44 protein-coding genes, 1 other RNA gene and 2 pseudogenes (1 of these 47 running past the window's edge) are annotated in these 57,671 nt (G+C 72.3%); 27 read left to right on the forward strand and 20 right to left on the reverse strand.

Features of this window, described 5'->3' with window-relative positions:
- Positions 1–160: 160 nt before the first annotated feature.
- Both IE257_RS32025 and IE257_RS32030 read left to right on the forward strand, forming a co-directional pair.
- The gene (locus IE257_RS32025; protein WP_372453107.1) at positions 161–466 is read left to right on the forward strand and encodes a DUF6247 family protein; all 306 of its coding nucleotides are present in this window, start codon (positions 161–163) and stop codon (positions 464–466) included.
- Positions 463–753 carry a hypothetical protein gene (locus IE257_RS32030; RefSeq protein WP_189973353.1) on the forward strand — a complete coding sequence of 97 codons (291 nt, stop codon included), beginning with the start codon at positions 463–465 and terminating at the stop codon, positions 751–753. The genes IE257_RS32025 and IE257_RS32030 overlap by 4 nt, the downstream gene beginning before the upstream one ends.
- Positions 754–757: 4 nt before the next feature.
- Here IE257_RS32030 and IE257_RS32035 read toward each other — a convergent pair whose 3' ends face one another.
- Genes IE257_RS32035 through IE257_RS32055 form a run of 5 tightly spaced genes read right to left on the reverse strand, consistent with a single transcriptional unit; the run spans position 758 to position 6,269 of the window.
- The gene (locus tag IE257_RS32035) at positions 758–2,068 is read right to left on the reverse strand and encodes a DUF58 domain-containing protein (RefSeq protein WP_189973354.1); all 1,311 of its coding nucleotides are present in this window, start codon (positions 2,066–2,068) and stop codon (positions 758–760) included.
- Positions 2,068–3,054: an AAA family ATPase gene (locus IE257_RS32040; RefSeq protein WP_189973355.1), complete on the reverse strand. Its 987-nt coding sequence runs from the start codon at positions 3,052–3,054 to the stop codon at positions 2,068–2,070. The genes IE257_RS32035 and IE257_RS32040 overlap by 1 nt, the downstream gene beginning before the upstream one ends.
- Positions 3,051–4,322 (reverse strand): DUF4350 domain-containing protein, encoded by a 1,272-nt coding sequence (locus IE257_RS32045; protein ID WP_189973356.1) that lies wholly within the window; start codon positions 4,320–4,322, stop codon positions 3,051–3,053. The genes IE257_RS32040 and IE257_RS32045 overlap by 4 nt, the downstream gene beginning before the upstream one ends.
- Entirely contained in the window at positions 4,319–4,996 is a 678-nt protein-coding gene (locus IE257_RS32050; protein WP_229920792.1) for a DUF4129 domain-containing protein, read from the reverse strand. The genes IE257_RS32045 and IE257_RS32050 overlap by 4 nt, the downstream gene beginning before the upstream one ends.
- Before the next feature lie 10 nt (positions 4,997–5,006).
- A complete protein-coding gene (locus IE257_RS32055) occupies positions 5,007–6,269 on the reverse strand; it encodes a DUF7847 domain-containing protein (protein ID WP_189973358.1) in 1,263 nt (420 codons plus the stop codon).
- A 304-nt stretch (positions 6,270–6,573) separates the two neighbouring features.
- On the opposite strand from IE257_RS32055, the gene mtrA reads away from it, so the two are divergent.
- The 6 genes and pseudogenes from mtrA (at position 6,574) to IE257_RS32085 (ending at position 13,969) form a co-directional block, all read left to right on the forward strand.
- Complete coding sequence (mtrA, locus tag IE257_RS32060; protein WP_189973359.1) at positions 6,574–7,263, forward strand: two-component system response regulator MtrA; 690 nt, start codon at positions 6,574–6,576, stop codon at positions 7,261–7,263.
- Positions 7,264–7,300: 37 nt separating this feature from the next.
- Positions 7,301–9,046: pseudogene (gene mtrB / locus IE257_RS32065) on the forward strand (MtrAB system histidine kinase MtrB); the annotation flags it as partial.
- Positions 9,047–9,248: 202 nt separating this feature from the next.
- Complete coding sequence (locus IE257_RS32070) at positions 9,249–11,120, forward strand: LpqB family beta-propeller domain-containing protein (protein ID WP_229920774.1); 1,872 nt, start codon at positions 9,249–9,251, stop codon at positions 11,118–11,120.
- 132 nt (positions 11,121–11,252) lie between these two features.
- Positions 11,253–11,987 carry a ComF family protein gene (locus tag IE257_RS32075; RefSeq protein ID WP_189973360.1) on the forward strand — a complete coding sequence of 245 codons (735 nt, stop codon included), beginning with the start codon at positions 11,253–11,255 and terminating at the stop codon, positions 11,985–11,987.
- A gap of 327 nt (positions 11,988–12,314) precedes the next feature.
- A complete protein-coding gene (hpf, locus tag IE257_RS32080) occupies positions 12,315–13,010 on the forward strand; it encodes a ribosome hibernation-promoting factor, HPF/YfiA family (RefSeq protein WP_229920793.1) in 696 nt (231 codons plus the stop codon).
- A gap of 215 nt (positions 13,011–13,225) precedes the next feature.
- On the forward strand, positions 13,226–13,969 hold the full coding sequence (locus tag IE257_RS32085; RefSeq protein WP_189973362.1) for a response regulator: 744 nt from the start codon (positions 13,226–13,228) through the stop codon (positions 13,967–13,969).
- A gap of 44 nt (positions 13,970–14,013) precedes the next feature.
- Here IE257_RS32085 and IE257_RS32090 read toward each other — a convergent pair whose 3' ends face one another.
- Both IE257_RS32090 and IE257_RS32095 read right to left on the reverse strand, forming a co-directional pair.
- Positions 14,014–15,198 carry a winged helix-turn-helix domain-containing protein gene (locus tag IE257_RS32090; RefSeq protein WP_229920775.1) on the reverse strand — a complete coding sequence of 395 codons (1,185 nt, stop codon included), beginning with the start codon at positions 15,196–15,198 and terminating at the stop codon, positions 14,014–14,016.
- 9 nt (positions 15,199–15,207) lie between these two features.
- On the reverse strand, positions 15,208–15,789 hold the full coding sequence (locus tag IE257_RS32095) for a GNAT family N-acetyltransferase (RefSeq protein WP_189973363.1): 582 nt from the start codon (positions 15,787–15,789) through the stop codon (positions 15,208–15,210).
- A 240-nt stretch (positions 15,790–16,029) separates the two neighbouring features.
- Between IE257_RS32095 and secA the strand changes: the two genes are divergently transcribed.
- A complete protein-coding gene (gene secA, locus IE257_RS32100; RefSeq protein ID WP_189973364.1) occupies positions 16,030–18,828 on the forward strand; it encodes a preprotein translocase subunit SecA in 2,799 nt (932 codons plus the stop codon).
- Positions 18,829–19,028: 200 nt separating this feature from the next.
- On the opposite strand, the gene IE257_RS32105 is transcribed toward secA, so the two are convergent.
- Positions 19,029–19,478 (reverse strand): Rv3235 family protein, encoded by a 450-nt coding sequence (locus IE257_RS32105; protein ID WP_229920776.1) that lies wholly within the window; start codon positions 19,476–19,478, stop codon positions 19,029–19,031.
- 302 nt (positions 19,479–19,780) lie between these two features.
- Here IE257_RS32105 and IE257_RS32110 point away from each other — a divergent pair, with 302 nt between their 5' ends.
- The 3 genes from IE257_RS32110 (at position 19,781) to IE257_RS32120 (ending at position 26,312) form a co-directional block, all read left to right on the forward strand.
- Entirely contained in the window at positions 19,781–20,281 is a 501-nt protein-coding gene (locus tag IE257_RS32110; RefSeq protein WP_189973365.1) for a DUF6912 family protein, read from the forward strand.
- 5 nt (positions 20,282–20,286) lie between these two features.
- On the forward strand, positions 20,287–20,955 hold the full coding sequence (locus tag IE257_RS32115; RefSeq protein WP_229920777.1) for an HAD family hydrolase: 669 nt from the start codon (positions 20,287–20,289) through the stop codon (positions 20,953–20,955).
- Between the two features lie 389 nt (positions 20,956–21,344).
- Positions 21,345–26,312, forward strand: a complete 4,968-nt coding sequence (locus IE257_RS32120; RefSeq protein ID WP_189973367.1) for an NAD-glutamate dehydrogenase — start codon at positions 21,345–21,347, stop codon at positions 26,310–26,312.
- Positions 26,313–26,468: 156 nt separating this feature from the next.
- Here IE257_RS32120 and IE257_RS32125 read toward each other — a convergent pair whose 3' ends face one another.
- The gene (locus tag IE257_RS32125) at positions 26,469–27,257 is read right to left on the reverse strand and encodes an ABC transporter ATP-binding protein (protein ID WP_189973368.1); all 789 of its coding nucleotides are present in this window, start codon (positions 27,255–27,257) and stop codon (positions 26,469–26,471) included.
- Positions 27,250–28,161, reverse strand: coding sequence for an ABC transporter permease (locus tag IE257_RS32130; protein ID WP_189973369.1), 912 nt, complete (start codon positions 28,159–28,161; stop codon positions 27,250–27,252). Before IE257_RS32130 ends, IE257_RS32125 begins: the two co-directional genes overlap by 8 nt.
- 136 nt (positions 28,162–28,297) lie before the next feature.
- On the opposite strand from IE257_RS32130, the gene IE257_RS32135 reads away from it, so the two are divergent.
- Positions 28,298–28,918, forward strand: coding sequence for a TetR/AcrR family transcriptional regulator (locus IE257_RS32135; protein WP_189973370.1), 621 nt, complete (start codon positions 28,298–28,300; stop codon positions 28,916–28,918).
- Between the two features lie 20 nt (positions 28,919–28,938).
- On the opposite strand, the gene IE257_RS32140 is transcribed toward IE257_RS32135, so the two are convergent.
- From IE257_RS32140 to IE257_RS32160, 5 genes are all read right to left on the reverse strand, one after another.
- Positions 28,939–31,206, reverse strand: coding sequence for a bifunctional glycosyltransferase/CDP-glycerol:glycerophosphate glycerophosphotransferase (locus IE257_RS32140; protein WP_189973371.1), 2,268 nt, complete (start codon positions 31,204–31,206; stop codon positions 28,939–28,941).
- 127 nt (positions 31,207–31,333) lie between these two features.
- Positions 31,334–32,347 carry a carbohydrate ABC transporter permease gene (locus IE257_RS32145; RefSeq protein WP_229920778.1) on the reverse strand — a complete coding sequence of 338 codons (1,014 nt, stop codon included), beginning with the start codon at positions 32,345–32,347 and terminating at the stop codon, positions 31,334–31,336.
- Positions 32,344–33,609, reverse strand: coding sequence for a carbohydrate ABC transporter permease (locus tag IE257_RS32150; RefSeq protein WP_229920794.1), 1,266 nt, complete (start codon positions 33,607–33,609; stop codon positions 32,344–32,346). The genes IE257_RS32145 and IE257_RS32150 overlap by 4 nt, the downstream gene beginning before the upstream one ends.
- Before the next feature lie 130 nt (positions 33,610–33,739).
- A complete protein-coding gene (locus IE257_RS32155) occupies positions 33,740–35,101 on the reverse strand; it encodes an ABC transporter substrate-binding protein (protein WP_189973373.1) in 1,362 nt (453 codons plus the stop codon).
- Positions 35,102–35,198: 97 nt separating this feature from the next.
- A complete protein-coding gene (locus IE257_RS32160) occupies positions 35,199–38,066 on the reverse strand; it encodes an FHA domain-containing protein (protein ID WP_189973374.1) in 2,868 nt (955 codons plus the stop codon).
- 438 nt (positions 38,067–38,504) lie between these two features.
- Between IE257_RS32160 and IE257_RS32165 the strand changes: the two genes are divergently transcribed.
- Both IE257_RS32165 and IE257_RS32170 read left to right on the forward strand, forming a co-directional pair.
- A complete protein-coding gene (locus tag IE257_RS32165) occupies positions 38,505–40,274 on the forward strand; it encodes a serine/threonine-protein kinase (protein ID WP_189973375.1) in 1,770 nt (589 codons plus the stop codon).
- A gap of 160 nt (positions 40,275–40,434) precedes the next feature.
- A complete protein-coding gene (locus IE257_RS32170) occupies positions 40,435–41,682 on the forward strand; it encodes a serine/threonine-protein kinase (protein WP_189973376.1) in 1,248 nt (415 codons plus the stop codon).
- Positions 41,683–41,858: 176 nt separating this feature from the next.
- Here IE257_RS32170 and IE257_RS32175 read toward each other — a convergent pair.
- A pseudogene (locus IE257_RS32175) lies at positions 41,859–42,859 on the reverse strand (isopenicillin N synthase family dioxygenase).
- Positions 42,860–43,178: 319 nt separating this feature from the next.
- On the opposite strand from IE257_RS32175, the gene prfB reads away from it, so the two are divergent.
- On the forward strand, positions 43,179–44,288 hold the full coding sequence (gene prfB, locus IE257_RS32180) for a peptide chain release factor 2 (RefSeq protein ID WP_189973377.1): 1,110 nt from the start codon (positions 43,179–43,181) through the stop codon (positions 44,286–44,288).
- A gap of 126 nt (positions 44,289–44,414) precedes the next feature.
- Here prfB and IE257_RS32185 read toward each other — a convergent pair whose 3' ends face one another.
- Positions 44,415–44,609: a hypothetical protein gene (locus tag IE257_RS32185; RefSeq protein WP_189973378.1), complete on the reverse strand. Its 195-nt coding sequence runs from the start codon at positions 44,607–44,609 to the stop codon at positions 44,415–44,417.
- A 237-nt stretch (positions 44,610–44,846) separates the two neighbouring features.
- On the opposite strand from IE257_RS32185, the gene ftsE reads away from it, so the two are divergent.
- From ftsE to ssrA, 5 genes are all read left to right on the forward strand, one after another.
- Complete coding sequence (gene ftsE / locus IE257_RS32190) at positions 44,847–45,536, forward strand: cell division ATP-binding protein FtsE (protein WP_030771648.1); 690 nt, start codon at positions 44,847–44,849, stop codon at positions 45,534–45,536.
- 17 nt (positions 45,537–45,553) lie between these two features.
- Positions 45,554–46,522, forward strand: coding sequence for a permease-like cell division protein FtsX (gene ftsX / locus IE257_RS32195; RefSeq protein ID WP_189973379.1), 969 nt, complete (start codon positions 45,554–45,556; stop codon positions 46,520–46,522).
- Positions 46,523–46,589: 67 nt separating this feature from the next.
- The gene (locus IE257_RS32200; protein WP_189973380.1) at positions 46,590–47,780 is read left to right on the forward strand and encodes a S41 family peptidase; all 1,191 of its coding nucleotides are present in this window, start codon (positions 46,590–46,592) and stop codon (positions 47,778–47,780) included.
- Positions 47,781–47,798: 18 nt separating this feature from the next.
- Positions 47,799–48,284 carry an SsrA-binding protein SmpB gene (smpB, locus tag IE257_RS32205; RefSeq protein WP_189973381.1) on the forward strand — a complete coding sequence of 162 codons (486 nt, stop codon included), beginning with the start codon at positions 47,799–47,801 and terminating at the stop codon, positions 48,282–48,284.
- Between the two features lie 84 nt (positions 48,285–48,368).
- Positions 48,369–48,757: a transfer-messenger RNA gene (ssrA, locus tag IE257_RS32210) on the forward strand.
- A 55-nt stretch (positions 48,758–48,812) separates the two neighbouring features.
- On the opposite strand, the gene IE257_RS32215 is transcribed toward ssrA, so the two are convergent.
- From IE257_RS32215 to IE257_RS32225, 3 genes are read right to left on the reverse strand one after another with little or no spacing between them, the layout of a single operon-like run.
- Entirely contained in the window at positions 48,813–49,070 is a 258-nt protein-coding gene (locus IE257_RS32215) for a Txe/YoeB family addiction module toxin (protein WP_189973382.1), read from the reverse strand.
- Positions 49,067–49,342, reverse strand: a complete 276-nt coding sequence (locus tag IE257_RS32220) for a type II toxin-antitoxin system Phd/YefM family antitoxin (protein WP_189973383.1) — start codon at positions 49,340–49,342, stop codon at positions 49,067–49,069. Before IE257_RS32220 ends, IE257_RS32215 begins: the two co-directional genes overlap by 4 nt.
- A 30-nt stretch (positions 49,343–49,372) precedes the next feature.
- Complete coding sequence (locus IE257_RS32225; RefSeq protein WP_189973480.1) at positions 49,373–50,629, reverse strand: MFS transporter; 1,257 nt, start codon at positions 50,627–50,629, stop codon at positions 49,373–49,375.
- Positions 50,630–50,723: 94 nt separating this feature from the next.
- Here IE257_RS32225 and IE257_RS32230 point away from each other — a divergent pair, with 94 nt between their 5' ends.
- The 6 genes from IE257_RS32230 to IE257_RS32255 all read left to right on the forward strand — a co-directional run.
- Positions 50,724–51,689, forward strand: coding sequence for a LysR family transcriptional regulator (locus IE257_RS32230; RefSeq protein WP_189973384.1), 966 nt, complete (start codon positions 50,724–50,726; stop codon positions 51,687–51,689).
- 96 nt (positions 51,690–51,785) lie between these two features.
- Entirely contained in the window at positions 51,786–53,156 is a 1,371-nt protein-coding gene (locus IE257_RS32235) for a nitrate/nitrite transporter (protein ID WP_189973385.1), read from the forward strand.
- 113 nt (positions 53,157–53,269) lie between these two features.
- The gene (locus IE257_RS32240; RefSeq protein ID WP_189973386.1) at positions 53,270–54,445 is read left to right on the forward strand and encodes a uroporphyrinogen-III synthase; all 1,176 of its coding nucleotides are present in this window, start codon (positions 53,270–53,272) and stop codon (positions 54,443–54,445) included.
- 9 nt (positions 54,446–54,454) lie between these two features.
- Complete coding sequence (locus IE257_RS32245; RefSeq protein ID WP_189973387.1) at positions 54,455–55,003, forward strand: GNAT family N-acetyltransferase; 549 nt, start codon at positions 54,455–54,457, stop codon at positions 55,001–55,003.
- Positions 55,004–55,234: 231 nt separating this feature from the next.
- Positions 55,235–55,795 (forward strand): CGNR zinc finger domain-containing protein, encoded by a 561-nt coding sequence (locus IE257_RS32250; RefSeq protein ID WP_189973388.1) that lies wholly within the window; start codon positions 55,235–55,237, stop codon positions 55,793–55,795.
- A gap of 116 nt (positions 55,796–55,911) precedes the next feature.
- Positions 55,912–57,671, forward strand: partial view of a HelD family protein gene (locus IE257_RS32255; RefSeq protein WP_189973389.1) — the 5' portion only. 547 nt of this gene lie beyond the right edge of the window; the window shows 1,760 of its 2,307 coding nt (coding positions 1–1,760); the start codon lies at positions 55,912–55,914; the stop codon falls past the right edge of the window.

The following is a 57,671-nucleotide window of genomic DNA, read 5'->3' on the forward strand; positions in this document are numbered from 1 at the left end:
CATTGTGGGAAAGCCCCGCACCAACCCTTATGGGTTCGGTGCGGGGCTTTTCTGCGTTCACCACCCGAGCGGAGCTGGGTATCCTAGGGTTCTCCGTGGAGGACACACGATGACAGCACAGCATGCAGAAGCCGATGGCTCGCTCATTGCTCAGCCGGCCATGACTCGTGAGGCACTTCGCGACGCCGTGAGGCGGCTGGACATGCCGAGCCTCGCGGCCTTCGACAAGGAGTGTCACGAGGCGTTCGACCGGGCAGCCGAGACGGGGGCCATCAACCCGCTCCGGTTCTTTCTGATCAAGTGGGCCACCCACGTGGCCATCCACAGGTGGCCGATGAGGTCCGCGGCCCTGGCCGAAGCGGAGCGCGTCGCGGGCGACCCGACGGCGGGCGAGAAGGCCTTCCAGGTATCCATGGAGACCAGCAGCCGTATTCTGGCGGAGGCCCAGCGGGAGATCGGTCTGTGACCGACCGCGGCGAAGCCGTCGAGAACGAGCAAGGCTGGGCCTGGGAGTGCGATTCGAGCCGCGCGTGGGTCCTCGGCGATATGGGTGACGACTACCAGACACTCGTCAGCCGGATCATGGACGGTCTGGTGGACCTTGCCGCGATGGGTATCGACCCGAAGAGCGGCAGCCTGTACGAAGACCCGGCACCCATGCGGCTGCGTACCTACGAGGACGAGCACCTGATGGTCTGGTACCAGACCATCGGACACCGCTGCCGGGTCTACCTCAAACGGGTCAATCTCTGAGCGTTCAGAGGCGGCCGGCGGCCTTCAGGGCGAGGTAGGCGTCCGCGAGAGCCGGGGCCAGGGTGTCCGGGGTGGCGTCGACCACGTGGACGCCGTGGCGGGTGAGCTGTTCCGAGGTGCGGCGGCGCTGGGACTGGGTCTGGGTGCCGGCCGCGGCCTCGTACACCGCCTCCACCGTGCCCCGCGCGCCGGTCATGGTCGCGACATGGGGGTCGGCGACCGAAGCCAGCAGGACCGTGTGGCGCTGGGTGAGGCGGGGGAGCAGCGGGAGCAGGCCCTCTTCGATCGGGGCCGCGTCCAGGCTCGTCAGCAGCACCACCAGGGACCGGCGCGGGGCGCTGCGGAGGATGGTGGAGACCAGGGTCCGGGCGTCCGTCTCGACCAGTTCCGGCTCCAGCGGAGCCATCGCGTTGACGAACGAGGGAAGGGTGTCGGCCGCCGAGCGGCCCTGCACCTGGGCACGGGGGCGGCGGTCGTGGACCAGGAGGTCCACGCGGTCGCCGGCGCGGGTGGCCAGGGCGGCGAGGAGCAGGGCCGCGTCCATCGCCGAGTCCAGGCGCGGGGCGTCGCCGACGCGGCCCGCCGAGGTGCGGCCGGTGTCGAGGCAGATGAGGATGTGGCGGTCGCGTTCGGGGCGCCAGGTGCGGACGGCCACCTTGTTCTGGCGGGCCGTGGCGCGCCAGTCGATGGATCGGGTGTCGTCGCCGGGGACGTAGTCGCGGAGGCTGTCGAATTCGGTGCCCTCCCCGCGCGTCAGGACGCTGGTACGGCCGTCCAGTTCGCGCAGGCGGGCCAGCCGGGACGGCAGGTGCTTGCGGCTGGCGAAGGGCGGCAGGACGCGGACGGTCCACGGGGAGACCTGGGAGCCCTGGCGGGCCCACAGGCCCATGGGGCCGTAGGAGCGGATCGTGACGCGGTCGGCCCGGCGGTCGCCGCGCCGGGTGGGGAGCAGCCGGGTGGTCAGGCGGCGGCGTTCGCCCGCGGGGACGACCACCTCGTGGCGGGATGCCGCGGCCTCCGTGCCGGGGAGCCAGCTGCTGGGGGGCCAGGCGTCGCGGATGCGGGCCCGCAGCTTGCGGTTGCCGGGGTTGGTGACGGTGAGGTGGACGTCGGCCGGTTCGCCGAGGCGGACCGAGGTGTCGCCGGAGCGGGCCAGCAGGAGGCCGCGTACGGGCGCCGCCAGGGCGCAGTCGACCGCGCAGGCCAGTGCGATCGAGCCGTTGACCGCGAGCATCCCGGTCCAGCTCGGTTCGAGGAGGCCGACCGGGATGCTGCCGAGGGCCGCCAGCAGGGCGGCGCGTCCGGTGAGGGCCATCAGCGCGGGACGGGGACGTGGGAGAGGATCGCCGTGATGACGGCGTCGGCGGTGACTCCCTCCATCTCCGCTTCCGGGCGCAGCTGGACGCGGTGGCGCAGGGTCGGCAGGGAGAGGGCCTTGACGTCGTCGGGGGTGACGTAGTCGCGGCCGGTGAGCCAGGCCCAGGCGCGGGCGGTGGCCAGCAGGGCGGTCGCGCCGCGGGGCGAGACGCCGAGGGTGAGGGACGGCGATTCGCGGGTGGCGCGGCAGATGTCGACGACGTAGCCGGCGATCTCGGGGGAGACGGAGACCTTCGCGACGGCCCGGCGGGCGGCTTCGAGCTGGGCCGGGCCGGCGACCGGGCGGATCCCGGCGGCGTGCAGGTCGCGGGGGTTGAAGCCGGCGGCGTGGCGGGTCAGGACCCCGATCTCGTCCTCGCGGGAGGGGAGGGGGACGGTGAGCTTGAGGAGGAAGCGGTCCAGCTGGGCTTCCGGGAGGGGGTACGTGCCCTCGTACTCGACCGGGTTCATGGTGGCGGCGACGAGGAAGGGGTCGGGGAGCGCCCGCGGGGTGCCGTCGACGGTGACCTGGCGCTCCTCCATGGCTTCGAGGAGCGAGGACTGGGTCTTGGGCGGGGTCCGGTTGATCTCGTCCGCGAGGAGGAGGTTGGTGAAGACCGGGCCGTCCTGGAAGGAGAACTCGGCGGTGCGGGCGTCGTAGACGAGCGAGCCGGTGACGTCGCTCGGCATCAGGTCGGGGGTGAACTGGACGCGCTTGGTGTCGAGTTCCAAAGATGCGGCCAGAGCCCTCACGAGGAGGGTCTTGGCGACGCCGGGGACGCCTTCGAGGAGCACGTGGCCGCGGCACAGGAGCGCGACGACGAGGCCGGTGACGGCGGAGTCCTGGCCGACCACGGCCTTGCCGATCTCGGTGCGGAGCGCTTCGAGGGAAGCGCGGGCGCTGTCCGCGGTCACAGCCGTGGACTCGGTGGCCGGGTACGTCATGACGTACGGACCTCTCTTTCGAGGGCGTCGAGGTGGTCGGCGAGCGCGACGAGTGCCGCGTCGTCGGAGGGGATGGGGCCGAAGAGGAGGGCGGTCACGTCCCGGGGCTCGCCCAGGAGGCGGGCGGAGACGGCGGGGAGCAGTGCCACGGGGTCGTGGGCCTGGGTGTGCGGTACGCCGACCAGTGCGGCCAGGCGTTCGCGGGTGGCGGCGCGCAGCACGGTGGCGGCGCGGTCGCGGGCGTCGGCCTTGCGGTAGAGGCGGGCGCGGCCCTCGGTGGCCTCGGAGGCGCGGATGGCGACGGGGAGCTTCTCGGTGACGAGGGGTCCCAGGCGCCGGGCGCGCCAGAGGGCGGCGAGGGCGGCGGCGACGAAGAGCTGGAGCAGGGCCCACGACCAGCCGGCCGGGACGAGTTCGAGGAGGCTCCGGTCCTCGCCGGAGTCCCCGGTGCCGGGGTCGGAGTCCGCGAGGGACGGCAGGTACCAGACGAGGTCCGGGCGGGAGCCGAGGAGTTGGAGGGCGAGGGAGGCGTTGCCCTCGTCGGCGAGGCTCTCGTTGAGGAGGATCGTCTCGGAGCCGAGGAGGACGGTGTCGCCGCCGGCGGGGCCGGTGGGGAGGACGAGGAGGGTGGGGTGGCCGCCGCTGGGGTAGCAGCGGACGGCCCCGGGGAGGGCGGTGGCGTAGCGGTGGCCGCCTCCGGTGTCCGCGCGGCCGGCCGAGGTGGCGGCGGGCAGGGTGCAGCCGGGGTCGGGGCGGGCGGTGTCGGCGTCGCCCTCGGTGTGCACGCCGGGGGACAGGTCGGGGAGGCTGTGGCTGCCGGCGGCGAGCAGGACGGTGCGGCCGCCGGAGAGGTCGATGGCCGAGCGGATGACGTCGCGCTGGGTGGGGCCGAGCCGGTCGGGGTCGGTGACCAGGAGGGTGGTCCGGGGGCCGGCGGCGTCGGCGGCCTCGCGGGCCGTGGTGACGACGCGGGTGGTGACACCGCGTTCCTTGAGGAGCTCGACGACGGCGCGGCTGCCGGAGGGGTCGGCGGAGCGGGGGTCGAGGTGGCCGTGGCGGGTGCCGGAGTGGAGCACGGCGGTGGCGATGACGCCGGTGGCGAGGACGGCCACGACGGCGAGGGCGCGGCGGATCCGGCGCAGGCGGCGGGTGCGCGGGCCGGGGGTGTCGGGGGTGTCGGCGGTGGCGTTGCCCGCGGACTCCCGGGCGTCGGGCGCCGGCGGGGTCGAAATCGCCGCCGGCGGGGCCGGGTTGGTCGGGCCGGTCATGCGGTGGGTCCCGTCAGCAGCGGCTTTGCGCGGTCCAGGGCGAGGTCGAGGGTGCGCAGGCGGGCGTACGCGTCGGCGTCGGCGGTGCGGCCGCCGTAGGTGACGTCGTCGAAGGTACGGGCGGCGGCGCGGAGGTCCGAGGCGTGGTCGGGGAGGGAGCGGGCGGCTTCGGCGGCGGCCTCGTCGGCCGTGCGGCCGGGGCGCGGGTCGAGCAGGGTGCGCTCCTCCAGGGAGCGGACGACGGCGCGCATGCGTTCCTGGACGGCTTCGGTCCAGCGGCCGGCGGTGGCGTGGGCCTCGGCGGCCGTGCGGTGGTCGGCGGCGCTGCGGACGCCGTCGGAGAAGAGGACGCCGGCGCCGGTGGCGACCCGGCCGGGGGTGCCGAGGCGCCACCAGAGGGCGCCGCCGGCCAGGAGTACGAGGAGCAGGACCACGAGGAGGCCGAAGCCGCCTCCGGGGGTCGCCCCGGAGGCGGCGTCGAGCATGTCGTCGAGCCAGCCGAAGAACTTGCGCAGGGCGCGGTCCATCAGGCTCGGGTCGTTCTCGTGGTACATCGGCTTGGACAGTTCGCGTTCGGCCGCCTCCCGGGCGGGTTCGCGCGGTGTCGTCACCGGTGGTGTCTCGGCGCCCGGCAGGATCGCCGCGGCGCGGGTGATGAGGCCCCCCGTACTCATCATCGGTGCGTCAGCCTCCGGTCGTGCCGTAGTTCTCGAGGCCGGCGGCCCGGGCGAGTTCCAGGTCGAGTCCCTCGCGGCGGATGCGCTGGTCGACGTAGAGGAGGACGGTGACCCCGGACTGGAACGGCATGACGATGGTCTGGGCGATGATCAGGCCGATCGCGGGGAGGATGAGCATGGCCCAGTTGCCCGTGTCGCTGCCGGCTTCCATTGCTTCGAGGCCGCCGCCGAAGGCGAAGATGCCGAAGAACTGGAACGGCGCGACGATCATCATCGAGATGAAGAAGGCGAGCACGCTGGTGAGCAGCGTGATGCCGAAGATGCGCCACCAGGTGTCCTTGACGAGCTTCGAGGAGCGCGCGAAGGCCTTGAGGACGGTGCTCTTCTCCAGCATCAGGGCGGGTGACGCCAGGCTGAACTTGATGCCCAGCCAGACCAGCAGCGGCAGCCAGACGAGGCCGCCGACGATGCCGAGGCCGATGCTGCCGGCGAGGATGCCGGGCAGGATCAGTACGGCGCCGAGCAGGATCGCGCCGAGGGCCAGCAGCAGGGTGAGTCCTGTCAGGCGCAGCAGCTGGGGGCGGGACTCGCGCCAGGCGTCGGAGACCGAGGAGTTCTGGCCCAGCACGGCGCGGCTGAAGACCATGGTGAGCATGGCGGTGACCACGATCGTCCCGAGGAACTGGATGAACTGGACCACCGCCGACGCGGCGAAGGTGCTGCCCAGGGTGTCGATCATTTCTTCGGCGCTGACGTCGTCGGAGGTGGCGACGACGAGGTCGTCCAGCATGAGCTTCTGCAGGATCACGCTGATGACCTGGACGACCGTGGCCACGACCAGGGTGATCGGCAGTACGGAGCGCCAGTGGGTGCGCATGGTGGCGACCGCGCCGTCGAGGATCTCGCCGAGGCCCAGGGGCCGCAGCGGGATCACACCGGGCTTGGCGGCCGGGGGCGGGCCCCACTGGCCGGGGCCGCCCGGGTACCCGTACTGGGGCCCGTTCTGGCCCGCGTGGGGGCCTGTGGGCTGCTGTCCCCAGCCCGTGGCGGGCTGGGGCTCTGCCTGCGGGGCCTCGGGCGACTGGCCCGGGCTCGACCACTGACCGGGCGGGGGCTGCTCGGCGGACCACTTCGGGTCGCCGGCGGGCTGTGCGGGCTGCTCCGGCTGTGCGGGCGGTGTGGTGGGCTGCTGCGCGCCGCCGTCGGTACCCGGCCGCTCGCCGTCGGACGGAGAGGATCCGGGCGTAGCCCAGCCCGGAGAGTCGTTCATCGTCGCTCCTTCACGTGCGCCTGCTGCGGCGGGGGCGCTGGTCGCTGCCATCGTGCCACGTGGGGGGCCCGAACGGAGTAGGGGGTGGGCGGCGGATCGGGCGCCGTGGCGGGTGTTCCGGGGCCGGTGGTGACCGGTCGGACGGGTCCGGGCGGTACCCGGGGTCTCCGACAGCCCGTACCTTCAATTGTCGACCCGATCAGGGGCAGACTGGTGGAGAGGATCTCCACGCAGGTCCGAGGGTCGATTTCCAGCCTTTTTGGCTGTGGGACAGCTCACCGCCGGGTAACGATTAGCTAATGGGATGATGTCAAGCATGAAGGGACGAGTCCTTGTCGTCGACGACGACACCGCGCTGGCCGAGATGCTCGGCATTGTGCTGCGTGGAGAAGGTTTTGAGCCGTCGTTCGTAGCGGACGGTGACAAGGCGCTGGCTGCCTTCCGGGAGGCGAAGCCCGACCTGGTGCTGCTGGACCTCATGCTGCCCGGAAGGGACGGCATAGAGGTGTGCAGGCTCATCCGGGCCGAGTCCGGCGTACCGATCGTCATGCTCACCGCCAAGAGCGACACGGTGGACGTTGTCGTGGGTCTGGAGTCCGGGGCCGACGACTACATCGTCAAGCCGTTCAAGCCGAAGGAGCTGGTGGCCCGTATCCGGGCCCGCCTGCGCCGGTCGGAGGAGCCCGCGCCCGAGCAGCTGGCCATCGGTGACCTGGTCATCGACGTGGCCGGGCACTCGGTCAAGCGCGACGGTGCTTCCATCGCCCTGACCCCGCTGGAGTTCGACCTGCTGGTCGCCCTCGCGCGCAAGCCCTGGCAGGTGTTCACCCGCGAGGTGCTGCTGGAGCAGGTCTGGGGCTACCGGCACGCGGCGGACACCCGCCTGGTCAACGTGCATGTCCAGCGTCTGCGCTCCAAGGTCGAGAAGGACCCCGAGCGCCCCGAGATCGTCGTGACGGTGCGCGGTGTCGGCTACAAGGCCGGACCCAGCTGACGTGCAGTCCGGCACGTCCACGTCCGGCACGTCCGCCATGTCCGGCGCGTCGGGCGCGTCCGGCCGGGGTCCGGGCGGTGCCCACCCGTGGAGGCTGCGCCTCGGCCGGCTGTTCCGCGGTGGCGCGTCCGGCAACCGCGTCCTGCGGCTCTTCGTGCGCGTGGCGCGCCGGCCGCTGCTTCCGGCTGTCCGGTTGTGGCGGCGCAACATCCAGCTGCGGGTGGTCGCCGCCACGCTGCTGATCTCGCTCGCCGTGGTCCTCGCCCTCGGTTTCGTCGTCATCGCCCAGGTCAGCAAGGGTCTGCTCGACGCCAAGGAGGAGGCGGCGCAGAGCCAGGCCGCGGGCGGGTTCGCGGTGGCGCAGGAGAAGGCCAATGCCCCGGCCACGGTCGACGGGCCCGACGCCACCGACAACAAGGTCGGCCGGGACGCCAGTACCTGGATGAACTCCCTGGTCAAGCAGTTGGCCAGTGGTGGCCAGACTGCCTTCGAGGTCGTCGCGCTCGGCGCGGGCACCGGCGAGCAGGCGCTGCCCGGTGTGCAGGGCGTCAAGGGCGCCCGGGCCTCGGGCAACGTGGACCCGACCGCCAGCGTCCCGCTGGGGCTGCGCCGGGCCGTCAACCACGCCACCGGCGCCTTCAAGACCTTCTCCGAGATCCGCTACACGAGCGGGGACGGGAAGAAGGAGCCCGAGCCGGCGCTCGTCATCGGCAAGCGGCTCTCGGACATCAACGGCGACCCGTACGACCTGTACTACCTCTTCCCGCTCACGCAGGAGGAGGAGTCCCTCAACCTGATCAAGGTCACCATCGTGACCGCGGGCATGTTCGTCGTCGTCCTGCTCTGCGGTATCGCCTGGCTCGTCGTGCGTCAGGTGGTGACGCCGGTCCGGATGGCCGCCGGGATCGCCGAGCGGCTCTCGGCCGGGCGGCTCCAGGAGCGAATGAAGGTCACCGGTGAGGATGACATCGCGCGGCTGGGCGAGGCCTTCAACAAGATGGCGCAGAACCTCCAGAACAAGATCCAGCAGCTGGAGGAGCTGTCCCGGATGCAGCGCCGGTTCGTCTCGGACGTCTCGCACGAGCTGCGCACCCCGCTGACGACGGTCCGGATGGCCGCCGACGTCATCCACGACGCACGGGTCGACTTCGACCCGATCACCGCGCGTTCCGCCGAGCTGCTCGCCGGTCAGCTCGACCGGTTCGAGTCGCTCCTCGCCGACCTGCTGGAGATCAGCCGCTTCGACGCCGGTGCGGCGGCCCTGGAGGCCGAGCCCATCGACCTGCGCGACGTCGTGCGCCGGGTCATCGACGGCGCCGAGCCGCTCGCCGAGCACAAGGGCACCCGGATCCGGGTCCTGGGCGACACCCAGCCCGTCATCGCCGAGGCCGATGCGCGCCGGGTGGAGCGGGTGCTGCGCAATCTCGTCGTCAATGCCGTGGAGCACGGCGAGGGCCGCGACGTGGTGGTCCGGCTGGCGTCCGCGGGCGGGGCCGTCGCCGTCGCCGTACGGGACTACGGCGTCGGGCTGAAGCCCGGCGAGGCCACCCGCGTGTTCAACCGCTTCTGGCGGGCCGACCCGGCGCGGGCGCGCACGACCGGCGGGACCGGCCTCGGCCTGTCCATCGCCGTCGAGGACGCCCGGCTGCACGGGGGCTGGCTGCAGGCCTGGGGCGAGCCGGGCGGCGGCTCGCAGTTCCGGCTGACGCTGCCGCGTACGGCCGACGAGCCGCTGCGGGGCTCGCCCATCCCGCTGGAGCCCGAGGACTCCCGGGCCAACCGGGCCAGGGCCGCCGCCGAGGCGCAGGCCACGGGCAGGGCCTCGGGCCGTACGTCCCCCGAGGGCGGCGACCGCTCGCCGATACCGCCGCGCTCGGCCGTCGCCGGAGCGATGCCGGTGCCCGCCGACCCGACGGCCCTTCCGGGGAACGGGGCCCGGGTCGTGGCCCGCCCGGCCGACCAGGCACAACAGGAGGACCGAGCCGATGGACGCTGAGCCCTTGGACGCGTGGGCCGGGCGTGCGCGGGTGCGGCGCCGACGGCTGCGTACCGTACGGGCGTACGCCTTCGGCGCGGCCGGGCTGCTGCTGGCCGGCTGCGCGTCGATGCCCGACCACGGGGAGATCCGCCCGGTGCAGGCGTCGCAGGGCGTCGACTCGCAGGTGCGGGTCTTCGGTGTGCCGCCCGCGGACAAGGCCAGCCCGGCGGAGATCGTCGACGGCTTCCTGGAGGCGATGACCAGCGACGACCCGCAGCTGGAGACCGCACGCAAGTACCTCACCGAGGAGGCCGCGAAGAGCTGGCGACCCGGCTCCGCCGTCACCGTGCTGTCCTCCGGGCTGAACCGGGTTGCGACGCGGGGCGAGAAGGATCCCGAGGGACCCAGCTGGAAGGTGACCGGCAAGAAGCTGGCGACCGTGGACGAGCGCAGCGCGTACCAGCCGGAGACCGGCGACGCGCAGTACGAGGAGTTCCTCCAGCTCGTCCAGGACGACGAGAAGCAGTGGCGGATCTCGAAGCCGCCCAGCGGCCTCGTGCTCAGCGAGTCGGACTTCCAGCGCATCTACATGCCGGTCAACAAGTACTACTTCGCGGCCGGCACGCTCGTCGCCGACCCCGTCTACGTGCGCCAGCGCACCGACCCTGACTCGCGGATGGACCCGACCACGCAGACCGTGCAGTCGCTGCTCGCGGGGCCGTCCCGTTGGCTCGGCCCCGTCGTCGAGTCGAGCTTCCCGACGGGCACGGAACTGCGTCCGGGTACCAAGTCCCTTTCCTACGACGGCCAGAACACGCTGCGCGTGCCGCTCAACGACAAGGCCGACAATGTCGCGCAGCCGCAGTGCAAGAAGATGGCCGCCCAACTCCTGTACACGGTGAAGGAGCTGACGGGCTCTCGGCTCGACCAGGTCGAACTGCTGCGCGCCGACGACAAGTCGTCCTCGCTGTGCTCGGTGACCGAGGTGAGCGCGGCCGCGATCGCGGGCCGGCCCGCGATCCCCGAGTACCAGTACTTCGTCGACAAGGAGAAGCGGCTGGTCCGGATGAAGCTGGACACGCACAGCGAGGACCAGCAGGCCAAGCCCGAGCCGGTGCCGGGGCCGCTGACCACGCCTCCCGCCTTCAAGGTCAGCTCGGCGGCCGTGACCTACGACGAGCGGCGCGCGGCCGTGGTGTCCGAGGACGGGCACGGGCTGACCGTCGTCCCGCTGGTCGGCGGCGGTCCCATGCCGCAGCCGATGCCGATCGGCAGGGGCGGCAAGGCGGCGACGCTGACCGCGCCCAGCTGGGACGCGGCGGGCGACCTGTGGGTCGCGGACCGCGATCCGCAGAACGTCGCGCTGTGGCGGGTGCCGGGCGGCGCCGGGACTCCCGAGAAGGTGCAGGTGGCCGGGCTCGGCGACGGGAAGATCACCTCGCTGAAGGCGTCCCCCGACGGAGTGCGGATCGCGCTGCTCGTGGAGCGGGACGGCCACAAGAAGCTGTACGTCGGGCGGATCGAACGGCCCGACGGCAAGGGCGACTCCTCGGCGGTGTCGGTGCGCGAGCTGCGCGATGCGGCCCCGCAGATGGTGGACGTGACGACGATGAGCTGGGCGCCGCGCGGGCGGCTGCTCGTGGTGGGCCGCGAGAACGGCGGCGTGCAGCAGGCCCGCTACATGCTGGCCGACGGCTCGATGATCGCGGCGAGTCTGCCCGGGGCCACCGGGCTGTCGGAGGTCGCGGTGGCGGCCACGGAGGACGAGGCGAAGCCGAAGCCGGTGGTTGCGTTCTCGGAGGACGGCATCGTGTGGCTGCCGCCGGGTGCCCAGTGGCGCACGGCGGCGGACGGCCGGGCCCCGGTGTACCCGGGCTGACCTGCGGTCGCCCCCGTCGGTCGGTCGGTCGGTCGGCGGGCGGGCAGGTCGCCGGGTCGAGGCGGTCACCGGCCGGTCGCGCGGCTGTCCACAGGGGTGGCGGGCGGCGGTCCCGCCCGCCAGTGTGGAGCCATGCGGGGGTGGTGGCAGGAACTAGCCGGGCTGGTCCTGCCGGTCGACTGCGCCGGCTGCGGTGCGGCGCGGGTGCTGGTGTGCGCCGAGTGCCGGGACGTGCTGGGTGGGGCCCCGGCCGGTCCGGTGCGGCCGTCTCCGCGGCCCGAGGGCCTGCCCGCCGTATGGGCCGCAGCCGTCTACGAGGGGGGCGTACGGAGCCTCCTGCTGGCGCACAAGGAGCGCGGGGCGCTGCCGCTGGCCGGGGTGCTCGGCGCTGCCCTGGCGGCGGCCGTCCTGGCGGGCGGGACGGGTGGCCCCGGGCAGGCGGGCGAGGTGGCCCTGGTGCCCGTCCCGTCGGCCCGGCGGCAGGTACGGGCGCGGGGGCACGACCCGGCGCGCAGGATCGCCCTGGCGGCCGCGGGGCGGCTGCGGCGGGCCGGTGTTCCCGCGCGCGTGGCTCCCGTACTGGGGCTGCGGCGGGCGGTGGCGGACCAGGCGGGCCTGGGTGCCCGGCAGCGCCGGGAGAACCTCGCGGGGGCGCTGGCGGTGCGCCGCGGCGGGCGGCGGCTCACGGACGGGGCCCGGATCGTGCTGGTGGACGACCTGATCACCACCGGGGCGACGCTGGCGGAGGCGGCCCGCGCGGTGCGCGCCGAGGGCCCGGCCGGAGGCCCGGGGGCGGTGCTGCGGGCAGCGGTGGTGGCCGCGCCGGCGGACTCCTTCAGACGGATCGAAGGGGCGCCACGCGATTGAGTAACTCGCACAGAAGAAAAATCCGTGTGAGTAGATTTGGAACTGGCGGGGAAGGCCCATCGTTGCAGGTAGTACGAGGGAACAGCCACTTCGCCGGAAGTACATCCCGGTAGCGGGTGCCGACAACCGCCATAGAGGGATATGTTCGGTTGTAAGGAACTCAGGAGGCTGTCTCTCGACTCCGAAGTCGGTGGGGTGTTGATCTTGCCGATGGGGGAGGAGGAGGTGAAAGTCGCCAAGTCCGAGGCTCCGGCCTTCACCGGAGTCTGGTGCGAAAGGGAGACGCTTCGCCCCGTCGGGCGGAGCTATCCGGGAACGGAGTTCTGCGTGGACATCGTCGTCAAGGGCCGCAAGACCGAGGTGCCCGAGCGGTTCCGCAAGCACGTGGCCGAGAAGCTGAATCCGGAGCGGATCCAGAAGCTCGACGCCAAGGTGATCAGCTTGGACGTCGAGGTGTCCAAGGAGCACAACCCGCGCCAGGCCGACCGTTCCGACCGCGTGGAGATCACCCTGCATTCGCGGGGCCCGGTGATCCGTGCCGAGGCCGCCGCCGCCGACGCGTACGCGGCGCTCGACCTCGCTCAGGACAAGCTGGAGGCCCGGCTGCGCAAGCAGCACGACAAGCGCTACACCCGCCGCGGCAGCGGCCGGATCCCGGCGGCAGAGGTTGCCGATGTGGTGCCGGGAGTGGCCTCGCTGAACGGCAGCGGCCAGCCGGTGTCGGAGGAGAAGACGGACGGGGTACCGATCACCCGGATCGGATCCATCGAGGTGCAGGGCGAAGGCCCGCTCATCGTCCGCGAGAAGACCCACTCGGCCGCCCCCATGTCGCTCGACCAGGCCCTGTACGAGATGGAACTGGTCGGCCACGACTTCTATCTGTTCGTCGACTCCGAGACGAAGCTGCCCAGTGTTGTCTACCGCCGTCATGCCTATGACTACGGCGTCATCCACGTGAATCCCGACGGAGCCTCCAGCTCGGAGGAGCCGCGGGGCGGCGCCGGTGGCGCGCTCGGCGGCTGACGGAGGCCGAGCACCATCCTGTTCGGTGCCCCCGCGCAGGCGCTCAGGCGCCCGTGCGGGGGCACCTGCATGACGGGGATCCGACGGGTATGCGCCAGTTGGCTCACTTGTGGCCCCCGCGGCGTGGTGCGGGCATGGAATCATGGCGTGCAGTCAACCGGCTGCGGTGTGTGTCCGGTTGACCCAGCAGCTGAGCACATGCAGGGGGAGGAACGATGGCGGACAGCTTCGGGCCGGTGCGCGGGGACGGCGGCGTCGCGGGCTGCCGCGGGACGGACCCGTCGGCGGAGGCCGCCGGGGAGCCCATCAGGGTGCTCGTGGTGGACGACCACGCGCTCTTCCGGCGGGGACTGGAGATCGTCCTCGCCCAGGAGGAGGACATCCAGGTCGTCGGCGAGGCGGGGGACGGGGCGGAGGCCGTGGACAAGGCGGCCGATCTGCTTCCGGACATCGTGCTGATGGACGTGCGGATGCCCCGGCGCGGCGGGATCGAGGCGTGCACCTCGATCAAGGAGGTGGCGCCCTCCGCGAAGATCATCATGCTGACGATCAGCGATGAGGAGGCGGACCTCTACGACGCGATCAAGGCGGGCGCGACCGGGTACCTCCTGAAGGAGATCTCGACGGACGAGGTGGCCACGGCGATTCGGGCGGTGGCGGACGGCCAGTCCCAGATCAGCCCGTCGATGGCGTCGAAACTGCTCACCGAGTTCAAATCGATGATCCAGCGGACCGACGAGCGGCGTCTGGTACCCGCGCCGAGACTGACGGACCGCGAACTGGAGGTCCTGAAACTGGTGGCCACCGGTATGAACAACCGTGATATCGCTAAGGAGTTGTTCATTTCCGAGAACACCGTGAAGAACCACGTCCGCAACATCCTGGAGAAGCTGCAACTGCACTCCAGGATGGAGGCCGTGGTCTACGCAATGCGGGAAAAGATCCTCGAAATCCGCTAGAACGCGGACCGGAACGTCGGCCGGAACGTCCGCCGGAACATGCGCTAGAGCGCGGCCAGTTCCGCGGTGACGGCCGCCGCCTCCGCGGGCGAGCTCGCGCGCTCGACGCGCACGTCCTCGCAGCCCACCCATTCCGCCGCCTCCCGCAGGGCCCGCGCCATCGGGCCCGCGGCCTTCGGGGAGGTCAGGGAGAGCTGCCGGGCCACCAGCGTGCGCCCCTCGCGCGCCGGGTCGACGCGGCCCTGGAGCAGGCCGCCCGCCAGCAGCGGCATCGCGAAGTAGCCGTGTATCCGCTTCGGCTTGGGGACGTACGCCTCCAGGCGGTGCGTGAAACCGAAGATCCGCTCCGTCCGGGGACGGTCCCAGACCAGGGAGTCGAAGGGCGAGAGCAGCGTCGTGCGGTGGCGGCCCCGGGGAGCCTCCGCGAGAGCCGTCGGATCCGCCCACGCCGGCTTCGACCAGCCCTCCACCTCGACCGGGACCAGCCCGGAGTCCGCGACCACCGCGTCGAACTGCTCGCCCTTGAGCCGGTGGTAGTCCGCGATGTCGGCGCGTGTGCCGACCCCCAGGGAACGGCCGGCCAGGGCGACCAGGCGCCGTACGCACTCGCGGTCGTCCAGGTCGTCATGGAGCAGCGCGTCGGGGACGGCGCGCTCGGGCAGGTCGTAGACCCGCTTCCAGCCGCGGCGCTCGCTGCACACCACCTCGCCGGTGTCGAGGAGCCACTCCACCGCGATCTTGGTCTCGGACCACTCGAACCACTCGCCGCCGTTCTTGGCGCCGCCCAGCTCGGTGGAGGTGAGCGGGCCGTCGGACCGCAGCCGGTCCAGCACCGACCGTGTCGAGCGCTCCTTGTCCTGGAGGACGTGCCAGCGGTGGCCGCGCGCCCGGTTGGCCCGGCGGCGGAAGGCGAAATGCGGCCATTCCTCGATGGGCAGGATGCAGGCCGCGTGCGACCAGTACTCGAAGGCGTGCCGGTCCGACCAGTACGCCTGCTCCACGGTGTCCCGGCCGACCGCGCCCAGGCGCGCGTACGGGATCAGCTCGTGCGAGCGGGCCAGCACCGAGATCGTGTCCAGCTGCACGGCGCCCAGGTGGCGCAGGACCCCGCGGACCCCGCCGCGGCGGTCGGGCGCGCCGAGGAAGCCCTGTGCGCGCAGGGCGATGCGGCGGGCCTCGTCGGCGGACAGCGAGAAGGAGGTGGCGCCCGTGGTCATGCCCGTAGTCATCCCCGAAGACTAGGACGCGCCACTGACAGCGGGCAGGTACGGCAGTCGCGAGGGCAGGCCCAGGTCGGAGGGGAGCAGGGAGCCGACCCAGCAGTCGCGGGAGGTGCCGCGCTGCTCGATGCCGGCCCGCAGGAGGCCCTCGATCCGGAAGCCGGCCTTCTCGGCGACGGCGCGGGAGCCCGCGTTGCCCACCTCGGCACGCCATTCCAGCCGTACGACGCCCTGCTCGGTGAAGGCCCAGCGGGCGACGGCCAGGACCGCCTCGGTCACGTAGCCCCGGCCGCGGTGTTCCTTGGCCGCCCAGTACCCGACCTCGTAGCTCTCCGCACCGTGGACGTGCATGCCGACGGACGCGACCAGCGGGCCCTCGGCCCCGAGGCGCACGGCGAAGGGGAAGGCGGTGCCCTCGCGCCAGCCGGTCGGCACGATCTCGTTCACGAAGGCGTGCGCGTCCGCGCGTCCGTAGGGGGAGGGGACCAGCGTCCAGCGCTGGATTTCGGGGTCCTGCGCGGCGGCGTACACCTCGTCCTCGTCGGACGGGACGAAAGGCCGCAATACCAACCGGTCCGTGCTGAGTGTGGTGGGCTCCATGAACGAATTCTGCTGCCGCCCGGATGCCCGGGGCGAACAATTTTCGGTAATCCCTCCGGGCGATGCGGCACCTTCGTTGTCCCCCGTACGTTCTCAATCCGGGCACCCGTGCCCTCACGGGAACGGCGGACCTCCCGACGCGGCCACGTCCTCGCTTACGATGGCCGTTGCGGTGGGGCCCACCTGCCGTGCCCGTGTACGTACAGTGCCCAGGCCCGACCGGCAAGGAGACAAACCTCGGTGTCCGTCTTCAACAAGCTCATGCGTGCAGGCGAAGGCAAGATCCTGCGCAAACTGCACCGCATCGCGGACCAGGTCAACTCCATCGAAGAGGACTTCATCAACCTCTCCGACGCCGAGTTGCGAGCGCTCACGGACGAGTACAAGCAGCGTTTCCAGGACGGCGAGAGCCTGGACGACCTGCTGCCCGAGGCCTTCGCGACCGTACGCGAGGCGGCGAAGCGCGTCCTCGGCCAGCGGCACTACGACGTCCAGATCATGGGTGGCGCGGCGCTGCATCTCGGCCACGTGGCCGAGATGAAGACCGGTGAGGGCAAGACCCTCGTCGGCACGCTCCCGGCGTACCTGAACGCACTGTCCGGCAAGGGCGTCCACCTGATCACGGTGAACGACTACCTCGCTGAGCGCGACTCCGAGCTGATGGGCCGGGTGCACAAGTTCCTCGGCCTGGAGGTCGGCTGCATCCTGGCGAACATGTCGCCCGCCCAGCGCCGCGAGCAGTACAACTGCGACATCACCTACGGCACGAACAACGAGTTCGGCTTCGACTACCTGCGCGACAACATGGCGTGGTCCCAGGACGAGCTCGTCCAGCGCGGCCACAACTTCGCCGTGGTCGACGAGGTCGACTCGATCCTGGTCGACGAGGCCCGTACCCCGCTGATCATCTCCGGCCCGGCCGACCAGGCCACGAAGTGGTACGGCGACTTCGCGAAGCTGGTGACCCGCCTGACCAGGGGCGAGGCCGGCCAGCCGCTGAAGGGCATCGAGGAGACCGGCGACTACGAGGTCGACGAGAAGAAGCGCACCGTCGCCATCCACGAGTCCGGTGTCGCCAAGGTCGAGGACTGGCTCGGCATCGAGAACCTCTACGAGTCGGTGAACACCCCGCTCGTCGGTTACCTCAACAACGCGATCAAGGCCAAGGAGCTCTTCAAGAACGACAAGGACTACGTCGTCATCGACGGCGAAGTCATGATCGTCGACGAGCACACCGGTCGTATCCTCGCCGGCCGCCGCTACAACGAGGGCATGCACCAGGCGATCGAGGCGAAGGAAGGGGTGGACATCAAGGACGAGAACCAGACCCTCGCCACGATCACCCTGCAGAACTTCTTCCGCCTCTACTCGAAGCTGTCGGGCATGACCGGTACGGCCATGACCGAGGCCGCCGAGTTCCACCAGATCTACAAGCTCGGTGTCGTCCCGATCCCGACCAACCGCGACATGGTCCGCAAGGACCAGCCGGACCTGATCTACCGGACCGAGGTCGCGAAGTTCGCCGCCGTCGTCGACGACATCGCGGAGAAGCACGAGAAGGGCCAGCCGATCCTCGTCGGTACGACGTCGGTCGAGAAGTCCGAGTACCTCTCCCAGCAGCTCTCCAAGCGCGGCATCCCGCACGAGGTGCTCAACGCCAAGCAGCACGACCGTGAGGCGACGATCGTCGCCCAGGCCGGCCGCCGCGGCGCCGTCACCGTCGCCACGAACATGGCCGGCCGCGGTACCGACATCAAGCTCGGCGGCAACCCGGACGACCTGGCCGAGGCCGAGCTGCGCCAGCAGGGCCTGGACCCGGAGGAGCACATCGAGGAGTGGGCGCACGCCCTTCCCTCGGCGCTCACCCGGGCCGAGGCCGCGGTGAAGGCGGAGTTCGAGGAGGTCAAGGAGCTCGGCGGGCTGTACGTGCTGGGCACCGAGCGCCACGAGTCGCGCCGTATCGACAACCAGCTGCGCGGCCGCTCCGGCCGACAGGGCGACCCGGGCGAGTCCCGCTTCTACCTGTCGCTGGGCGACGACCTGATGCGCCTGTTCAAGGCGCAGATGGTCGAGCGCGTCATGGCGATGGCGAACGTCCCGGACGACGTGCCGATCGAGAACAAGATGGTGACGCGCGCGATCGCGTCGGCCCAGTCGCAGGTCGAGACCCAGAACTTCGAGACGCGCAAGAACGTCCTGAAGTACGACGAGGTCCTCAACAGCCAGCGCGAGGTCATCTACGGCGAGCGCCGCCGCGTCCTGGAGGGCGAGGACCTCCAGGAGCAGGTCCGCTTCATGATGGACGACACCATCGACGCGTACATCGCGGCCGAGACGGTCGAGGGCTTCGCCGAGGAGTGGGACCTGGAGCGGCTGTGGAACGCCTTCCGGCAGCTCTACCCGGTGAAGGTCACCATCGAGGAGCTGGAGGAGGCCGCGGGCGACCGCGCGGGCATCACCGCCGAGTTCATCGCGGAGTCCGTCAAGGACGACATCCACGAGCAGTACGAGACCCGCGAGAAGACGCTCGGCTCCGAGATCATGCGTGAGCTGGAGCGGCGCGTGGTCCTGTCGGTGCTCGACCGCAAGTGGCGTGAGCACCTGTATGAGATGGACTACCTGCAGGAGGGCATCGGCCTGCGGGCCATGGCCCAGAAGGACCCGCTGGTCGAGTACCAGCGCGAGGGCTTCGACATGTTCAACGCCATGCAGGAGGGCATCAAGGAGGAGTCCGTCGGCTACCTGTTCAACCTGGAGGTCCAGGTCGAGCAGCAGGTCGAGGAGCTCCCGGTGCAGGACACGGCGCCTTCCCTGACGAAGGAGCCGGCGGGTGCGCGTCCGGAGATCCGGGCGAAGGGGCTGGACGCTCCGCAGCGGCCGGACCGGCTGCACTTCTCGGCGCCGACGGTGGACGGGGAGGGCGGTGTCATCGAGGGCGACTTCGACAGCGACGCCGTCGGCGGTGAGGGTGACGGGATGACGCGGGCGGAGCGGCGCAAGGCGCAGAAGGCTGCCGGTGGGCGTCGCCGGAAGAAGTAACCCGGCGTTGCCGCTGGGCTGAGGGCGAGCTGTCGGCCGGGGCCGGACACCGTGGGGTGTCCGGCCCCGGCCGCGTTGTGTCGTGCCGTGCGGCGCCGTTGCCGGGGCTCCGCCCCGGACCCCGCGCCTCGAACGCCGGCGGGGCTGAAGGAGCGCTTCGAACGCCGGTGGGGCCGGGGTGGTGCGGCGGGGCTGAAATGTCACGGGCGGCGGCCCTGGATTTCTACCGCTGCGCAGCGCCAGCGGAGGTCAGGGCCCTGTTCGAGGCGGAAGGCCATGGCCGACAGGCGGTCGCCCGAGGCGATGCGGGCGAAGGCCTCGATGACTCCCGGGCCGGGAGTGAAGCGGCCGCACTGGCGGATGACCGGGCGGAGGCGGTCGCGGAGGGGCTCCGTGGGGGCCAGGGCGATCAGCTGCTGGTAGGCGGGGCCGACGGTGTGACCGAGGAGCGAGTGGACCGGGCGCAGGCCGCTGACCACCGCGAGGAGGTGTTCGGCGAACCAGTGGTGCGGCCCCGGCCGCAGGGTGCGCGGGGGGCCTGCGGGGCGCCGCGGGTCGCGGCGGCCGGCGGGCCGGGTCCGGGTGCGGCCCGCCGGCCGCCGGCGGCTGCCGTCGTTGCCGGTCATCGTGCCGCGCATCGTGGTGTCCATCGCGATCTGCCCCCGAACAGGCCGGGCCCGGAGTCATACCGGGCGGTAACTTGATGGGGATCTTCTACGGCCGCCGAACACGCTCCGCAACCACACCCGCGGCCCCGCGGGCCGTCCGCCCGGTTCCCCTATCAGGGTGAGCGGCTCCCGGTCCCCGGCCGCGGCCGGCGCTCGTACGAGGACCCGGGTGGACGGGGGCGGCTCCCGCTCCGGCGCCCCGAAGGGGGACGGAGTCCATCACCCGGCCGGCTCCCCCCGAGTCGTATCCTGGGGGCGTTTCCGACTACCGAAAGCAGCCGGCCATGCGCGTGTACGTCCCCCTGACCCTCCCCGGGCTCGCCGAGGTGCACAAGGCGGGTGAGCTGGGCCCCGCCCCGCTGCGGGCGTACGCCGTCACCCCCGGGCTGCGCGAGTGGTACGTGTCGGACGACATCGAGGAGCTGGAGTACGCGGCCCTGAACCGGGCCGCGCTCGCCTCCCTGCGGCTGGTCGCCGCGGACGCGACCGCCCCGCGCCGACGCGTCGTGGTCGCCCTCGACGTCGACGACAAGGCCGCCACGGCCGCTCCGGGGCTCGACGAGGCCACGCTCGGCCAGGTGACCCTCGCCGCCGCCCTGCGGCTCGCCGTGGCCGCCGCCGTGCACGTGGACGCCGACGACGCCGAAGCGGACGTGGCCGCCGCCGCTGCGGCCCTGCCCGCCGCCGACGGCGGTGACGCGGACGCGCAGTTCACCGTCGACGGCGCCGAGGACCACGAGCTGCTGTGGTTCGGCGTCCAGGAGATCCCGGGGCTGCTGAAGTGATGCCGGTGATCCCGAACCCGAACCACATCGTCTGGGACTGGAACGGCACGCTCCTCCACGACATCGACGCCGTCATAGCCGCGACCAACGCCTCCTTCGCCGAGCTCGGCTTCGCGCCGATCACCCTGGAGACCTACCGCGACCTGTACGTCGTACCGGTGCCCAAGTTCTACGAGCGCCTCATGGGGCGGCTGCCCACCGAGGAGGAGTGGCTCGTCATGGACGACACCTTCCACCGCCACTACTGGGCCGCCGCCGAGGGCGCCGGGCTGGCCGAGGGTGCCCGCGAGCTGCTCCGGGACTGGCAGCTGGGCGGGCTGACCCAGTCCCTGCTGTCACTCGCGCCCCACGACAGGCTCGTGCCCCTGGTCCGGTCCCACGGCATCGACCAGCACTTCCTGCGCGTCGACGGGCGGACCGGCCCCTCCCACACCTCCAAGGCCGGACACCTCGTACGCCACCTGGCCGCCCTCGACGGGACGGGTGTGACGGCGGACCGTACGGTCCTCATCGGAGACGCCGTGGACGACGCGCTCGCCGCCGCCCACGTCGGTGCCCGGGCGGTTCTGTACACGGGCGGTTCGCACAGCCGCAGCAGTCTGGAATCAGCCGGTGTGCCGGTCGTCGACAGCCTGGCAGAGGCCGTACTCACAGCTCGCGAGCTGGCCGGATAGCGACTGGACAGCGACTGGACAGCGACGGGACGGGCCGCTGCACGGACGGCCGGTCACGTCGCTGGCCAGAGTGTCAAAGTTCCACCCCAAGATTTGTACAGAAGCAGCGAATGACGTCCTGGGGGTAGGTCGGGATAGCCTTGTACCCGTGATCAGCGCGATAGTCATCGGGGGCACTGGAGCCTCCGGCCTGCGCCCGGCGCACGACCGTGCCCGGGCCTTCGCTGATCCCCGCCCCCGGGACATCCGGCCGATCATGGCTCATTCCCTCCCGGGCGGCTCTCTCGACGACATAGCGTCGATCCCGAACGGACACCCCGCCTCGCGGCGCTATGTCATTCCTTCCTTCACCTACGTCACGCAATGGCGCGCGACAGGAGCCAGAGGACATGCAGACCAAGCTGGACGAAGCAAAGGCCGAGCTGCTCGCACGGGCGGCCCGGGTAGCTGAGCACAGCCCGGCCGGGGGGCTACTTCCGACTGGGTCCGAGCGGGGAGAGCGTCCAGATCAGGACGCGGTGATCTCCTACCTCCAGCGCTACTACCTGCACACGGCGCCCGAGGACCTCGCGGACCGGGACCCGGTCGACGTGTTCGGAGCCGCGCTCTCGCACTACCGGCTCGGCGAGAACCGGCCACAGGGCACCGCGAACGTGCGCGTGCACACCCCCACGGTGGAGGAGAACGGCTGGACCTCCAGCCACTCCGTCGTCGAGGTGGTCACCGACGACATGCCCTTCCTCGTGGACTCCGTGACGAACGAGCTGTCACGCCAGGGCCGCGGCATCCACCTGGTGATCCACCCGCAGGTCGTCGTCCGCCGTGACATCACCGGCAAGCTGATCGAGATCCTCGGCCCCGACTGCGACGCCCACGGCCCCCGTACCGCGCGCCCCCACGACTCCCTCGTCGAGTCCTGGATCCACGTCGAGATCGACCGCGAGACCGACAAGGCCGATCTCAAGCAGATCACCGCCGATCTGCAGCGCGTCCTGTCCGACGTCCGGGAGTCCGTCGAGGACTGGGAGAAGATGCGCGACGCCGCGCTGCGCATCGCCGAGGGCCTGCCCGAGGAGCCGACCGCCCCCGACCTGCGCGAATACGAGCTCGAAGAGGCCCGTGAGCTGCTGCGCTGGCTCGCGGACGACCACTTCACCTTCCTCGGCTACCGCGAGTACAACCTCGTCGACGGCGATGCCCTGTCCGCCGTGCCCGGCACCGGCCTCGGCATCCTGCGCTCCGACCCGCACCACAGCGGCAAGGACGACGGCCACCCGGTCTCGCCGTCCTTCAACCGGCTGCCGGCCGACGCCCGCGCCAAGGCCCGCGAGCACCGCCTGCTGGTGCTGACCAAGGCCAACAGCCGCTCCACCGTGCACCGCCCCTCGTACCTCGACTACGTCGGCGTCAAGAAGTTCGACGCCGACGGCAACGTCGTCGGTGAGCGCCGCTTCCTCGGCCTGTTCTCCTCCGCCGCGTACACCGAGTCGGTGCGCCGCGTCCCGGTCATCCGCCGCAAGGTCGTCGAGGTCCTCGACGGCGCCGGCTTCGCGCCGAGCAGCCACGACGGCCGCGACCTGCTGCAGATCCTGGAGACCTACCCGCGCGACGAGCTGTTCCAGACCCCGGTCGACCAGCTCCAGGCCATCGTCACCTCCGTCCTGTACCTCCAGGAACGCCGCCGGCTGCGGCTCTACCTGCGCCAGGACGAGTACGGCCGCTACTACTCGGCGCTGGTCTACCTGCCCCGCGACCGGTTCACCACCGGCGTCCGGCTGCGCCTGATGGACATCCTCAGGGAGGAACTCGGCGGCATCAGCGTCGACTTCACCGCGTGGAACACCGAGTCGATCCTGTCCCGCATCCACTTCGTCGTCCGCGTCCCGCAGGGCACCGAGCTGCCCGCCCTGACCGACTCCGACGTCGAGCGCATCGAGGGCCGTCTCGTCGAGGCCGCCCGCTCCTGGTCCGACGGCTTCCAGGAAGCGCTGATCGCCGAGTGCGGCGAGGAGCGCGCCGCCGAGCTGCTGCGCCGCTACGGCACCTCCTTCACCGAGGGCTACAAGGCCGACCACTCGCCGCGCGCGGCCGTCGCCGACCTGGTCCACCTGGAGCGGCTCGCCGCCAGCGACCGCAAGTTCGCGCTCTCGCTCTACGAGCCCGTGGGCGCGGGCCCCGGCGAGCGCCGGTTCAAGATCTTCCGCACCGGCGACCAGGTCTCGCTCTCGGCGGTCCTGCCGGTGCTGCAGCGCCTGGGCGTCGAGGTCACCGACGAGCGCCCCTACGAGCTGCGCCGCTCCGACCGGGTCAGCGCGTGGATCTACGACTTCGGTCTGCGGATGCCCGTCTCCGGCAGCGGGGACACCAACTACCTCGGCGACGACGCCCGCGAGCGCTTCCAGGACGCCTTCGCCGCGGTCTGGCAGGGCGACGCCGAGAACGACAACTTCAACGCCCTGGTGCTGAGCGCCGGGCTCACCTGGCGGCAGGCCGTCGTCCTGCGCGCGTACGCCAAGTACCTGCGCCAGGCCGGTTCCACCTTCAGCCAGGACTACATGGAGGACACCCTCCGCAACAACGTCCACACCACCCGCCTGCTGGTCTCGCTCTTCGAGGCCCGGATGGCGCCCGTGCGCCAGACCGCCGGCAGCGAGCTCGTGGACGCCATGCTGGAGGAGCTCGACGGGGCCCTGGACCAGGTCGCCTCGCTCGACGAGGACCGCATCCTGCGGGCCTTCCTCACCCTCATCAAGGCCACGCTGCGCACGAACTTCTTCCAGCTCAACGGCGTGGGCGAGCAGCACGCGTACGTGTCGATGAAGTTCGACCCGCAGGCCATCCCGGACCTGCCCGCGCCGCGTCCGGCCTTCGAGATCTGGGTGTACTCCCCGCGCGTCGAGGGCGTCCACCTGCGCTTCGGCAAGGTCGCCCGAGGCGGCCTGCGCTGGTCCGACCGCCGCGAGGACTTCCGTACGGAGATCCTCGGCCTGGTCAAGGCGCAGATGGTCAAGAACACCGTGATCGTGCCGGTCGGTGCCAAGGGCGGCTTCGTCGCGAAGAACCTCCCCGACCCGTCGGTGGACCGCGACGCCTGGCTCGCCGAGGGCATCGCCTCGTACAAGATCTTCATCTCGGCGCTGCTCGACATCACCGACAACATGGTCGCCGGCGAGGTCCTGCCCCCCAAGGGCGTGGTCCGCCACGACGAGGACGACACCTACCTCGTCGTCGCCGCCGACAAGGGCACCGCGACCTTCTCCGACATCGCCAACGGAGTGGCCGAGTCCTACGGATTCTGGCTCGGCGACGCCTTCGCGTCGGGCGGCTCCGCCGGCTACGACCACAAGGGCATGGGCATCACCGCCCGCGGCGCGTGGGAGTCCGTCAAGCGGCACTTCCGCGAGCTCGGCCACGACACCCAGACCGAGGACTTCACCGTCGTCGGCGTCGGTGACATGTCCGGCGACGTGTTCGGCAACGGCATGCTGCTCTCCGAGCACATCCGCCTGGTCGCAGCCTTCGACCACCGGCACATCTTCATCGACCCGAACCCGGACGCGGCCACCTCGTACGCCGAGCGCCGGCGCCTGTTCGAGCTGCCGCGCTCCTCGTGGGCCGACTACGACACCTCGCTGATCTCGGCGGGCGGTGGCATCCACCCGCGTTCGGCGAAGGCCGTCCCGATCACCGCGCAGATCCGTGAGGCCCTCGGCATCGAGGCCGGCGTCACCAAGATGACCCCGGCCGACCTGATGAAGGCGATCCTGCAGTCCCCGGTGGACCTGCTGTGGAACGGCGGCATCGGTACGTACGTCAAGGCCACCGCCGAGACGCACGCGGACGTCGGCGACAAGGCCAACGACGCGATCCGCGTCAACGGCTCCGAGGTGCGGGCCAAGGTCATCGGCGAGGGCGGCAACCTGGGCCTGACCCAGCTCGGCCGGATCGAGTTCGCCCGCAGCGGCGCCGGCGGCGAGGGCGGCAAGGTCAACACCGACGCCATCGACAACAGCGCGGGCGTGGACACCTCCGACCACGAGGTGAACATCAAGATCCTGCTGAACGCGGTCGTCACGGACGGCGACATGACCGTCAAGCAGCGCAACAAGCTGCTCGCCCAGATGACCGACGAGGTCGGCCACCTGGTGCTGCGCAACAACTACGCGCAGAACATCGCGCTCGCCAACGGCGCGGCGCAGGCCCCGAGCCTGCTCCACGCCCAGCAGCGCTACATGCGCCGGCTGGAGAACGACGGACGGCTGGACCGGGCGCTGGAGTTCCTGCCCACGGACCGGCAGATCCGCGAACTGCTCGGGAGCGGCAAGGGTCTGACCCAGCCGGAGCTGGCCGTGCTGTTCGCCTACACCAAGATCACGGTGGCGGACGAGCTCATCGCCACCGAGCTGCCGGACGACCCGTACCTGCGCCGCCTGCTCTTCGCGTACTTCCCGGCCGCGCTGGCCGACAGGCTCACCGAGCAGATCGACGCGCACGCGCTGCGTCGGGAGATCATCACCACCATCCTGGTCAACGACACGGTCAACACCGGTGGTTCGACCTTCCTGCACCGTCTGCGCGAGGAGAGCGGGGCCTCCACGGAGGAGATCGTCCGGGCGCAGCTCGCGGCCCGCGAGATCTTCGGCCTGGCCGACGTGTGGGACGCGGTGGAGGCGCTCGACAACAAGGTCGCCGCCGATGTCCAGACCCGGGTGCGGCTGCACTCGCGGCGCCTGGTCGAGCGCGGTACCCGCTGGCTGCTGAACAACCGGCCGCAGCCGCTCCAGATCACCGAGACCATCGCCTTCTTCACCGAGCGCGTGGTCCAGGTCTGGGCCGAGCTGCCGAAGCTGGTGCGCGGCGCCGACCTGGAGTGGTACCGGTCGATCATGGACGAGCTGACGGGCGAGGGTGTTCCGGAGGAACTGGCCGCCAAGGTGGCCGGCTTCTCGTCCGCCTTCCCGGCGCTCGACATCGTGGCGATCGCGGACCGTACGGGTGTGGACCCGCTGGAGGTCGCCGAGGTGTACTACGACCTCGCCGACCGCCTGAACATCACCCAGCTGATGGACCGGATCATCGAGCTGCCGCGGTCCGACCGCTGGCAGTCGATGGCCCGTGCGTCCATCCGCGAGGACCTGTTCGCGGCGCACGCGGCCCTGACCGCCGATGTGCTGTCGGTGGGCAACGGCACGTCGACTCCCGAAGAGCGCTTCAAGGCGTGGGAGGAGAAGAACGCGGCGATCATCGGGCGGGCGCGGACGACTCTGGACGAGATCCAGGGGTCGGACGACTTCGACCTGGCGAATCTGTCGGTGGCGATGCGGACGATGCGGTCGCTGTTGCGCGTGCACAGCTGATCGGTCGGCTTTGCCGAACGGGCCGGGCCCGGGACCTTGTGGTCCCGGGCCCGGCCCGTTGCGGGGGCGCTGCCCCCGGGCCCCCGCGCCTCAAACGCCGGCGGGGCTGAATGGGCGTCTCAAACGCCGGCGGGCTGAAATGAGTGCCGGGGCTGGTCAGCGGCCCGCCGTGAAGGCCTCGTAGGCGTCGCAGACCTCCGCCGAGGGGCCGTCCATGCGCAGGACGCCCGCCTCCAGCCAGATCGCGCGGTCGCAGGTCTCGCGGACCGTGTTGATGCTGTGGCTGACGAGGAAGACGGTGCCCGCGTGCTCGCGGAGTTCCTCGATGCGGGCCTGGCTGCGGCGCTGGAACGCGGCGTCGCCCGTGGCCAGGGCCTCGTCGATCATCAGGACGTCGTGGTCCTTGGCCGCGGCGATGGAGAAGCGCAGCCGGGCCCCCATCCCGGAGGAGTACGTCCGCATGGGCAGGGAGATGAAGTCGTCCTTCTCGTTGATGCCGGAGAAGTCGACGATGCCCTGGTAGCGCTCGCGGATCTGCTGCTTGGACATGCCCATCGCGAGGCCGCCGAGGACGACGTTGCGCTCGCCGGTCAGGTCGTTCATCAGGGCGGCGTTCACGCCCAGCAGGGACGGCTGGCCGTGCGAGTAGATCCGGCCGCGGGCCACCGGCTGGAGGCCTGCGATGGCGGCCAGCAGGGTGGACTTGCCCGAGCCGTTGGAGCCGATGAGGCCGATGGCCTCGCCCTTGTGGGCGGTGAAGGTGACGCCCTTGACGGCGTGCACCTCCTTCATGCCGGGGGAGGGGCGGCGGGAGAAGACCCGGCTGAGCGCCGCGGTGGCGCCGCCCTTGCGGGCGCCGGCTCCGTGGACCTTGTAGATGACGTGGACCCCGTCGGCGATGACGGTGGGTACCCGGGTGTCGGTCGTCGTCGCGGTGTCAGCCACGGCCGTACTCCTCTTCTGCCTTCCAGAACCAGATGAAGCCGCCGACGCCGGCGAGCAGGGCCCAGCCGATGGCGAGGGGCCACACGTGGGGCGGGAGCGAGTGCGCCCCGAAGCTGTCGATCAGCGCGAAGCGCATCAGGTCGATGTAGACGGCGGCGGGGTTGAGCTTGAGCAGCATCAGCACCCAGTGGTGCGGCAGGTGGTCCGACTTGAGCATCTGGTCGATGGACCACATGACGCCCGAGGAGTACATCCAGGTGCGCAGCACGAAGGGCATCAGCTGGCTGACGTCCGGGCTCTTGCTGCCGATGCGGGCCATGACCATGGCGCAGCCGGCGGCGAAGACGGCCATCAGCAGCAGCGTCGGCACGGCCAGGAACCAGGACCAGGCGGGCCGCTGGCCGAAGGCCAGCAGCAGGACGACCAGGGCGCCCATGGTGACGAGCAGCTGCTGGAAGAGCTGGACGACGGTGGAGATGGGCAGGCTCGCGCGGGGGAAGTGCAGGGCGCGGACCAGGCCGCGGTTGCTGTGGACGGCGCGGGTGCCGGCGTTGATGGAGCTGCCGATGAAGTCCCAGACGAAGATGCCGGTGATCAGGAAGGGGACGTAGTCCGGCACGCCGTTGCTGGCCTTCATCACGATGCCGAAGATGAAGTAGTAGACGGCCGCGTTCAGCAGCGGGGTCACCAGGTGCCAGAGCTGGCCGAGCTTGGCGGAGCTGTACGTGGCCTGCATACGGGCGGTCGCGTACGCGGTCACGAAGTGGCGGCGGTTCCAGAGCTCCGCGATGTAGCGGGGGAGCGTGGGGCGGGCGCCGCTGAGGGTGAGGCCGTGGGCGGCGGCGAGTTGCGCGAGTTCCGCGGAGGGCGCGGGCGCGGTCTTGGGTGCGGTCGCGGTGGTCACAGGTTCGCTTTCGACGGGGGTCAGTACGTCGCTGCCGAGGTCGGGACGGGTCCGTATCGTCGCTACGGCGAGATTAGGGTGTGGTGCGTCGGAACGCAACCGTATCGTCGTGACGGGGCGCGGTTATGCTCTGTGCATGACCACGGACCCCTCCGCCGCCCCCGCCCCCGCCCGTAGAGCCCCCGCCGGGGCCGCCGTCCTGCGCGCGGACGTGACGGAGGCGATCCGCGACGCGGTGGTGGAGGAACTGGCCGCGGTCGGCTTCGCGCGGATGTCCATCGAGGGCATCGCCCGGCGGGCGGGGGTCGGCAAGACCGCGGTCTACCGGCGGTGGAAGTCGAAGCTGCACCTGGTGCTGGACCTGGTGGGGGCCTTCGCCGTGGACGGCCTGCCGGTGCCCGCGACGGGCTCGCTGTACGGGGACGTACGTGCCCTGCTGGAGGTCATGTCACACGTGCTGCGGCACCCGGTGGCGTCCGCCGTCATCCCCGACCTGCTGGTGGAGGCCGCGCGAAACCCGGAGATCGCCGAAGCGGTGCGCGGCGCCCTGCTGGACGGGCAGCGCCGCATGGCGGAGGGGATCGTCTCCGGAGCCGTCACGCGCGGCGAGCTGGCCGAGGGCACCGACCCGGGACGGGCGCTCGACCTGGCGATCGGGCCGCTCTACTGGCGCCAGGTGGTCGTCCGGGACGAGGTCACCACCGGGTACCTCGACGAACTGGCCCGGTCGGTCGTGGCGGGGCTGCGCGCCGTCTGAGCCCCGCCGCAGGCCGGCCGCTACGGCCGGACGGGAGCCAGCGCCGGTGCCGGGGCCGCCGAGGCCGAGGCCGCGGGAGCCGCAGGTGTCGGACGGCGGTCCTCCAGAGGCATGACCGCAGGAATCGGGGCCGTCTGCCCCAGGAAGACCCGGCGCACGACCCGCTCCGCCGCATGGCCGTCGTCGAACTGGCAGAAGCGCGCGCGGAAGGCCGCCCGCAGCTGCGCGGAGCGCGAGCCCTGCCAGTGACCGGTGGTGAAGATGTCCACCAGCTCGTCCTGGGTCCGTGCGATCGCTCCCGGCGGGCACGACCGCAGGTCGAAGTACGTGCCCCGGGCCGCCTCGTACGCCTCCCAGTCGTCCGCGTGGATCACGATCGGCCGGTCCAGTGCGGCGTAGTCGAACATCAGGGACGAGTAGTCCGTCACCAGTGCGTCCGAGGCCAGCGCGAGCTCCTCCACCGAGGGGTGGGAGGAGACGTCGATAAGGCGCGGGTGGGTGTCCGGTGACGGCGGGAGGTCCGCGTACGTGAGATGGGTGCGGGCGAGGATCGTGAAGCGCGGACCCAGGTCCCGCAGGACCCGCTCGAAGTCCAGGTGGTCCGGGCGGCTGCGCCGGTAGTCGCGGTGCGTGGGCGCGTACAGGACGGCCGTGGAGCCCGCCGGGATGCCCAGGCGTTCGCGCAGCTCCAGCACCTCGGCCGGGCCCGCCCGGTGGAACACGTCGTTGCGCGGGTAGCCGTACTCCAGCGTGGTGTAGGAGGACGGGACGGCCTTCTCCCAGACCAGGGTGGAGTGCCGGTTCGAGGAGAGCAGGTAGTCCCACTGGTCGGCGCCGCGCAGCAGGCCCGCGAAGTCCGGTGTCGGGGTGGCCGCCGGGCGGTCCAGGAGGTCGAGGCCGACGCGCTTGAGCGGGGTCCCGTGCTGGGTCTGGACGAGGATCTGGCCCGGCCGCTTGACCAGGGCGCGGTCGAAGTTGACGTTCGTGACCAGGTAGCCGGCCCGGGCCAGGGCGGTCCAGTACGCCGCCGAGCCCGGGCGCAGTGCCACCGTCTCGCGGGGCAGGGTCGAGGCGTGCGCCGGGTCGCAGATCCACGCCGTGCGCATCCGCGGCGCCAGCTCCCGCAGCTTGGCCTCGATCGCCGCCGGGTTGCAGGCGTAGCCGCCGTGCCAGTACGCGGAGAAGACCGCGAGCTCCGGATCCAGCGGCAGCAGTCGCTGGATCCGGTAGTGCAGCCGCAGCGAGGACTCCCGCAGGCCCCGCCCGAGGGCCACGGCCGCGCGGCCCAGCGCCAGTCCCGCCGAGCGCAGCTCCGACAGCAGCCGGTACGTGCGCCGGGTGCCCAGCCGCATCAAGGTGTGCCGGACCCGGTCGGTCCGCGACAGGGACAGCGGCAGCGCGCCGCTGCCGCCCTGGGGGCGGTAGCGGCGCAGCAGGGCGCAGGCCCGGCCGAAGAACTCGGCCCGGGCGGCGCGCGGGAGGCGGCGCGGGTCGGCGTACAGGGCGCAGAAGTGCTCGGCCATCCGGCGGTGCAGGGCGGGGCGCCAGCGCTCCAGCTCCGGGCGCCCGGCGAGGTGGCCGAAGACGCGGTCGTACTGGTCGAAGATGTCGAGGTGGCGGCGGCTGGTGGTGGTCAGGATCGAGCCGGTGCGCCGCTGCCGGTAATGGACGCAGATCCGGTCCAGGACGGCGATGGACTCCGCGGCCAGCAGCGCCGGGTAGGTCCACGGGGCGTCCTCGTAGAGGCCGGGCGGGAAGGAGAGGCCCTCGCGCTCGACGAACTCGCGGCGGTACGTCTTGTTCCACACCACCATCAGCATGCCGAGGAGGGCCGGGCGGTCGGCGAGGCGGAAGCTGGCCGGGCCCTCCTCGGACAGCCGGTGCGAGAGGCGGTTGCGCACCAGCTCGCCCGACCAGAAGGTGCGCGCGTAGTCGTGGATCAGGACGTCGGGCGAGCCGGTGGCCTTCAGCCGGTCGGTGATGGCCTGCAGGGCGCCGGGAGCGAGGGTGTCGTCACCGTCGAGGAAGACCAGGTAGTCGCCGGTCGCCCGGGCCAGGCCCGCGTTGCGGGCCGGCCCCAGCCCCAGGTTGTGCGCCAGGTGCACCGCCGTCACCCGGGGGTCCCGGGCCGCGTACTCGTCGATGATCGAGCCGCAGGTGTCGGGGGAGGCGTCGTCGACCGCGATCAGCTCCAGATCCGGGTACGACTGCGTCAGGACCGAGTCCAGACTCTCCTGGAGGTAGGCCTGGACCTTGTACGCGGGCACGATGACGCTGAACCGGGGCACGGCACATCCAGGGGTCGGCGCGGGCATATGGCCCAGGAACCCCCGGTGTGGCGATCGGGTTACGCAGCGTGTGGCATTCGGGTTACGCAGCGTCAAGGGGGCACGTCACCGGCCGTGCGGAGGCCCGCTACTTGATCGCCCCGGCCATCACCCCCGAGACGAACTGCCGCTGGAAGGCGAAGAAGACGACGAGCGGGATCATCATCGAGAGGAACGCGCCGGGCGCAAGCACGTCGATGTTGTTCCCGAACTGCCGTACCTGCTGCTGGAGGGCGACCGTGACGGGTGGGCTGGCGGAGTCCGCGAAGACCAGGGCCACCAGCATGTCGTTCCACACCCACAGGAACTGGAAGATGCCGAGCGAGGCGATCGCCGGGCCGCCGAGCGGCAGCACCACCCGTGCGAACAGGCGCAGTTCACCCGCCCCGTCGAGGCGGGCGGCCTCCAGCAGCTCGCGCGGGATCTCCGCGAAGAAGTTGCGCAGCAGGAACACGGCGAAGGGCAGTCCGAAGGCGGTGTGGAAGAGGACCACGCCCGCTGTGGTCTCGAACAGCCCGATGGCGCCGAAGAGTTCGGACACCGGGATCAGTGCCACCTGTACGGGGACCACGAGCAGCCCGACGACCAGGAGGAAGAGCCAGTCACGGCCGGGGAACTCCAGCCAGGCGAAGGCGTATCCGGCGAACGCGCCGAGGGTCAGGACCAGCAGGGTGGTCGGCACGGCGATCGCGAAGGTGTTCAGGAGGGAGCCGGTGATCGTGTCATTGGCCAGCAGCCGCTCGTAGTTGTCGGCCGTCAGCCGCGAGGGCGCGGTCAGCACCTGCCACCAGCCGCCGTTGTTGAGGTCGGTGGGGGACAGGAAGGAGGAGAGCAGCAGCCCGAGCGTGGGCAGCAGCCAGAACAGCGCCGCCACGACCAGGAAGACGCGCAGCGCGCCTGCGGCGAGCCCGGCGGAGAAGCGGGTGGCGTACGAGGACGTGGCGTGCGGGGGCCCGGCGTGCGAGGGCTTCGCGGTCGCGGGCTCCGCGGTCGGGGGCTCCGCGGTCGGGGGCTCCGCCACCTGCGGGTCGGCCCCCGGGCCGGCCGCCCCCGGGCCGTCGCCGTCCGCCGCCGGGTCCGGCGTCACGTCGGAACGGCTCATCGGGACCCCTCCTTGCGCAGCCGGCGGATATTCACGAGCATCACCGGGACCACCAGCACCAGCAGCAGCACCGCGATCGCGCTGCCCAGCCCCGGATCGGCGTCCGTGCCGAACGAAGTCCGGTACAGCTGGAGCGCCAGCACGTTCGCGTCGTCCTGGACGGCGCCCGGTGCGATCACGAAGACCAGGTCGAAGATCTTCATGACGTTGATGACGAGGGTGACGAGCACCACCGCCAGGACGGGCGCCAGCAGCGGGACGGTGATCCGGCGGAACACCTGCCACTCGTTCGCTCCGTCCACGCGCGCCGCCTCCAGCAGTTCACGCGGTACGGCGGCCAGCCCGGCCCCGATCAGCACCATCGCGAACCCGGCCCACATCCATACGTACGCCCCGATGACCGCCGGCGTGACGAGCGACGGGCCGAGCCACTCCACCCCGGAGTACGCCTCGCGGAAGTTGGCCGCCGGCAGTCGCAGCAGGGCCCCGTCGGCCTTCCCGGACAGGGTGAAGGTGCCGTCGGAGCGCGCCGTCGCCGTATCGACGACCTTGCCGTCCTTGACCGCCTCGATCCGCATCCCGGCGAAGCCCTGCTCGGTCGGGTCGACCACGTTGCTCGACCCGCCCCCGCCCCGGGTGAAGTCCTGCCAGACGGTGCCGGTGACCTTCCCCGGCTCGGCCCCGGCGGTGCCCGCGGTACGGGTCCCGTCCGGCAGCGCCTCCGGGGCCACGCCGACCAGCGGGAGCAGCACCGGGGTGCCCGCGCGGACCGGGTCGCGGGTGGTGAAGGCGCCGCCGCCGGCGTCCGTGAGCGGCGAGTCCCGGCCCGGCCGGGCCTTGGGGAAGGCCGAGGACTCCGCGAAGGTGTCGTGGACCCCGACCCAGACCGCGTTCGCGACCCCGCGGTCGGGATCGTGGTCGTAGACGAGCCGGAAGATGATGCCCGCGGCCAGCATCGAGATCGCCATCGGCATGAACACCAGCAGCTTGAACGCCGTCCCCCAGCGGACCCGTTCGGTGAGCACCGCGAAGATCAGGCCGAGGGCGGTGGCCGTGGTCGGGGCGAGCACCACCCAGAGCGCCGTGTTCGTCAGGGCGGTGCGGATCGTGTCGTCGCTCAGGATCTCCCGGTAGTTGTCGCCGCCGACGAAGGTGGAGCCGGAGCGGTCGAAGAAGCTGCGGTAGAGGGAGTAGCCGATCGGGTGCACGACGAGCGCGCCGAGCAGCACGAGGGCCGGGAGGAGGAAGGCGGCCGCGATCAGTCGGCGGCGGCGCGCCTCGGCGGAGACGCCGCTCGCCGGGCCGTGCTTCGCGGGGCCGCGCTCGGCGGGCACGCGCTTCCCGGGGACACCCGCCCCCGGGGCGCCCTTTGCGGCAGGGGCCGGCACGGGATCAGTTCCCGTAGGCCTTGGCCGCGTCCGCCTCCAGTTTCGCCTGGGTGCCCGCCACGTCCGACGGGTTCGCCAGGAAGTCCTGGAGCGCCTTCCACTCACCCGCGCCCGGGGTCCCGCCGAAGGCCGCCGGGGCCTGGTCCGACATGTCGAAGCGGAAGTCGTCGCCCGCGGCGATCAGCGCCTTGGCGATGTCCCGCTGGATGGCATTCGGGTAGACGTTCGGGTCAACCGCCTTGTTCGGGGAGACGAAACCGCCCTCCCGCGCCTGGATCTCCGCCGCGTCCGCCGAGGCCAGGAAGGTGAGCAGGGCCTGCGCCCCCTTCGACGGCTTCAGCGCGACCGCCACGTCGCCGCCCGAGACCACCGGCGCCTTTGCCCCGACCGCCGGGAAGGGGAACACGAGGGCGTCCTCTCCCACCTTCGCCTCGGTCTGCGCGATGTTCACCGCCACGAAGTCGCCCTCGAAGACCATCGCCGCCGCGGGCCGGTCACCGCCGGTGAAGGTCTGCGTCACCGACTTCGGGAACTCGGTGGACAGCGCCCCGCTCGTCCCGCCCGCCAGGAAGTCCTTGCGGCCGAACAGCTCGCCGAGCGTGGTCAGCGCCTGCTTGACGCTGTCGTCCGTCCACTTGATCTGGTGCTTGGCCAGCTGGTCGTACTTCTCCGGCCCCGCCTGGGAGAGGTAGATGTTCTCGAACCAGTCGGTGAGGGTCCAGCCGTCCGCACCCGCCACCGAGACGGCCGGAGTACCGGAGGCGGACAACGTGTCGGCCGCGGTGATCAGTTCCTTCCAGGTCTTCGGGGGCTTTACGCCCGCCGCCTCGAAGGCCTTCGCGTTGTACCAGATCAGCGACTTGTTGGCGGCCTTGTAGTAGACGCCGTACTGGGTGCCCTCGACCGCGCCGAGCTTCTTCCAGCCCGCCGAGTAGTTCGCGTCGAGCTGCGCGGCGGCCTCCGGGCCCACCGGCTGCGCCCACTTGTTCTGCACCGCCGAGACCAGCGCACCGACCTGCGGGAGCAGGGCCACGTCCGGCGGCGCCCCGCCCGCGATCTTCGTACCGAGGAAGGTGACGATCGGGTCCTGGGCCGGCACGAAGGTGACGGAGGCTCCCGTCCGCTTCTCGAACTCCTTCAGGACCTTGGTGAAGTTCTCCTGCTCCGGGCCCGTCCAGACCGCGGCGACCTCCAGCTTCTCGCCGGGCAGTTTCGGTAATTCCACCCGGGGCGCGGCGGCCGAGCTGCCCTCGGGCCCCTGCGGTTCCTTCGTCCCGCCGTCCCCGCACGCGGTGAGCGCGAGCGCGCCCGCCGCGGCGACCGCCGTCCAGGTGAGTGTCGTACGGCTCGTTCCGTGCCTGCGCATGGTTCTGCCCCCGATGCCCGTGGTGTGTCCCGGACCACAAGGTCTACGCCGAGCCGTGCGACCCCGCAATACCGCGTCGCGGACGGGCGCACGGGCGTCAGGGCGCGGGCGGGAACAGCACGGGTATCGCCGAGACCAGGTGCGCGGCCCGGTCCAGGGCGCTGGCCAGCAGCGCCAGGTCGGTCGGCCCGTTGCCCAGCTCACGTACCGGGCGGCGGGCCGGGGGATCGCCCATCCGCTCCCACTCCACCGGGACCACAGTCGGCCTCAGGGTCGCCGTCCGCGGGATCCGGCCGGTGACCCGGCCCGCCTGGAACGGGACCGTCCGGCCGTCCCCGAACCGGAGCAGGCCGCGGCCCGGGCCCGGCTGGTCGGGGGCGTCGAGCTCCACGCGCAGGGTCGTCAGCCGGGCCAGCCCGGTGTCCGCCGTACGGTCCGGGCGGGCGCTGGTGGCCACCAGGTGCACGCCGAGCCGGGCTCCGTCACGGGCCACCGCCTCCAGCGCCCGGACCACCGAGCCGGCGGCGGGGCGGCCCGTACTGCCCAGCCCCGGCGCGACCAGCGCGTCGAGGTCGTCCACGAGCACCACCAGGCGGGGCAGCGGGCCCGGCCCGGCCGGCTCGGTACGGGGCGCCGCGGCGCGCAGCCGGAGCGTGCCGGTGCGCTGGGGGTCGAGGTCGCCGCGCTGCTCGCCCTGGGCGGGGCGGCGGGGCGAGACCATCCGGTCGGACACCTCGCGCTGCGCGTGCCACTCGGCGAAGGACAGCTCCGCCAGCAGCTCGGAGCGGCGTTTGAGCTCCGCGCCCAGCGCCTGCGCGAACTCCCGCATGCGCACCGGATCGGAGGCGACCAGGTGGGCGGAGACGTGCGGCAGTTCGGTGCAGGGCAGCAGCCCGTCGCCGCGTTCCCCGCCGGCCCCGTCGAGGAGGAGCAGCCCGAGCCGGTCGGGCCGGGCGGCCGCGGACAGCGAGGCGGCCACCGACCGCAGCAGCTCGGTCCGCCCGCTCCCGGCGGGCCCTTCGATGAGCAGGTGCGGGCCGTCGTGGACGAGCTCGGTGCCGACGGGCCCGCGCCGCCCGCTGCCCAGCACGATCTCGGCGAGGCCGCCCATGCCCTGCCCCTGGTCGGTGGCGGCGGCCCAGCGGGCCATCAGGGAGGCCGGGGTGGCCCGGGCCAGCCCCAGCTCGTCCAGCAGCCGCGCGGTGGCGGGCAGCGTGGCGGCGGCCGGCCGGTACGCCGCGACCGAGCCGACCTCGGCCGTGCGCAACGGGGCCAGGGCGCGGGCGAAGCGCTCGGCCCAGGCGGCGGAGACGGCGTCGGCGGTGGCGGTGCCCCCGGCGGGGACCGGGCGGCCGCCGCTGATCTCGAAGGTCCGTACGGCCGTGGCCACATCGCCGCTGAGCAGCGCGACCGCGCCGCAGTGCCGGAAGGCGGGGGCGCCCGCGCAGGCGGCCTCGTACGTCTCGGCGACCGGGGAGGCGGGGGTGGCGGCGGGGGCCTCGGCGAGGACGAGCACGTGGATCCCGGCGGCCGGGCCGTGCGAGGCGAGCCGCCCGGTGATGTCGCGCAGCGGGCCCGCCCCGGGATCGCCGTCGATCACGACGAGCGTGTACGGGCCGTCGTAGACGGCGGCGGCCCGCCGGACCTGCCCGGCGTCGGCGGCGGCCCAGTGCACGCCGAGCGGACCCTCGTCGAGGCGCCGGGTCAGCTCCCCCGTACGGGCGACGGCCTGGTCGCGGTCGTACGCGAGGAGGAGCCGGCAGTCCTGGCCGTGCGCGGGCCGTACGTGGGGCAGCCAGCCGAGCCAGCCCCAGTCCCGCCGCCGGTCGGCGAGGCCGCGCGCCCGGTCGGTGGAGACGAGCACGATCTCCAGCTGCCCCGGCGCGTGCAGCCCCGCCATCTGCGCGACCACCCAGCGGGCGACGCCGGCCAGCCGGGCCCGCGGCCCGGCGAGCCCGAGGGCGCCGACGGCGGGCAGGGACACCCGGCTGCCGGCGCCGAGCCCCACGTCCAGCACGGCGAGCTGCCCGGTCGTACGGGACCACAGGCGCTCGGTGGGGCCCATCGCGGCCAGCAGCAGAGCGGCGGGGTCGTCGGGGTCGGGCGCGGCGGTCGGCGGCTCCTGCGGGGTCCCGGTGGGCTCCTCGCCCCGCACCCACTTGCGGGCCCAGGCCCCGATGCCCTTGCGCCGCCCGGGTCCGGCGGCGTCGGGAGCCTCGGGGGGTCCGGCCGGTCCGGGGGCGTCGGGTGCCGGCACGGGGGCGGCGGGGTCCGCCTTGGGCAGCGGGCCGGGCGGCGGGCCCGGGACGGGGGGCGGCGGGGCGGAGACCGCGAGGTGGCCCTGGAGGTCCGGGGTCACCGGCAGCGTCGGTGCGCCCGCGGGCGCCAGCCGCAGGGTGGACTCGCCGACCCGCAGCAGCGCACCCGGGGGCAGGGCGACGGGCTGCGGCCCCACCGGGGCGCCGTCCAGGGTGGTGCCGTTCGTCGAGTCGAGGTCGGCGACCGCGACCCGCCCGTCGCGGATCACGGTCACCGCGCAGTGCAGCCGGGAGACGTCGGGGTCGTCCAGCGGGACATCGGCGTCGGCGGAGCGGCCCACCCGGATCTGCCCGCTGTGCAGCAGGTGCACGCCGCCGGCGTCGGGTCCGGCGACCACGTGCAGCTGGGGTGTGCCGAGGCCGTCCTCGGGCAGCACGTCCGGCACCGGTCCGTGCAGGGCCACGACCGCACCGTCCACGAGCGGCGGCTCGCCGAGCACCCGCCGCTGGAGGTCGAGGCGCTCGGAACCGGCGTACAGCACGACCGTGCCGCCGGTGTCGGGTCCGCCGACGGTCGCCGCGAGCCCGGAGGCGACCGCGGCCAGCGCGGTGCCGACGGGCGCGGTGACGAGTACGTCACAGCTCGCGGGGGCGGTCGCGGTCTGGTGGCCGCTGCGCGACCCAAGGACGGTCAGCCGGATCTGCATCGCCGTCAGCGGTCCCTTCTGCGCGGTGCGCGGTGTGTGCGCCCGGCAGGGGGATCCCGTGACATGACCGTCCGGTCGCCCCCCACCCGGCACGGACGCGTCGTCCGGTCAGGTCTGCCCGGAAGGCGGGGCTCCCGTCCCGTGCCGTTCCGTACGGGTGCATCCTCGCACCTGTCACGGACAACACGCCCGGCACCCGGCAACAAATGATCTTGATGTGATCCGACCCGGGGCGGACCCCGGCCGGATCCGGACGGCGAGGTGGTGGAAGACGGGGAAAAACGCCTCCGGCATACCCAGCAAACATCACCCTCCGTACATATGTGCGGCAACCAACCTCTGCGGACCGGCGTCTTCCCGGGGGACACCCCCTAGAGTGGGCCGGAAAACCAATCAGCAGATCGACCACAGCAGGACGACAGCAGGGGAGCGCGAGACGTGCGGCCAGTCGGCAGCAAATACCTGCTCGAGGAGCCGCTCGGGCGCGGCGCCACGGGCACTGTCTGGCGTGCCCGCCAGAGGGAGGCCGCCGGCGCGGAGGCGGCCGTGGCGGGCCAGCCCGGCGAGACCGTGGCCATCAAGGTCCTCAAGGAGGAGCTGGCCCAGGATCCCGACATCGTCATGCGCTTCCTGCGGGAGCGCTCGGTCCTGCTGCGCCTGACGCACCCCAACATCGTGCGCACGCGCGACCTCGTCGTCGAGGGTGATCTGCTGGCTCTGGTCATGGACCTGATCGACGGCCCGGACCTGCACCGCTACCTCCGCGAGAACGGCCCCTTCACGCCCGTCGCCGCGAGCCTGCTGACCGCCCAGATCGCGGACGCCCTCGCCGCCAGCCACGCCGACGGAGTGGTCCACCGCGACCTGAAGCCGGCCAACGTGCTGCTCGACGAGCGCGGCGGGCAGATGAAGCCGATGCTCACCGACTTCGGCATCGCCCGCCTCGCGGACTCCCCGGGCCTGACCCGCACCCACGAGTTCGTCGGCACCCCCGCCTACGTCGCCCCCGAGTCCGCGGAGGGCCGCCCGCAGACCTCCGCCGTCGACATCTACGGCGCCGGCATCCTCCTCTACGAGCTGCTCACCGGACGCCCGCCGTTCGCCGGCGGCACCGCGCTCGAAGTGCTCCACCGCCACCTCAGCGAGGACCCGCAGCGGCCCTCGACCGTGCCGGAGCCGCTGTGGACGGTCATCGAGCGCTGTCTGCGCAAGGAGCCGAACGAGCGACCCAGCGCCCAGAGCCTGGCCCGCGGACTGCGCGTGGTGGCCGCCGGCATCGGCGTGCACTCCTCGGCCGCCGAGGTGGAGGCCGCCCTCGGCGTGGGCGCGCTGCTCGCGCCCGACCCCTCGCCGGCCCCGGTCCCCGAGACCCCCGGCGCCGCCGACCCCACCCAGATGCTTCCCGGGACCGGTGCGCAGGCCGGCGCCTACGACCCGAACGGCATGACCAGCGTCCTGCCGCCGGTCGGTGCGGCGGACGCCACCTCGGTGCTGCCGAGCACGGGAGGCCCCGGGGCCGACCCGACCTCGGTGATGCCCCCGGTGCAGCGGCCCGACCAGCCGCATCCGTGGCAGTCGCAGATGCAGGCCGCCCGGGACCGCAACGAGCAGACGCAGATCCAGTACCTCGACCCGAACGAGGACCCCCTGCGCCGCCGCCCGCAGCGACAGGCGCCCCCGCCGCCGCAGCACCGGCCCCAGCAGCAGCCGTACCGGCAGGGCCCGCCGCCCCAGCAGCAGCAGTACCAGCAGCCGCCCCAGCAGCAGTACCGCCAGCCGCAGCAGCCGCCGCAGCAGCAGTACGCGCCTCCGCCGCCGCAGCACTACCAGCCGCAGCAGCACCAGCCCCAGCCGTACCAGCAGCAGCCTCAGCCGCAGCAGCCCCAGTACCGCCAGCCCCAGCCGCAGCAGCAGCCCCCGCAGGCCCCGCCGCCGCAGCGGCCGGCCCCCCGGGAGCCGCGCGAGCCGCGCCGCCGCAGCGCCAACCCGGTGCGGATCCCGGGCCTCGGCTGCCTCAAGGGCTGCCTGGTGCTGATCCTGGTGTTCTTCGTCGCAGGCTGGCTGATCTGGGAGCTGACCCCGCTCCAGCAGTGGGTCGGCACCGGCCGCGGCTGGTGGGACCAGGTGTGGACCTGGGGCTCCGACGTCGTCGACTGGGTCGCCACGATCGGGGATTCCGCGGGCTCCTCGGGTTCGCCGAATCCCTGACGGGGGCTCCGGTAGCGCCGACCTCGTAGATTTGTCGACTTCTGGGACGTGATTTCGCCCGCAGAAGTGAAGGTCGCCGCGAATCCGGCCCCCTGCTGGCCTCCAATGCCCACTCGGCCGCGTAGCTTTGGTGCGTACGCCAGCCGCTGAGGGAGCAGTCGTGGCACGGAAGATCGGCAGCCGGTACACCGCGCACCAGATCCTGGGACGCGGCAGCGCGGGCACGGTGTGGCTGGGCGAGGGGCCTGACGGGCCCGTCGCCGTCAAACTGCTGCGCGAGGACCTCGCGTCCGACCAGGAACTCGTCGGACGGTTCGTCCAGGAGCGCAGCGCGCTGCTCGGCCTGGAGCACCCGCACGTCGTGTCCGTCCGCGACCTCGTCGTGGACGGCAACGACCTCGCCCTCGTCATGGACCTCGTCCGCGGTACGGACCTGCGCACGCGCCTCGACCGCGAGCGGCGGCTCGCCCCCGAGGCGGCCGTGGCGATCGTCGCGGACGTCGCCGACGCGCTGGCCGCGGCGCACGCGGCGGGGGTCGTCCACCGCGACGTCAAGCCGGAGAACGTCCTGCTGGACATGCAGGGCCCGCTCGGCCCGGGCGGTTCGCACCCGGCGCTGCTGACCGACTTCGGCGTGGCCAAGCTGATCGACTCCCCGCGGCGGGCCGCGGCGGGCCGGGCCTCGGCCCCGACGACCCGGATCATCGGCACCCCGGACTACCTGGCGCCGGAGATCGTGGAGGGCCTGCCCCCGCGGGCCGCGGTGGACATATACGCCCTGGCCACGGTCCTGTACGAACTGCTGGCCGGGTTCACCCCCTTCGGCGGGGGCCACCCGGGAGCGGTCCTGCGGCGGCACGTGACCGAGACGGTCGTCCCGCTGCCGGGCATCCCCGACGAGCTGTGGCAGCTCGTCGTGCAGTGCCTGGCCAAGGCCCCTGCCTCACGGCTGCGGGCCTCGGAGCTGTCGGTCCGGCTGCGGGACCTGCTCCCGATGCTGGCCGGGATGCCGCCACTGGACGTGGACGAGCCCGACGACGCGGATCCGGACCCCGAGCCCTCGGAGGAACCGGCGGCGGATCCGGTCCGGCGCCGCGGCGTGGTCCCGCTGGTGCCCGGCTCGGCGACGGACTCCAACCGGGACACCCACACCTCGATGCGCGTGCCGGGGCCGGACGAGCTGGCGGGCGGCGCGCTGGGCACCGCACGCGTGCCGCGCCCGGCCGGCGGCCACCGGCCGGGCTCCGCCCGCCACCGCGCGGAGGCCGCGCGCAAGCGCCGGCTGGTCCTGTCCGTGTCGGCCCTGGCGCTGGCCGCGGCCGTCGGCCTGGGCACGTGGCTGGCTGTCTCCGGTGACGACCCCGCCCCCCGGCAGGACAACAAGCAGTCGGTCCCGCGGGTCCCGTAACGCCGTGCGGCGCCGCTCCTGGGCCTCCGCCCCAGACCCCGCGCCTCGAACGCCGGCGAGGCTGGATTTTCAGCCGTCCGGCGTTCGAGGACCGGGTCCGGGCAGAGCCCGGGAAACGGCGAAGGGGCGGGGCGGGGAGAGAGCTCCGCGCAGCGGACACCCGCGGCCGGGGACGGCTAGGCGTTGGCCAGTTCCGGGTGCCAGCGCCGCGCCACGGCCGGGTGGGCGCGGACCCAGCCCTTGAGTTCGTTGCGGCCGTACTCGGCGTGCAGCGGGTTCGACTCGTCGTGCGCGACCCCGGGCGCGGAGCGCAGGTAGTCGCCCGGGACGGTCTCGATCACCGCGTCCAGCCGCGGGTTGTAGAAGAACGGCACCGAGTACCGCTCCACCGCCCCCGGCGGGCTGACCACCCGGTGGTCCGTCGCCGTCAGGTACCCCTCGGTGGCGATCTCCAGCAGCTCGCCCAGGTTCACCACGAACGCGCCCGGCATCGGCGGCACGTCCAGGTAGCCGCCGTCCCGGACCACCTGGAGGCCGCCCACCGAGTCCTGGAGCAGCAGTGTCAGGAACCCGTAGTCCTTGTGGGCGCCGACCCCCTGGTCGGCGCCGGAGGGGGCCGATCCCGGGTAGCGGATCAGCTTGGTGTGCAGGTGCGGTCGGTCCGCGAAGGCCGCGTCGAAGAAGTCCGCCGGGGCGCCGATCGCGACGAGCAGCTCCTGGAGCAGGCGGTGGGCCACCGCCGCGAGCCGCGACTGCCAGTCCAGGACCACCGTACGGAGCTCCGGGAGGGCGGCGGGCCACTGGTTCGGGCCCTCCAGCCACAGGTACGCCGGGTCGTCCGGCCCCACCGCCGGCGCCGGGCGCTCCGCGCCGACGTCCAGCTGGTCCCGCCAGTCGGAGGCCCCGCCGGTCAGCTCGTGGCCGATGCGGGTGTAGCCGCGGAAGTGCGGGGAGTTCAGATTGCTGACCGAGAGCCGGTCGGTCTCCGGGAGGGCGAAGAACGCCCTGGTCAGTTCCAGGATGCGGGCACTCTCGGCGGCGGTGACGCCGTGCCGGTCAGGTGCAGGAAACCGGAGTCCCTGGCGGCTGCGTGCAGCTTCTTCAGGAAGTCGGCCCGCTGGGCCGGGTCGTCCGCCTGGGAGAGGTCCAGGACGGGGAGGGTGTGCGCGGACGGCATGACGGCTCCGTTTCGGGATGTCACGGGGTCCTGTTCCCCAGAGGTGGCGGGGGCCGCGGGGCGGGGGAGGGTCTCCGGCAGGGGTGGTGCCGGGACCGCGGGAGCCGCGCGTACAGGACCAAGTCGGATCGGGGTGGATCAGGCTTGGGTTCGGTCCGGCGGCAGACAGCTCGTCGTCGTGACACGCATGTGGTCCACATGGCGGCGCTTGACGAGGAGAACGGTCATACGGTGAGCGTACGCCCGTGCGAGCCCTCATCAGTACGGGTGATCCGGCCTGCCCGGACGGCATCGTCCGGGGACCGGCTACGCTGGACCCGTGGCAGTCGTCGATGTTTCCGAAGAGCTGAAGTCCCTCTCCTCGACCATGGGGTCGATCGAGGCCGTCCTGGACCTCGACAAGCTGAGGGCAGATATCGCCGTGCTCGAGGAGCAGGCCGCCGCGCCGTCCCTGTGGGACGACCCGGATGCCGCTCAGAAGATCACGAGCAAGCTTTCGCACCTCCAGGCGGAGGTCCGCAAGACCGAAACGCTGCGGGGGCGCATCGACGACCTCGGGGTGCTCTTCGACCTCGCCCAGGAGATGGACGACGCGGACACCCTGGCCGAGGCCGAGACCGAGCTCGTCTCCGTCCGCAAGGCGCTGGACGAGATGGAGGTCCGGACCCTGCTCTCCGGCGAGTACGCCGAGCGCGAGGCCCTGGTCAACATCCGTGCCGAGGCCGGTGGCGTCGACGCCTCCGACTTCGCCGAGCGCCTCCAGCGCATGTACCTGCGCTGGGCCGAGCGCCACGGCTACTCGACGGAGATCTACGAGACCTCGTACGCGGAAGAGGCCGGCATCAAGTCGACCACCTTCGTCGTCAAGGCCCCGTACGCCTACGGAACGCTCTCGGTCGAGCAGGGCACCCACCGCCTCGTGCGGATCTCGCCCTTCGACAACCAGGGCCGCCGCCAGACCTCCTTCGCGGGCGTCGAGGTGCTCCCGGTCGTCGAGACCAGCGACCACGTCGAGATCGACGAGGCCGAGCTGCGCGTCGACGTGTACCGCGCCTCCGGCCCGGGCGGCCAGGGCGTCAACACCACCGACTCCGCGGTGCGCATCACGCACCTGCCGACCGGCATCGTGGTCTCCTGCCAGAACGAGCGCTCGCAGATCCAGAACAAGGCCAGCGCCATGAACGTCCTCCAGGCCAAGCTGCTCGAGCGGCGCCGCCAGGAGGAGAAGGACAAGATGGACGCCCTCAAGGACGGCGGCAGCTCCTGGGGCAACCAGATGCGCTCCTACGTCCTGCACCCGTACCAGATGGTCAAGGACCTGCGGACGGAGTTCGAGGTCGGCAACCCGCAGGCGGTGCTCGACGGCGAGATCGACGGCTTCCTGGAGGCCGGAATCCGCTGGCGCAAGCAGCAGGAGCAGACCGCGTAACGCCGCAGCACGCGACGCAGCACGATGAGAAGGGCCCGGACACCCAGTGTCCGGGCCCTTCTCATCGTGTGTGATCGCTACGCGGCACGGATACCGCGCGCACCGCGACGGGGCGGTGTGAGCGCTCTAGGCGGCGTGCTGGGCCACCAGCGCCAGAGCTGCCACAAGGACCACCATGAGCACGATGAGGGTCATGGGGTTCAGGCCGGAGAAGGGGCTGCCCTCCTGCTGGAGGCGCTCCCGGTTCGCCCGGCACACCGGGCAGCGGCCCTGGCTGACGGGTGCGGCGCAGTTCGCGCACACGAGCCGGTCATATGTCATGCGCTCCTCCTCTCGTCCCCTCGGTCTTCTCGTTGCGTACAACGGCGCGGGGACCCGGACCGTTCCCCCTACCACTGTGCCAGCTTCGCCGACATTCGGCGCGGCCCGTCCGGGCAATCACGGTCCGGACCCACTGGCACCCCGGGATAAATCGGGCAAGTCCGGAGGCCGGGTCCACACCTCGCGCCCGTTCGCGTATGGTCACGCACACCTACTCCCGGCGACCGTGGTGCACCCGTGATCCGATTCGACAGTGTCTCCAAGTCCTACCCGAAGCAGAGCCGTCCCGCACTCAGAGAAGTCTCCCTCGACATCGCGAAGGGCGAGTTCGTCTTCCTGGTCGGCTCCTCCGGCTCCGGCAAGTCCACGTTCCTGCGCCTGATCCTGCGCGAGGAACGGGCGAGCCACGGCCAGGTGCACGTCCTGGGCAAGGACCTCGCCAAGCTCTCCAACTGGAAGGTTCCGCAGATGCGGCGCCAGTTGGGGACCGTCTTCCAGGACTTCCGACTGCTGCCCAACAAGACGGTGGCCGAGAACGTGGCCTTCGCGCAGGAGGTCATCGGCAAGCCGCGCGGCGAGATCCGCAAGGCCGTCCCGCAGGTCCTCGAACTCGTGGGCCTGGGTGGCAAGGAGGACCGCATGCCCGGCGAGCTCTCCGGCGGTGAGCAGCAGCGCGTGGCCATCGCCCGCGCCTTCGTCAACCGCCCCGCCCTGCTGATCGCGGACGAGCCCACCGGCAACCTCGACCCGCAGACCTCGGTCGGGATCATGAAGCTGCTGGACCGGATCAACCGGACCGGCACCACGGTGATCATGGCCACACACGACCAGCAGATCGTCGACCAGATGCGCAAGCGCGTCATCGAACTCGAACAGGGCCGACTCGTGCGCGACCAGTCGCGCGGCGTCTACGGCTACCAGCACTGAAAGGTCCCTGAGACGCAATGCGCGCCCAGTTCGTCATGTCGGAGATCGGCGTCGGTCTCCGTCGCAATCTCACCATGACCTTCGCGGTCATCATCTCCGTGGCCCTCTCGCTGGCCCTGTTCGGCGGCTCCCTGCTCATGCGCGAGCAGGTGAGCCGGATGAAGGGCTTCTGGTACGACAAGGCCAACGTCTCGATCTACCTCTGCAACAAGCAGGACGCCCAGGAGGCCGGCGAGGCAGCCGCCAAGCCGGACGGTTCGGCGAGCGGCTCCGGCGGCGTCGCCACCTGCCGCAAGGGCGCCGTGACCGATGAGCAGAAGAAGCAGATCGAGTCCGAGCTCAAGCAGATGACGCTGGTCAAGAGCGTCGCGTACGAGTCGGCGGACGAGGCGTACAAGCACTACCAGGAGCAGTACGGGCACACCGCGCTCGCCTCCTCCATCACGCCCGACCAGATGCAGGAGTCCTTCCGGGTCAAGCTGAAGAACCCGGAGAAGTACAAGGTGGTCACCTCCGCCTTCGCCGGCCGCGACGGCATCCACACCGTCGACGACCAGCGCAAGGAGATCGACGACCTCTTCCGGATCCTGAACTACCTCAACTACGCGGCCCTCGGCATCATGTTGATCATGCTGATCGTGGCGCTGCTGCTGATCGTCAACACCGTGCGCGTCTCGGCGTTCAGCCGCAGGCGGGAGACCGGGATCATGCGGCTGGTGGGTGCCTCCAGCTTCTACATCCAGGTCCCCTTCATCATGGAGGCGGCCGTCGCCGGCCTCATCGGCGCGCTCTTCGCCTGCGCCATGCTCGTCTCCGGGCAGTACTTCGTGATCGACCACGGCGTCGGGCTGCGGGACAAGATTCAGTTGATCGACTTCATGGGCTGGGGATCGGTGCTGGCCAAGCTCCCGTACGTCCTCTTCATCGGCCTCCTGATGCCCTCCATGGCCGCCTTCATCGCCCTGCGCAAGTACCTGAAGGTGTGACAAGCGCCCCGCGAGCGGTCCGGTCAACCACCCGTACCGGCGCGGGGCTTGTCCTAGACTCGGCGCCATGCTGGGCTTGCCGAGTATTCCCGCCTTCTGTCTCCGGCCCCGCGACCTGCGTCGCGGGGCCGTTCTGACGTTGGCCTTCCTCACCGCCGTCGGCGCCGGTGCGTACACCGGCTGCTGGGACCGCGAGGAGGGTGCCGTGGCCGCCGCGGCCCTGACCGGCGCCCCCGCCTCCGAGGCCCCGCGCCAGGCCGGCACCGCCGACCGGGACGCGGTCGCCCGCGCCGCCGCGGAGGCCGTCGCCGAGGGAAAGTCCGGCAAGAAGGCCGCGCAGGAGGTGGTCAGCCGCAGCGGCGACCGCTGGGGCACCGTTTACGACCAGAGCGAGTACGCCGCCTTCGCCGAGGGCCTCGACGGCCGCTGGACCGGCGTCGGAGTCTGGGCCGAGCGGGCCCGCGACGGCATGATCAAGGTCGACAAGGTCCAGCCCGGCAGCCCCGCCGCCCGCGCAGGACTGCGCGCCGGGGACCGGCTGCTGAGCGTCGACGGGCACACCGTGACCGGCCTGGCCGTCGCCGACGTGGTCGCCCTGCTGAGGGGCGAGGCCGGTACCCCGGTCGTACTGAACCTGAGCCGGGACGGCGCGGACCTCACCGAGACCGTGCGCCGCGAGCAGCTGCGCACCGAGCCGGTGACCGTGCGCCGGCGCCCGGACGGGGTCACGGTCATCAAGGTGGTCTCCTTCACCCGCGGTTCCGGCGAGCGCGTCAGGTCCGCCGTGCGCGCGGCCCCGGCCGGCGAGGGGGTCGTGCTCGACCTGCGCGGCAACCCCGGCGGCCTGGTCGCCGAGGCGGTCACCGCCGCCTCGGCCTTCCTGGACGGCGGGCTCGTGGCCACGTACGACGTGCGCGGCGACCAGCGGGTCCTGTACGCGGCACCGGGCGGTGACACCACCCGGCCGCTGGTGGCCCTCGTCGACGGGGGGACGATGAGCGCGGCCGAGCTGGTCACGGGCGCCCTCCAGGACCGTGGCCGGGCGGTGGCGGTGGGCAGCCGGACCTTCGGCAAGGGCTCGGTGCAGATGCCGACCGAGCTGCCGGACGGTTCGGTGGCCGAGCTGACGGTGGGCACGTACCGCACACCGGCGGGCCGGAGCCTGGACGGCGAGGGCATCACCCCGGACGTGCCGGCGGGCGAGGCGGTCGAGGAGCGGGCGGTCACAGTATTGGGTGGCCTCGGGGTGGGTCCGTAGTGCGAAAATGACCGCACTATGGCTAAGGAAAAAGGGCGCAAGCTGATCGCCCAGAACAAGAAGGCGCGCCACGACTACGCGATCATCGACACCTACGAGTGCGGTCTCGTGCTCACAGGTACCGAGGTCAAGTCCATGCGCCAGGGCCGGGCCTCGCTGGTGGACGGCTTCGTGTCGGTGGAGGGCGGGGAGGCCTGGCTCTACAACGTGCACGTGCCGGAGTACAGCCAGGGCACCTGGACCAACCACAGCGCCCGGCGCAAGCGCAAGCTCCTCATGCACCGCGAGGAGATCGACAAGCTGGAGCGCAAGGCGGACGAGTCGGGTCACACGATCGTGCCCCTCTCGCTGTACTTCAAGGACGGCCGGGCGAAGGTCGAGATCGCGCTGGCGAAGGGCAAGAAGGAGTACGACAAGCGGCAGACGCTGCGCGAGAAGCAGGACACCCGTGAGACGAACCGGGCGATCTCGGCCGTCCGGCGCAAGCAGCGCGGCACGGTTTAATCACCTGGCACGCGGCGCTCCACTTCGCGTACCATGGCGTCAGCACCGCCCCCCAGGGGTCGGCGCAGCTTGAAAAAACAACATGGGGATGATCGGTTTCGACAGCGGATGTCGATGCAGGGGAAGCGAGCCGAGGAAGCGGCAATGATCTCGCTAACCATATGTCGCAAAAAATAATCGCCAACTCCAAGAGCGATAACTCCCGCTTCTCCCTCGCTGCCTAATAACAGTGAGCTGAAGCCTCTGTGAGGAGCGTCAGCCCGGAAGTGGTCCCGGTCCGGATCCTGGCGTCAATTAGGGATCTAAACCTCTAGCCCCGGTCACGGGGGTTGGAGGGAAACCAAACAGTGACTGAGCCCGTCGGAGACTTGTCCGTGTGATCTCCGGGGCTGAGAAAAGCGCAGCGGACTGCGCTCGGAGAAGCCCTGCTTCTGCACCGTTGGACGCGGGTTCGATTCCCGCCATCTCCACTCATCCCATGTGGGCAAAGGCCCCGCAGCCTCTCGGCTGCGGGGCCTTTGTCATGCGTCAGTAGTGGTAGCGGGCCTTGAGGACCTTCACTTCCTTGTCGTCGGCCCGGTACACGAGGCGGTGCTCGTCGTCGATGCGCCGGGACCAGTAGCCCGTCAGTTCGCCCTTCAGGGGCTCGGGCTTGCCGATGCCGGTGAACGGGTCCCGCTGGATCTCGCCGATCAGGCGAGTGATCCGGCGGGCCCTCTTCCGGTCCGACGAGAGCCAGAACAGGAAGTCCTCCCAGGCGGCGGGGTCGAAGTGAACGCTCCTCACTCCTCGCCCCCGGCCAACTCCCTCAGCTCGTCCAGCGTCCTGGTGACCGTGGAGGCGCCCTCACGGTCGCGCGCGACGGCTTCCATCAACCGCTGGGCGTTGGCGGGGGAGCGCAGGAGGTAGACGGTCTCCTGCCAGGAGTCGTAGTCGTCGGCGGACATGAGGACCGCGTCACCGCTCTTGGAGGTGATGCGCACCGGGGCGTGGTCGGTGTTGACGCGCTCGATCAGCGGGAACAGGGTCGCCCTGGCTTCGCTGGCGCTGATGGACATGGTGCGCTCCTCTCGTCGAGTCGTACCAATCTATGGTACAAGTCCGGTACGGGAAACCGGTACGACTTTCGTGAGGGCGAGCGCGAGGAAGGCCGCCGCGGCCGGGAGGGCGTACGCGGCGGACGGGCCCAGGCGGTCGACCAGGGTGCCGGCCGCGGCCGCGCCCAGGGCGATGCCCGCGAGGATGGCGGTGACCGCGAGGGTCATGCCCTCGTTGAGGCGGCCCTCCGGGGTGAGGGCGTGGACCCGGGACATCGCCGTCACCATCGTCGGAGCCGTGGCCATGCCCGCCACCAGCAGGGCGCAGGCCAGCGGGAGGAGCGCACCCGTGCTCGCCGCGAGCCAGGGCAGGGTCATCGCGGCGGCCATCGCGACCAGACAGGTGCGCAGACCGCGCGGGCGCAGCGTGCCGTAGAGCAGCCCGGCCGCGCAGGAGCCCGCCGCCTGGAGGGCCAGCACCGGGCCGGAGGCGGCGCCCAGCCCCAGGGCGTCGAGGTGGGCGATCGAGGCGATCTCCATCGAGCCGAAGACCACGCCGGTGGCGAGGAAGAGGGGCAGCAGCGGGGCCAGTGCGCGCAGCGGCGAGCCGCGGCGCGGGCCCGCCGACACCGGGGGCTGGGTGGCGCGGCAGGAAGTGAACACCAGCATGCCGGTCAGCAGCAGGACGGCCGCGGTGAAGGTGCCGGCCTCGGGGAGGACGACCGAGCAGAGGAAGGCCGCCAGTACCGGGCCGAGCATGTAGCAGAGCTCGTCGGCGGCCTGCTCGAAGGACATCGCGGTGTGGTGCGCGTCCGAGGAGCCGCGCAGCAGGTGCGTCCAGCGGGCGCGGGACATTCCGCCGATGTTCGGGGTGGTGGCGGTCGCGGCGTACGAGGCGAAGAGGGTCCAGGCGGGGGCCCCGGTGCGGACGCACACGACCAGGGACAGTGAACCGAGGACCGCGATCAGGGTCGCGGGGACGGCGATCCGGGCCTGGCCGTGCCGGTCGACCAGCCGGGCGGTCCAGGGTGCGACCAGCGCGGTGGCGGCCATGCCGGTCGCGGTGACCGCGCCGGCGAGGGCGTACGAGCCGCGCTGGCCGGCGATCATCATGACCGCGCTGACCCCGAACATGCCCATCGGGAGGCGGGCGAGAAGGTTTCCGGCGGTGAAGCCGCGCGTGCCGGGCAGCGCGAACAGGCGGCGGTAGGGGCCCTGCGGGCGCGGGGGAGTGCGTTCGCCGCGCGGGCGGGGTGCGGGCGGGGCGGGCGGTGCGGCGAGGACGAGGGTGCTGCCGGTGACGGACATGAGGGGCATGACCACCACCCTCGGCCGGGACCGGGTGCGGCGTCCAACACCTGTCCGGCGGCCATTCACGCCGATCCGTTGTTAGTCTCCGGGGATGATGCCCCGTGACGTGGACCCCCGCCTGCTGCGCGGGTTCGTCGCCGTGGCCGAGGAGCTCCACTTCACCCGCGCCGCCGCCCGGCTGTACGTCGCCCAGCAGGCGCTGAGCCGCGACGTACGGCGGCTCGAAGAGGCCCTCGGCACCACGCTGTTCGTCCGTACGACCCGCGCCGTCGAGCCGACCCCCGACGGGGAGCGGCTGCTACCGCTCGCCCGGCGGGTGCTGGCCGCGCACGAAGCGGTCGCCGCCGCCTTCGCCGCCCCCAGGGCGCTGCTCGTCGACCTGAACACCGACGGGCCGAGCACCGCGCGCACCGTCCTGGAACGGGCCCGCGAACTCGCCCCGGACTGCGAACTGATGGCCCGCTGGGAGAGCGGACTGACCTACGCCGCCGCCGAGGTCGCCGCCGGACGCCTGGACGTCTCCTTCGGGTACGCCGCCGGGCTGGACCCGGTGTGGCGCTCCCGGATCGCGCACCGGCCCGTGCGGTACGAGCCGCTCGCCGTGCTGCTGCCCGAGGGGCACCCGCTGGCCGGGCTGGCGGCCGTACCGCTCGACGCGCTGGCCGGGGAGACCGTGTACGCGGGCGCCGGGAACCCGCGGACGCCGGAGTGGACGGGGCTGGCGCGCGAGCTGTTCGCCGGGCGCGGGATCCTGATGGCACCGCCCGCGCCGGTGGCCATCGGCAAGGACGAGTTCAGCCGGGTCATGGCCAAGACCCGCAATCCGGTGCTGGTGACCGTGGACTTCGTCGACATGCCCGGGTCCGTGAAGCGGCCGCTGGTCGACCCGGTACCGCTGTCCCCGCTGTCCATGGTGTGGCGCAAGGGCTTCGCCCACCCCGGTCTCGAAGCGCTGCACCGGGCCGCGGCCACCCTCTCCGCCGAACACGGCTGGCTGGAAGTGCCCCCGGCGAGCTGGCGCCCGGCCGCGCTCACAGGTGCCCACGGCGGCGGGTGAGAGCAAGGTTTCCCGCCGGTCATCCGGCGGGGACCGGGGCGGAAACGCGCCGTTCCTACGGTCGTGCCACGGACGCGAGAGCTGTGGAGGCGTGTGATGACCGGTACGACCGCACCGCGCAAGGGGGGCCGCTGGATCGAGCGGTGGGACCCCGAGGACGAGACCTTCTGGAAGGAGACGGGGGAGCGGACCGCCCGCCGCAACCTGGTCTACTCCGTGTTCTCCGAGCACATCGGCTTCTCCATCTGGTCCCTCTGGTCCGTGATGGTCCTCTTCATGGGACCGGCCTACGGGATCGACCCGGCCGGGAAGTTCTTCCTGATCGCCACCGCGACCCTGGTGGGGGCGGTCGTCCGGGTGCCGTACACCTTCGCCGTCGCCCGCTTCGGCGGCCGGAACTGGACCGTCGTCAGCGCGCTGCTGCTGCTCGCGCCGACGGTCGCCGCGCTCGTGGTGATGGAGCCCGGGACCTCGTACGGGACCTTCCTCGTCGTCGCGGCCCTCACCGGCGTCGGCGGCGGCAACTTCGCCTCCTCCATGACCAACATCAACGCCTTCTTCCCGCTGCGCAAGAAGGGCTGGGCACTCGGCCTGAACGCGGGCGGCGGGAACATCGGCGTGCCCGTGGTGCAGCTCGCCGGGCTGCTGGTCATCGCCACCGCCGGGGCCGCGCACCCGCGGTACCTGCTGGGCGCCTACATCCCGCTGATCGTGATCGCGGCCGTCCTGGCGGCCGTACGGATGGACAACCTGGCGCCCGTGCGCAACGACACCGGCGCGGTCCGCGAGGCGCTGAAGGACGCGCACACCTGGATCATGGCGTTCCTCTACATCGGGACCTTCGGGTCCTTCATCGGCTACAGCTTCGCCTTCGGGCTGGTGCTGCAGACCCAGTTCGGCCGCACCCCGCTCCAGGCCGCCTCGCTGACCTTCATGGGGCCGCTGCTCGGATCGCTGATCAGGCCGGTGGGCGGGGCCCTCGCGGACCGGTTCGGCGGGGCACGGATCACGCTGGGCACCTTCGTCGCGATGGCGGCGGCCACCTCAGTGGTGGTGTTCGCCTCCCAGCGGTCCTCGCTGTCGGTCTTCCTCGTCGGCTTCGTGGCGCTGTTCGTCCTGAGCGGGCTCGGCAACGGATCGACGTACAAGATGATCCCGGGCATCTTCCAGGCGAAGGCGCTGGCACGCGGCATGACCGGCGAGGGCGCGGCCGCCTACGGGCGGCGGCTCTCCGGTGCCTCCATGGGGCTCATCGGCGCCGTCGGCGCGCTCGGCGGACTGGGCATCAACCTGGTCTTCCGGGAGGCGTTCCGCACCTCCGGCTCCGGAACGGCGGCCTTCGTCACCTTCCTCGGCTTCTACGCCCTGTGCTGCGCGGTGACGTGGGCGGTATACCTTCGCCGCCCCGCGACCCCGGTGATCCACACGGTCGGGGCCGAGACGAAACCGCAGCTCACGTCGGTGTAACCGGGGCGAAATACGGGTGAACCGAGTCCGACACGACAGGTTGACAGGCTCGGTCCGCCCGTACCGCCCCACACCGCCCCGCATGCGTCACTAGGCAGGTCACGATGGTCACGATGGACGACACGAACACCGGCCCGCTCGCGGGCTTCACCGTCGGGGTCACGGCAGCCCGGCGGGCGGACGAGCTCATCGCCCTGCTGCGGCGGCGCGGAGCGGCCGTACTGCACGCACCGGCGCTGCGGATCGTGCCGCTCGCCGACGACAGCGAGCTGCTGGCCGCCACGAAGGAACTGATCGACTGCGCACCGGACGTGGTCGTGGCCACCACCGCGATCGGTTTCCGGGGATGGATCGAGGCGGCCGACGGGTGGGGCGTCGGCGAGGACCTGCTGGAGCGGCTGCGGACCACCGAACTGCTGGCGCGCGGACCGAAGGTGAAGGGCGCGATCCGGGCCGCCGGGCTCGTGGAGACCTGGTCCCCGGACTCCGAATCGCTCGCCGAGGTACTCCAGCGGCTCCTGACGGCGGGGGTGGCCGGCCGGCGGATCGCGCTCCAGCTGCACGGGGAGCCCCTGCCCGGTTTCGTCGAGGCGCTGCGGGAGGGCGGCGGCGAGGTGGTGGTGGTCCCGGTGTACCGGTGGATGGCCCCGGAGGACCTCGCGCCGCTGGACCGGCTGCTGGACGCGGTGATCGCCGGCGGGGTGGACGCCGTCAGCTTCACCTCCGCGCCGGCGGCGGCCTCGCTGCTGTCCCGGGCGGAGGAGCGCGGGCTGCAGGAGGCCGTACTGGACGCCCTGCGCGGCAGGCTGCTGTCCGCGTGCGTGGGTCCGGTGACCGCGCTGCCGCTCCAGGCGCACGGGGTGGACACGGTGCAGCCCGAGCGGTTCCGGCTGGGCCCGCTCGTGCAGTTGCTCTGCCGCGAGCTGCCCGGCCGGGCGCGGGTGCTGCCGGTGGCCGGGCACCGGCTGGAGATCCGCGGCCACGCGGTCCTGGTGGACGCGCAGCTCAGGCCCGTACCGCCGGCGGGCATGGCCCTGCTGCGGGCGCTGGCCCGGCGCCCGGGCTGGGTGGTCTCCCGCGCGGACCTGCTGCGCGCGCTGCCGGGCGCGGGCCGGGACGAGCACGCGGTGGAGACGGCGATGGCCCGCCTCCGGGTGGCGCTCGGGGCGCCGAACCTGATCCAGACGGTGGTCAAGCGCGGGTACCGGCTCTCGCTGGACGCGGGCGGGGAGGCCAAGTACGGAGAGCTCCCCGCCGACGCGGTGACGGCCAGGGGGGTCCTCGGCTAGCGTGCCGGGATGATCATTGACGGGGTTGAGATGAGGGGCGTCGTGCTCGGCGACGCCGCCGGGCTGGCCGAGTCGTTCGCCCGGAACCGGGCGTTCATGGCGCACGTCGAGCCGATCCGCCAGGACGCCTACTACACGGAGGCCGGCCAGCGGGAGCGGCTGGAGGGGGTGCTCGCGGAACGGGACGCGGGGCGGATCGTCCCGTACGTGTTCGTCGAGACGGCCACCGGAGCGCCCGTCGGCGCGATCAACCTCGGCTCGATCGCGTACGGGCCGCTGTGCAGCGGCGGCATCGGGTACTGGGTCGACCCCGCCTGGCACGGCAAGGGGCTGGCCACCGCGGGCGTGGAGGAGGTCTGCCGGGTCGCCCGCGACGAGCTGGGCCTGCACCGCGTGGAGGCGGGCACGCTGGTCGACAACCTGGCCTCGCAGCGGGTATTGGCGAAGGCGGGCTTCGAGCAGTTCGGCCTCGCGCCGCGCTACCTGCACATCAACGGCGCCTGGCGCGACCACCGCCTCTTCCAACGCCTCCTCCACGACAACCCACCCGGGGCCTAGCCCATCCCGCCTTGCCGCCACTCGCAGCCTGCCCGGCGGAGCCGGGTTTCCCGGGGCTCCGCCCCAGACCCGCGCCTCAAACGCCGACGAGGCCGGAGGTGGCCGGGGGTGCGCGTGGCACGGGCGGTGCTCCGCGCAAGCGGGAGGGCGAACCCACCGGTTCGGGGGCTTCCGCTGTGGCCCGCCGGGCGGCAGTCTGGTACGGCACCCCCACGACGGGAGGCTGACGGCATGCGGTTCGATTCCGGGCGGGTCTGCCTGGACCTGGTGGCCACCTTCACCCCCCACGAGGCGATCCCGGACGGTGACGAGCTGCGGCTGTGGCTCGCCGGGGCCGGCCTGGTACCCGACCGGACGCCGCTCGCCCGGGTGGGACCCGAGTGGGCCGCGGCCTTCCGGGCGCTGCGCGCCGACGTGGAAACCCTCGTACGGGCGGAGCTGCTCGGCACCGATCCCGACGAGCACGCCCTCGCCCGCGTCAACGCACTGGCCGCCGGACCACCCCCCGGCCTGTGCGCCGTACGGGACCAGGAAGGGCACCTCGTACGGGAGTTGTGCGGCGGCGTGGAGTGCGGCGCGCTGCTCGCGGCCGTTGCCCGGGACGCCGTCGAGCTGCTGACCGATCCCGGTGACCGGGCACTGCTGCGGGCCTGCGACGGCGACGGCTGCACCCGCGTCTACCTGGACACCTCCCGCGGGCACCGGCGCCGCTGGTGCTCCAGCGAGCGCTGCGGCAACCGCGAGCGCGTGGCCCGGCACCGCCGCCGGGCCCTGGCCGCCGGGCCCCGGTAGCCGGGTCCACCACCCCGCGTACCACCCTGCGAGACCCATTCCGGAACGGGCGTGCGGACAAGGGGCCGATTCGCGTACGGTTGACGGTCGCCCATGCACGTCAGAAGGGGGCCTTGGTGGCCGCGCAGAATGCCGCTGTCGACAGCACGGCGGATTCCGTCCGCGATCGGGAGATCGCGGTCGAGCAGACGCATCTCGACCAGGTGTACCGACGCCTTGAGGAGAAGATCCACGAGGCCGAGTTCCTCATGAACGACGCCGCCAAGCGCGGCCAGGTGGGTACGCCCGGCGCACTCGCCGAGCGCGACGCGCAGGTCTTCCGGGCGGGCATCCACCTGAACCGGCTGAACAACGAGTTCGAGGACTTCCTCTTCGGCCGCATCGACCTGGTGCTCGGCAAGGACGGGGAGCGCGGCGCGGACGGCGCGTACACCTCCGTCGACCCCGCCGACGACGCGATCCGCGAGGACCTCACCGCCGACGTCGCCGAGACGCTGCACATCGGCCGCATCGGAGTCCTGGACTCCGACTACGCGCCGCTGGTCATCGACTGGCGCGCACCGGCGGCCGCGCCGTTCTACCGGTCCACGCCCAAGGACCCGGGCCGGGTCGTGCGACGGCGCGTCATCCGCTCCAAGGGCCGCAAGGTGCTGGGAGTCGAGGACGACCTGATGCGCCCGGAGGTCACCGCGTTCCTGGACGGCCGGGAGCTGCTCGCCATCGGCGACGGCGCCCTGATGGCCGCCCTCGGGCGGGCCCGTACGCACTCCATGCGTGACATCGTCTCCTCCATCCAGGCCGAGCAGGACCTGGTCATCCGGGCCCCCGCCGCCTCCGTCGCCGAGGTCGCCGGCGGCCCCGGCACCGGCAAGACCGCCGTCGCCCTGCACCGCGCCGCGTACCTGCTCTACCAGGACCGGCGCCGCTACTCCGGCGGCATCCTGATCGTCTCCCCGACCCCGCTGCTCGTCGCGTACACCGAGGGCGTGCTGCCCTCGCTGGGCGAGGAGGGCCAGGTGGCGATCCGGGCCCTCGGCTCGCTCGTCGACGGCGCGGAGGCCACCACCTACGACTCCCCGGCCGTGGCCCGCATCAAGGGCTCCTCGCGGATGCTGAAGGTGCTCCGCAAGGCCGTACGCGGCGCACTGGAGCTCGGCGGCGCCCCCGACCGGCTGCGCGTGGTGGCCTTCGGCCGCCGCCAGGAGCTGGAGTCGGCCGAGCTGAACCGGATCCGGCAGAACGTGCTCAGCGGCACCGCCCCGGTCAACCTGCTGCGCCCGCGCGCCCGCAAGCTGCTGCTCGACGCCCTCTACGCGAAGTCCGGCGGCGCCGGCCGGCACAGCGACCCGGAGCTGGCCGCCGAGCTGCGCTCCGCCTTCGACGAGGACATCTCCACCGAGGACGCCTTCATCGGCTTCCTCAATGCCTGGTGGCCCGAGCTGACCCCGCGCGGGGTGCTCGCCGCGCTCGCCGACGAGCGTCACCTCGGCCGCTGGTCGCGCCGGGACCTGAACCCGCGCGAGACCCGCCAGCTGGCCCGCTCGCTGCGCCGGGTGGGTCCGGACGGCAAGGGCCCCCTGTCGGTGCACGACGTGGCGCTGCTGGACGAGCTCCAGCAGCTGCTCGGCGCTCCGGCGCGGCCGAAGCGCAAGCGGGAGATGGACCCGCTCGACCAGCTCAGCGGGCTGGAGGAGCTGATGCCGACCCGCGAGGAGACGCAGTGGGAGCGGGCCGAGCGGCTCGCGGCGGAGCGCACCGAGTACGCGCACGTCATCGTGGACGAGGCCCAGGACCTGACGCCGATGCAGTGGCGGATGGTGGGCCGCCGGGGCCGGCACGGCACCTGGACGGTCGTCGGCGACCCGGCGCAGTCCTC

Source organism: Streptomyces avidinii, assembly GCF_014650695.1.
GTDB classification, from domain to species: Bacteria; Actinomycetota; Actinomycetes; order Streptomycetales; family Streptomycetaceae; genus Streptomyces; species Streptomyces avidinii.

Excerpts from the sequence above, each read along its gene's own strand:
- IE257_RS32025 (WP_372453107.1), top strand. The coding sequence starts at position 161 with ATGACTCGTGAGGCACTTCGCGACGCCGTGAGGCGGCTGGACATGCCG.
- IE257_RS32035 (WP_189973354.1), bottom strand. The coding sequence starts at position 2,068 with ATGGCCCTCACCGGACGCGCCGCCCTGCTGGCGGCCCTCGGCAGCATC.
- IE257_RS32040 (WP_189973355.1), bottom strand. The coding sequence starts at position 3,054 with ATGACGTACCCGGCCACCGAGTCCACGGCTGTGACCGCGGACAGCGCC.
- IE257_RS32045 (WP_189973356.1), bottom strand. The coding sequence starts at position 4,322 with ATGACCGGCCCGACCAACCCGGCCCCGCCGGCGGCGATTTCGACCCCG.
- IE257_RS32050 (WP_229920792.1), bottom strand. The coding sequence starts at position 4,996 with ATGAGTACGGGGGGCCTCATCACCCGCGCCGCGGCGATCCTGCCGGGC.
- IE257_RS32055 (WP_189973358.1), bottom strand. The coding sequence starts at position 6,269 with ATGAACGACTCTCCGGGCTGGGCTACGCCCGGATCCTCTCCGTCCGAC.
- mtrA (WP_189973359.1), top strand. The coding sequence starts at position 6,574 with ATGATGTCAAGCATGAAGGGACGAGTCCTTGTCGTCGACGACGACACC.
- IE257_RS32070 (WP_229920774.1), top strand. The coding sequence starts at position 9,249 with ATGGACGCTGAGCCCTTGGACGCGTGGGCCGGGCGTGCGCGGGTGCGG.
- IE257_RS32075 (WP_189973360.1), top strand. The coding sequence starts at position 11,253 with ATGCGGGGGTGGTGGCAGGAACTAGCCGGGCTGGTCCTGCCGGTCGAC.
- IE257_RS32085 (WP_189973362.1), top strand. The coding sequence starts at position 13,226 with ATGGCGGACAGCTTCGGGCCGGTGCGCGGGGACGGCGGCGTCGCGGGC.
- IE257_RS32090 (WP_229920775.1), bottom strand. The coding sequence starts at position 15,198 with ATGACTACGGGCATGACCACGGGCGCCACCTCCTTCTCGCTGTCCGCC.
- IE257_RS32095 (WP_189973363.1), bottom strand. The coding sequence starts at position 15,789 with ATGGAGCCCACCACACTCAGCACGGACCGGTTGGTATTGCGGCCTTTC.
- IE257_RS32105 (WP_229920776.1), bottom strand. The coding sequence starts at position 19,478 with ATGGACACCACGATGCGCGGCACGATGACCGGCAACGACGGCAGCCGC.
- IE257_RS32110 (WP_189973365.1), top strand. The coding sequence starts at position 19,781 with ATGCGCGTGTACGTCCCCCTGACCCTCCCCGGGCTCGCCGAGGTGCAC.
- IE257_RS32120 (WP_189973367.1), top strand. The coding sequence starts at position 21,345 with ATGCAGACCAAGCTGGACGAAGCAAAGGCCGAGCTGCTCGCACGGGCG.
- IE257_RS32135 (WP_189973370.1), top strand. The coding sequence starts at position 28,298 with ATGACCACGGACCCCTCCGCCGCCCCCGCCCCCGCCCGTAGAGCCCCC.
- IE257_RS32145 (WP_229920778.1), bottom strand. The coding sequence starts at position 32,347 with ATGAGCCGTTCCGACGTGACGCCGGACCCGGCGGCGGACGGCGACGGC.
- IE257_RS32155 (WP_189973373.1), bottom strand. The coding sequence starts at position 35,101 with ATGCGCAGGCACGGAACGAGCCGTACGACACTCACCTGGACGGCGGTC.
- IE257_RS32160 (WP_189973374.1), bottom strand. The coding sequence starts at position 38,066 with ATGCAGATCCGGCTGACCGTCCTTGGGTCGCGCAGCGGCCACCAGACC.
- IE257_RS32185 (WP_189973378.1), bottom strand. The coding sequence starts at position 44,609 with ATGACATATGACCGGCTCGTGTGCGCGAACTGCGCCGCACCCGTCAGC.
- ftsX (WP_189973379.1), top strand. The coding sequence starts at position 45,554 with ATGCGCGCCCAGTTCGTCATGTCGGAGATCGGCGTCGGTCTCCGTCGC.
- IE257_RS32200 (WP_189973380.1), top strand. The coding sequence starts at position 46,590 with ATGCTGGGCTTGCCGAGTATTCCCGCCTTCTGTCTCCGGCCCCGCGAC.
- smpB (WP_189973381.1), top strand. The coding sequence starts at position 47,799 with ATGGCTAAGGAAAAAGGGCGCAAGCTGATCGCCCAGAACAAGAAGGCG.
- IE257_RS32220 (WP_189973383.1), bottom strand. The coding sequence starts at position 49,342 with ATGTCCATCAGCGCCAGCGAAGCCAGGGCGACCCTGTTCCCGCTGATC.
- IE257_RS32225 (WP_189973480.1), bottom strand. The coding sequence starts at position 50,629 with ATGTCCGTCACCGGCAGCACCCTCGTCCTCGCCGCACCGCCCGCCCCG.
- IE257_RS32230 (WP_189973384.1), top strand. The coding sequence starts at position 50,724 with ATGATGCCCCGTGACGTGGACCCCCGCCTGCTGCGCGGGTTCGTCGCC.
- IE257_RS32235 (WP_189973385.1), top strand. The coding sequence starts at position 51,786 with ATGACCGGTACGACCGCACCGCGCAAGGGGGGCCGCTGGATCGAGCGG.
- IE257_RS32240 (WP_189973386.1), top strand. The coding sequence starts at position 53,270 with ATGGACGACACGAACACCGGCCCGCTCGCGGGCTTCACCGTCGGGGTC.
- IE257_RS32245 (WP_189973387.1), top strand. The coding sequence starts at position 54,455 with ATGATCATTGACGGGGTTGAGATGAGGGGCGTCGTGCTCGGCGACGCC.
- IE257_RS32250 (WP_189973388.1), top strand. The coding sequence starts at position 55,235 with ATGCGGTTCGATTCCGGGCGGGTCTGCCTGGACCTGGTGGCCACCTTC.